Here is a 57,671-nt window from a genome sequence, read left to right as displayed (position 1 = left end):
CTCCTACATTACAAAAGAATGTCGGGTTGGCCCTGGTGAGAAGTGAATTTGCCGATTTGGGCACAGAGTTATTTGTTCAAATACGAAAGCGAAAACTGAAGGCAGAAGTCGTTAAAACACCATTTTACAAACGTGATAAATAGGGAGGGCTTTTACATGGAATTTCGTTATTTACCAATGACTGAAACTGATAAAAAGGAAATGCTTGAGACGATTGGTGTTGGGTCATCTGAAGAGCTATTTTCAGATATACCAAATCAGGTTCGTTTTAAAGGCGAAATGGATCTTAAAAAACCAGCAAATGAAGCACAGTTAAAAAAAGAACTGGCAGGTATGGCCAAGAAAAACGCTAACCTGATAGAATACAGTTCATTTCTGGGTGCTGGTGTTTATGATCATTTTATTCCATCAGTCGTGGATCATGTGATTTCAAGATCAGAATTTTATACGGCTTATACACCTTACCAACCAGAAATTTCACAAGGTGAACTACAAGCAATTTTCGAATTTCAGACGATGATTTGTGAACTAACTGGTATGGGAGTTGCCAACTCATCCATGTATGATGGCGGAACAGCACTGGCAGAAGCTGTAAATTTAAGTGCTGGTCAAACGAAACGCAAAAAAATTCTTGTTTCAAAGGCAATCCATCCTGAATCAAGAGCTGTTATTGATTCATACGCAAAAGGACCAAATCTTGAAATTGTTGAAATTGATCATCATAATGGGCGGACAGATTTACAGCAACTAAATAATGAATTGGATGAAGATACTGCAAGTGTTGTAATGCAATACCCAAACTTCTTTGGTCAAATTGAACCGTTGCATGAAGTAAATGAAATGATCAGTCAGCAAAAGAAAACGATGTTTATTGTCTCTAGTAACCCGTTATCACTAGGATATTTAACACCTCCAGGCGAGTTTGGTGCGGATATTGTAGTAGGAGATACGCAAGTATTTGGGATACCTGCACAATTTGGTGGCCCGCATTGTGGTTACTTTGCGACAACGCATAAATTAATGCGTAAAGTTCCTGGGCGGTTAGTTGGCCAAACAACAGATGAAGATGGGCAGCGAGGGTTTGTACTTACACTGCAAGCAAGAGAGCAGCATATCAGACGTGATAAGGCCACATCGAATATCTGTTCAAATCAAGCCTTAAATGCACTTGCGAGTTCTGTAGCAATGAGTTCAATTGGCAAAAATGGAATCAAAAAAATGGCTGTATTGAATATGCAAAAAGCGCGTTATGCGAAGCAAAAATTAAAGGAAACTGGGATTGAAGTAATATCAGAGGGGGCATTTTTCAATGAATTAGTTGTAAAACTCCCTAAAAATGTTGCAACTGTAAATGAAAAGCTCTTAGATAAAGGCATAATTGGCGGGTATGATCTCGAACAGGCCTACCCAGAGTTAGAAGGACATATGCTAATTGCCGTAACAGAAATTCGTACAAAAGAAGAAATTGATACTTTTGTAAAAGAATTGGGGGATATTCATGGCTAAGACAGATTTTCCGTTAATTTTCGAACGTAGTAAAGAAGGAAGAACTGGTTATAGTTTTCCAGAATTTGATGTTCCAGAATTTGATCTAGAAAGCGAATTTGAGGATTCTTATATTCGTAAAGATGCACCAGATTTACCTGAAGTAAGTGAACTGGAAATCATGCGTCATTATACAGCTTTATCAAAACGAAATTATGGTGTAGATTCCGGGTTTTATCCACTGGGTTCGTGTACGATGAAATATAATCCTAAAATAAATGAAGATGTAGCAAGACTTGACGGATTCAGTCATATTCATCCACATCAGGATCCAAAGAGTGTGCAAGGTGCAATGGAAATGATGTATGATCTGCAGACTTCATTGAGAGAAATTACAGGAATGCATGAAGTTTCCTTACAGCCGGCAGCAGGAGCTCAGGGTGAGTGGACTGGATTGATGATGATTCGTGCATTCCATGAAGCAAATGGAGATTACAATCGGACAAAAGTAATTGTACCTGATTCGGCACACGGAACAAACCCAGCATCAGCCAAAGTAGCGGGTTTTGATGCTGTTACAGTCAAAACAAATGATAAAGGTTTGGTAGATCTGGAGGATCTTAAAAGAGTTGTTGGTGAGGATACAGCAGCCTTAATGCTTACAAATCCGAACACACTGGGGTTATTCGAAACAGAAATCCTGGAAATGGCTGAAATCATTCATGGTGCTGGAGGTAAATTGTACTATGATGGGGCAAATCTAAATGCGATTATGGGATATACCAGACCTGGCGATATGGGATTTGATGTCGTTCATTTAAACCTGCATAAGACCTTTACCGGTCCACATGGTGGCGGTGGTCCAGGATCAGGGCCTGTAGGTGTTAGCAGTGAATTAGCTGCATATTTGCCAAAGCCTTTACTTGTTAAAAAAGATAATTTATATACTTTTGATTATGATCGTCCTCAATCAATCGGGCGTGTTAAACCTTACTATGGGAATTTTGGTATTAATTTGCGTGCATATACGTATATTCGCACGATGGGGGCTGAAGGGCTCAAGAAAGTTAGTGAATATGCAGTTATAAATGCGAACTACATGATGCGTAAACTAGAGAAGGAATACGTGCTGCCATATCAGCAACATTGTAAGCATGAATTTGTTATATCAGGTAAAAAACAGAAAAAATTAGGTGTGCGGACATTGGATATTGCTAAACGCCTGCTAGATTATGGCTATCATCCACCTACAATTTATTTCCCGTTAAATGTAGAAGAGGCGTTAATGGTTGAACCTACAGAAACGGAATCAAAAGAAACGTTGGATGGTTTTGTTGATACAATGATACAAATTTCCAATGAAGCGAAAAATGATCCGGAATTAGTTCAGGAGGCACCTTTTAATACAATTGTAAAACGTATGGATGAAACAACAGCCGCAAGAAAGCCGATTTTACGATATAATAAATAGATAAAAACGGATGAGGTAATTACCTCATCCGTTTTTAATCTTCCCTGTCCATTTCTTAAAGCCGCCTTTAAGCTGATTTAAATCTTTGTAACCTTTTTTATGGAGCAGCTGAGCAGCTCTTGCTGACCTGGAACCACTCTGGCAATAAAGGTATAATGGCTTATCTTTTCGCATTTCTACAAGTCGTTGCTTCATTTGTGTTACTGGAATATTTCTGGCCCCAAGAATATGACCTTTTTTAAACTCCTGCGGTTCTCTTACATCAATTAGCTGTGCCTTGCGATAACCTTCCCGAAACTGATCTTCTGTTAATATGGTGACGACGTTTTTTTGTCTGAAATACCGGAATACTCCTACTGCGACTATTACGACAATCCCGATTACTAAAATTTCCATTGCTTATCCCCCGTAACTTTCATTTGTGTCTATTCTATTATATTGTGGATTAGCTATTTTTTCAAAGTATTTTTCTTGGCAGTTAAGAAAGCGGGTAGGTCATTTTGCTTATTTTTTATTGTCTGACTATCCTTAAAATCGTCAAGCACTGTTGTGCAGTACCAAAACAACGTTCCTTCTAGTAGGGTTTTGAGAAACTAAATGAATTATATAAAAAAGATTAGGAATACTGGATTTTTAGTAATTTCCTTAATATATCTCTATTTTACTTCATATTAAATTGCTTTTTGATGATTGACAGATTAATGCTTATTTGTTCAATTCTCAATATATAGTATTTATTTTAAAATATGAATACTATATATTGTTTTTAGTATATGAATTATGATATCTTATAGTATAACAAATAAATAGTTAAAGGAGCGATCAAAAAATGTCGATTGCTGTTGAAAGCGGTAAAGATATAGATGTTAACATGCTGAATGAAGATATCAAATCGTTTCCGCAAGTACATCCAATAACTGATGATATGAAAATCACACACAAAGGTGTATCCCGTCTGGTTATGCTTGATCGGTATGCTTTTAAGGACACGGAAAAAAAGACGTTGCAAGAAGGGGACTTTGTCGTTTTAACTGTGAAAGCAGACCCGAAATTTCCTGCACGTGGCTTGGGTTATGTGAAATCAATAGACTGGGCACATAAAGAAGCAGAAATTCAGGTAGATTCACAGTTTCTATCTGTACTGGATAATGAGCAGGAAGCTTCTACAGGTATCGTTAAACGGTCACTAGATGTAATTGATAAGCCTTTGGAAGTATATTATGAACAAATAGCTAAGAGAAATGCCACGGGACTTTCCAGTGTTGAAACGACAGAAGCAAAGCAGAAAGAGTGGTTTGAGAAGTTTACGGATGAGTTAGGCTCGTTGAATTTTATTCCAGCTGGACGCGTGTTATACGGTGCAGGTGCTGACACAGACGTTACTTACTTTAATTGTTATGTTATGCCGTACATTAAAGATTCACGAGAAGGAATATCTGACCATCGCAAACAGGTAATGGAAATTATGAGCAGGGGTGGTGGAGTTGGAACAAACGGATCAACTTTAAGACCTCGTAACACGTTAGCAAGAGGTGTAAACGGAAAGTCGTCAGGATCAGTTTCCTGGCTGGATGATATCGCAAAATTAACACATCTGGTAGAACAAGGCGGATCAAGACGTGGTAAACATAAGTGCCTCGTCTATAAACTAACCTCGTGAATTGCTGGGAACTCTTTAATGACTTGCTGGCTACAACGTAACCGGAAACGGTAAGCGTGAATGCTAAAAAACAGCAAGTGGAAAAAGACAATCAGCAGCCAATCTTCGTACAGAAGAAGGTTCAACGACCATCGAAAGCACGTCACAGACGGAAGTGAGTAGAGTAGAAATCAAGTGATTTCGAAGCGCGAGGACACATTTTAGTGTGTAAGATATGGTCTGAACTCTAAGGTGACTTAGAGAGTTGATTTAACGCATCAACGTAACAATTTGGCTCAAATGATTATGTTAGTAGATTCCCACCCTGATATTATGGAATTTATTATCTCCAAAATGCAGAATCCGAGAATTCTGCGCTATCTGATCGAAAATACCGAAGATGAACAAATTAAGCGTCTGGCACAGGAAAAACTGCAGTTTACACCATTGACAGAAACAGAAGTGGATTTGTATCAAGGTATCTTGAACTATAATACAATGCCAGGACAGGGTGGCTTTACAGATGCTGCTATCCGTGAAGCGGAAGAAAAGTTAATAACTGGGGGAACCTATTCTGTCCATAACCCAGAATTCTTAACAGGAGCCAATATATCAGTCTGTATTACGAAAGAATTAATGGATGCTGTTGAAGATGATGATACGTACGATTTACGTTTTCCTGATGTTGAGAATTATACCAAAGAAGAAATGAAGGCATATAACGAGAACTGGGACAAAGTTGGCGATGTTCGAAAATGGGAAGAAATGGGCTATGGCGTACGTGTTTATCGCCGAGTAAAAGCTAAAGAACTCTGGAATCTGATTAATATTTGTGCAACATACTCAGCAGAACCAGGAATATTCTACATTGATAATGCTAATGAAATGACAAATGCAAAAGCATATGGTGATCAGGTAGTAGCAACAAACCCATGTGGGGAACAGCCACTTGCGCCATATTCTGTTTGTAATCTTGCGGCAGTTAATTTGGCAGAAATGGCTAACAAAGATACGAGCGCTGTAGACTTTGAAAAATTAAAGCAAACCGTTAAAACCGGGGTGCGTATGCAGGATAATGTAATCGATGCAACACCATACTTTTTAGAGGAAAACAAAAAGCAAGCACTTGGTGAACGTCGGGTCGGACTAGGTGTTATGGGGATGCATGACCTTCTGATTTATTGTGAAACGGAATATGGATCATCTGAAGGCAATAAACTAGTTGATCAAATTTTCGAAACAATTGCAACTACTGCATATCGTGAATCAATTGAAATAGCTAAAGAAAAAGGTAGTTTCCCATTCCTTATTGGGAAAACGAACGAGGAAACGCAAATACTGCGTGAAGCCTTTATTAACACCGGCTATATGAAAAAAATGCCTGAAGATATTAAGAAAGGCATTCTTGAATATGGTATTCGCAATTCACATCTCCTGACTGTGGCTCCAACTGGTTCAACTGGAACGATGGTCGGTGTGAGCACGGGATTAGAGCCATATTTCTCCTTTTCTTACTATAGAAGTGGCAGGTTAGGGAAGTTTATTGAAGTTAAGGCTGAAATTGTACAAGAATATTTAGATAGGAACCCTGAACAAGATTCAGAAAACCTGCCTGATTTCTTTGTAACAGCGATGGACCTAGCACCAGAAGCGCATGCCGATACTCAATGTGTTATTCAGCGTTGGGTTGATAGCTCAATTTCCAAAACAGTGAACGCACCAAAGGGGTATACCGTTGATCAGGTAGAAAATGTATACCACAGACTCTACAACGGTGGAGCTAAAGGTGGTACAGTTTATGTAGACGGCAGTCGAGATTCGCAGGTTCTGACACTTAAAGCAGAAGAGAACTCAGAAGGTGAACAAACTGAACTATTTCAGGAAACCGAAAAGCCTAAAGTAGTGTTGATGGACACGATTCAGGAATTAGATAAAACTAACGTTATGATTGGCTCAGAAGTAGGCGATACTTGCCCTGTTTGCCGGGAGGGCAGCGTAGAAGATATTGGTGGATGTAACACGTGTACAAGCTGTGGAGCTCAGCTTAAATGTGGTTTATAAGTTGTTTAAGAGAAGAATCGACTACAAGTTGGTTCTTCTCTTTTGATTTGGCTCTTAAGATTTATAGCTATAACTTTTGCGGTTAAAAATACATTGTTGTATCGCAGCTTTTAGAGTTTACTAATCCCAATAACTCCAATGTTGTAAAAATTAGCCTTTAATTTTGGCACATAATAGATGACTTGTTTAATTCGCGGATATCTTGTATTATTTTTATAGAAACATTGTTGCACATACTAAAAATTTATTCTTTGAAATGAGTTGATTTTATGCCGACACCGAGTATGGAAGATTATATTGAGCAAATTTATAATCTAATTGAATCCAAAGGGTATGCACGTGTATCTGATATTGCAGAAGCTTTGATGGTCCACCCATCATCAGTAACCAAAATGGTGCAAAAGCTTGATAAAGATGAATATTTAAATTATGAGAAATACAGAGGATTTATTTTAACATCAAAGGGAAAGAAAATTGGTGAGCGTTTAGTTTTTCGTCATGAATTACTTGAGGATTTTCTTGAAATTATTGGTGTAGATAATGATAAAATATATGAAGATGTTGAAGGGATAGAACATCATCTGAGCTGGAATTCAATAGACCGCATTGGTGACTTGGTACAATACTTTAAAGCAGATAAGAATCGTATTGAGGAATTGAAACAGCTTAAAGCAAGCGAAGAGCATTAACTAATAATTACATATTTATATGAGTTCTAATTTTACATGTATTCTCCTAAATATATAATAGAGGCTTTATACAAGGGGAGAACTCATGAAAATTGATGGCGTGTTTTCTGGTGGTGGAGTGAAGGCGTATGCACTTATTGGTGCACTTCAAAGTATTGATGCGAATAGTTTATCGTTTGAAAGAGTAGCAGGAACATCGGCAGGGGCAATTATATCCACCTTGATTGCTGCCGGGTATAACATTGACCAAATTGAAAGATTAATACACGATCTAAATGTACAAAAACTTATGGATGCACCAAAGTGGACTACATTAATCCCGTATTCAAAATGGATTTTTCTATACTTTCAGATGGGGATATATAAAGGCGATAAGCTTGAGAATTGGTTATATAAGCAGTTAGCAAATAAGAATGTTTATACCTTTAAAGATTTGAAACCGGGCTATCTTAAAGTTGTAGTTAGTGATATCTCACTAGGCAAATTGGTTGTTATACCAGATGACTTAGAACGTATTTATGGAATCGACCCTAACTACTTTTCTGTTGCAAAAGCTGTCCGGATGAGTGCAGGGTTTCCTTATTTTTTCATGCCAAAAAAATTACCAGGCAAATCAAAACAAAAGAGCCTGATTGTTGACGGGGGTCTTTTGAGCAACTTTCCTTTATGGATTTTTGAAAATGAAAACAAACGGAATAAACGACCGATACTAGGGGTGAGATTGAGCGGCTATCCTGAACAGCAGTCCCCACGTAAGATAAGTAATGCACTTGATATGTTTCACGCTTTATTTTCAACGATGATACATGCACATGATGCACGTTATATTTCTAAATCTCAAATAAGTAACATAATTTTTATTCCGGTGGAGAATGTTGAATCAACTAATTTTAATATTAGTGAATTAACGAAAGAACAGTTAATTAAAATTGGTAAACATAGGGCTGATCAATTCTTAAAATATTGGCCAAACTAAAAACCGAGCTATTTAAAAAGTAGCTCGGTTTTTTCTTTTTGATTTATTCCCGTCAATTACTCGTAAATGAGATGCACGTTTGTTTAGCTTCTTTTTCATTTGAATCGGCTGTGGACGTTTAGAAGTAGGACGTGATTTTTCATTCTGGTTTGAGTATTTTGATTTTGACTGTTTCACGGCTTGCTTATATTTCTTATTATCGTGGGAAGGGCTTCGTTTTTTGAGAAATACAAAATAGATTACCGCAAAAACTGCTACACCAAATCCAAGCATCATTAGTACGTTAGTAAGGAAGGAAGCTGTATTTGTAAATAGCTGTGCAATTACACCAACAACAGCCAAGCCTATTATTATATAAACAAACACGGAGAATTTATTGCGAACCATCTGCACGACCTCCTTTCGAGTATTACGTTACTAACCTATACCACTATTCTCTGCATTTATATCATCATTTACAAAATGTTTTGCTACTTTAAATTCTTTCCGTTCTTGCTCAAAATATTCAATACTGTATCTTTTTCTTTTATAATACTTGCATTCCACTTTAAATTGTTGTATTTATTCTATTTTACTAGAAAACCTTTAAATTAACTACATAAAAATAATTGTGTTTAAATGAGGTGATTGGTTTTATGGCAATTGGTAACAATACAAATGGAGGTGTTTGTATTGGAAGAGGATAAGAAATTAGAGCAAAATAAGCAGGAACAACCAATGTCTCTTTTGTCCAGATCTTTAATTACAGGATTCGTTGGGGGATTATTAGCAGGGTTCTTTGGGATAGTTATTTATTATTTTAATTTCTCAGAAGTTTCACCTAAAAGTTATTTAATACGCTCTTGGGTAACTGCTGATTGGACAGACGGCTGGCTGGGTAATCTCTTATCCATTGTAATGGTGAGTGTCCTTTCACTGTTAACAGCGTTTATTTACTATGGGCTATTTAAGAAAATAAACTCTCTTTGGATGGGTGTTGCATATGGAATTATTCTATGGGGTATTGTCTTTTATATTGTACAGCCAATATTCCCGAACATACCCAATTTAATGGAGTTGAACAGGTATACGATTGTTTCTACGTTATGCCTTTTTATATTATATGGAACATTCATTGGATATTCTATTTCATATGACTACGCTGATACTATAAGAAAGGAAGACGAAATAAAAGCAAAGCAAAATTAATCTTTGCTATTACCATTATTCAAACGATCGCGTTTATGATAAACTAAAAAGTGCGTAAATTATATGAATTTAAAAAGGAATGAACAAGCTTATGAATCGTCTGCTGCTATTAAACGGCCCTAATATTAATTTGTTAGGAACACGGGAAAAGGAAGTTTATGGGGAATTTACGTTACATGACATTGAGACAGAGGTAGCAGAATTAGCAAAATATCACGGATGTGACTTGGATTGCTTTCAGTCAAACCATGAAGGGGAATTGATTGACCGTCTGCATAAGGCTAACGGAAAATACAGAGGAATTATTTTTAACCCCGCTGCGTACACCCATACAAGTATTGCCCTCCGTGATGCTATTATGGCAATTGAAACACCTGTAATTGAGGTTCATATTTCAAATGTACATAAACGCGAGGCTTTCCGACACCAGTCGATGCTCGCCTCAGCATGTTATGGACAAATAGTAGGTTTTGGGATGAAAAGTTACCGCATGGCAGCACTAGCATTTTTGGAAAAATAAATAGAAAGGGATGGTATGATGGAGAAATTGGATAAACTGCGTAAAGCTTTAAAGGAAAATGAGCTTGACGCTATATTAATTACTAGTCCAATCAACAGAACTTATATAACAGGGTTTACTGGAACAGCAGGTGCAGTATTAGTAAGCAGTGACGAAGCGCGATTTATTACAGATTTCCGTTACATAGAACAAGCAAACGAACAGGCTTCTGGTTTTTCCGTAATAGAACATAAAAAGTCAATTCATGAAGAAATTAATAGTCAATTGAATCAGATGAATGTTAAACGTGTTGGTTTTGAAAAAGATCATGTGACTTTTTCTATTTATGAAATTTATAAGAAAGAATTTGACGTGGAGTTAATACCTGTAAGCGGGTTAGTAGAAAATCTTCGTTTAATCAAAACAGAAGAGGAACTAACCATCTTAAGGCAGGCTGCTAAGATAGCCGATGATGCATATGAGCATATTCAGCGTTATATTAAACCAGGTGTGAAAGAAATAGATATATCAAATGAGTTAGAATTCTTTATGAGAAAACAAGGAGCAACATCATCTAGTTTTGATATAATTGTCGCATCGGGTTATCGTGCTGCATTGCCTCATGGCGTAGCTTCAGAAAAAAAGATTGAATCTGGTGAGCTTGTCACACTGGATTATGGTGCACTATTTAATGGGTATTGCTCAGATACAACTAGAACTGTTGCTGTTGGTGAGATAAATGATGAGCTAAAAACGATATACAACACAGTACTGGAAGCGCAATTACTTGGTGTTAAAGGTGTGAAACCAGGGATGACTGGTAAAGAAGCAGATGCACTTACAAGAGATTATATTAAAGAAAAAGGTTTTGGAGATTATTTTGGGCATTCAACTGGACATGGACTTGGGATGGAGGTACATGAAGGACCAGGTCTATCATTCAGATCAGATAAGCAATTGGAGCCTGGGATGGTTGTGACTGTTGAACCTGGAATTTATGTTCCAAATGTTGGAGGATGCCGTATTGAAGATGATATTGTTATAACAGAGAATGGAAATGAACGATTAACACATTCATCTAAAGAATTAATTCATCTATAGGATAGAGGAGGAATTAGAGATGATTTCAGTAAATGATTTTAAGACAGGGTTGACGATTGAGGTTGATAATGATATTTGGCAGGTTATGGACTTTCAGCATGTGAAACCAGGAAAAGGTGCGGCGTTTGTCCGTTCGAAATTACGCAACTTACGGAGTGGGAATATCCAGGAAAAAACATTTCGTGGCGGGGAAAAAGTAAATAAGGCACACATCGAACAGAGTAAAATGCAGTATTTGTATGCATCTGGTGATAGTCATGCATTCATGGATACAAACACTTACGACCAGCTGGAGTTACAAACCAGTCAGTTAAAAGATCAACTGCCCTATATAAAAGAAAATATGGAAGTATCTATCATCACCTATGAAGGCGAAGTAATTGGTGTAGAACTTCCAAATAATGTGGAGCTAGCCGTAACAGAAACAGAGCCAGGTATAAAAGGTGATACTGCCAGTGGCGGGACAAAACCTGCCACATTAGAAACTGGCCTAATTGTACAAGTTCCATTTTTCATTAATCAAGGAGAAGTATTAGTTATTAATACATCCGACGGTAAATATGTTTCTAGAGCATAGAAGAAGATAATTTGAGAAGGACGGTCCTATAAAAAGGATCGTCTTTTTTATTGCATTTATAAAGTAAAGATACTTTCTGACTGAATTAGTAAAATAAGATATACTGCTTTTAATCCTCGCAATTAATATGAATCGCCTCTCAATGGCGAAAAATATACACCACTCCGGAAATGCCTTTCATTAGTCATAATCTCTCCTTAAAAACATATATCTATTAAAAAGATACTATAAAAAATGGGGACATGTTATGGAAGAGATATTGCGACTATTTCCAGAAGACATTAGACAAGCAATAAACTACAGAGTTAAAGACCGCTGGAAGACTATGCAAGAGATTCGTTTTCGCTTAAATCAACCGGTCGAACTGATTTTTGATGACCATACAGAGTGGATTGAATCAATAAAACCTGATCGTAACGAAAGTGTATTTGTGCTTAATCAACTAAGTGAATTCTCATTATATCGTATGGAAGATGAATTGCGTGAGGGTTATGTCACTATCGAGGGGGGGCATCGTGTTGGTTTATCAGGAAAAGTAAACACATTACATGGTGCGGTTAAAGCCATTCAGCATATAGCCTTTTTTAATATACGTATAGCTAAGCAGCAAATAGGGTGTGCCTTACCAATTATTCCATACCTGTACACAGATAATTATCAGAATACACTATTTATCGGTTCCCCACAAACAGGAAAAACAACGTTAATACGTGATGTTGCACGTTTAATTAGTACAGGATGGCGTAATGTGTCAGCACAAAAAGTAGGAATAATAGATGAACGATCAGAGATAGGTGGATCTAAAAAGGGGGTACCGCAGCATAACTTAGGTTTAAGAACCGATGTAATGGACGCATGTCCAAAAGCTGAAGGTATGATGATGATGATACGATCCATGTCACCTGAAGTACTTATAGTTGATGAAATTGGCAGCGAAAATGATGTACAAGCACTTATGGAGGCAATCAATACTGGTGTAACAGTTATTTGTACCATACATGGCAATAGCCTTGAAGAATTAAAGAAACGTCCATCATTGACGATGTTATTTGAATATAATGTCTTTCAACGAGTTGTCTTGTTAGATAGACAAAAAAAGCCTGGAAATATTCACCGTATATATAATCAAAAAGAAGAAAATATTTTACAGAAAACGGGGTGCTTAAAAAATGAAGTGGATTGGAGCACTTCTTTTCATAGGCACAACAACATTAATAGGGTTTGAGTTCAGTAGAAAATTAAATGCAAGACCTAAACATATCAGACAATTGAAAAATGCACTACAAATTTTAGAGGCAGAAATTTTATATAGTCAGTTAACCTTACAGGATGCTTTTCAGACAATTGCAAAGCAAATTCCTGATCCAGCAAGATCATTTTTCCACCGATTAAGTCGCACATTAGTAAATGAAAAAGGTGTTGATTTATACAATGTCTGGGACAACCAAGTGAATAAATTATTGAAAGAATCGGCGCTTGGTACAAATGAAGAAGAAATTCTTAAGCAATTTGGACGAACACTAGGACAGCATGACTTCGAACAACAGAAAAAGCATATCCACTTAACAATTAAACACCTGGACAGGGAGTTGGAAGAAGCAAGGGACAACCAGTATAAGTACAGTAAAATGGCAAAAAGTTTGGGGTTATTATGTGGGATATTCATTGTATTACTGCTCATTTAGAGGGAAGGGAGTACACCCATGGCTGTTGATGCATCAATCTTATTTCAAATTGCAGGTATTGGAATTATCGTAGCTATCATTCATACCATTTTAAAACAAATGGGCAAAGAGGACATCGCACACTTTGCAACAGTTGTCGGATTTGTAATCGTACTGGTAATTGTTGTTAATCAGCTTTCAGATCTATTTCAGCAGATAAAATCTGTATTCCTTTTCCAGGGGTAGTGATAGATGGATATTTTACAAATTGTTGTTCTAGGAATTATCGCAAGCATCCTATATATTGTGTTGAAAGATATGAATTCGTCTTTTGCATTTTTCGTGATTGTTATTACCGGTGTCCTGATATTTTTGGCTATCATCAAACAAATTGGCGTTATTTTCGAACTAATTGAGTCTCTAGGAAATAAAGCAAATATTGATGGTATGTATATGAGGACCATTTTAAAAATAATTGGAATAGCTTACATCGCTGAAATTGGGGCAAGTTTAACGAAAGATGCAGGTCTCAGTTCAGTAGCAGCCAAAATCGAACTTGCCGGGAAGATATTCATACTGCTATTAGCGATTCCAATAATAACTGCCGTCATCGAAGCTATATTAAGTTTCATACCTTCAGCTTAGAACTAAAGAAGGAAACTGAAAGGAGTACGTATGCTGAATGGTACAAAAGAAGTGGGTTCTCGTTGTTCTTCTGATACTGCAAATACTCTTGTTTGGGCAACAAACTGTTTCTGCTGAGCCAAAATCAAATAACGTTCAAAACAAAATGCTGAACGATATCTCACTAGATGACATGCAATCCTTTTGGCATACATTAGTTGATGATTATGGAGGCTATTTACCGGAACTTGAGAAAACAAGCATCGTAGAATTCATTAAGGATAACGGTTCATTTTCCATAAAAAACACGTTATGGGGTTTTATCGAATATTTTCTTCATGAGCTTATTATGAATGGAAAATTACTTGGGCTTTTATTAATGCTTACTCTATTTTCAATGGTTTTGCAGACCATGCATGCTGCTTTTGAACAAAGTACTGTTAGCAAAATTGCTTATTTTGTAGTTTATATTGTTTTAATCTTTCTGGCATTGAACAGTTTTTACTTGGCAGTTTCTTATGCTAAAGATGCAATTGACACGATGAGTGGATTCATGATCGCCTTACTTCCTTTGGTTTTAAGTATTATGGCTACGCTTGGAAATGTTATTACTGTCTCATTTTTTCAGCCTCTTGTAATCTTTCTTATAAATTTCAGCGGTGTGTTAGTTGCAAAGTTTATTTTACCTTTATTATTTTTATCAGCTCTCTTATTAATTGTTAGCAGCTTGAATGATAATTACAAAGTGACACATTTAGCAAACTTATTCAAGACAGTTGGTTTAGGAGCTTTAGGTGTATTTTTAACAGTGTTTGTAGGAGTAATGTCAGTTCAGGGTGCATCTAGTGCCATAAGTGATGGGGTAGCGATGAAAACAACTAAATTTGTTACTGGAAATTTTATTCCGGTAGTCGGGAGAACCTTAACTGATGCCGCTGATACTATATTAAGCGCATCTTTGTTGCTAAAGAACTCCATTGGAATTGTTGGTGTATTAATAATTGTATTAATAGCAGTATTTCCTGCACTTAAGATATTTGCTATTGCATTGATATATAAGCTGGCAGCAGCTGTTCTACAGCCGATTGGGGATGGTCCTGTAATAACAAGCCTTAACACAATAAGCAATTACATTGTATATATTCTAGCCTGTTTGTTAGCGGTAACGTTAATGTTCTTTCTGGCTATTGTTATTTTGGTTGCCGCAAGTAATATTACACTTCTCTTGCGCTAGGGGGCCCGGAAATGGAAATCCTTACCCAATGGGTTACACAAATTATTATTTTTCTTTTACTTGCTTCTATAGTCGATTTATTAATTCCAGCAACCTCAATGAAAAAATACATCAAATTAGTTGTTGGTTTAATACTGATTCTAATTTTTTTAAAACCATTATTTTATTTGTTTGACTTTGATGCCCAACAGGCTCTGGAGAGGTCTTATTCACAGATAATGAACCAGCAATCAGAGGGGGAACGAGTAGAAAATTCAATTAAAATGCAAAAAAGTGAAATACAAGAGTCTCAGAATGCATATATTTTAGAACAAACGGTTGTCCAACTAAAAGAACTGGCAAAAAAACCATTACTAGAAGATTATCAGTTAGAAATATCAAATATTGAGTTTCCACAGACTGAACTTTCTGCAGAAAAGGAGCTTACAATTGAGAACTTTGATGAAATTATTGTGTATTTGAATGAGTCAGATGAAGAGGAGGGATCTGTGAGTGCAATTGACGATATTGTAATTAATACGGACAAGCCAAACACTAATGATAAACAAGTGGATGTGAATGGAATCAAATTATTATTACAGGATACATGGGAAATAGATACGAAGAAACTAACGATCCTGTGGGGAGGAGGTACAACTTGAAAAAGCAAATTAAAAATTTTTTACAGACTAAAAAATCAGAACATGGTGGTAAGCTATCCAAAAAAGCAGGATACATTGTAATCGTTGGTTTAATTGGACTGTTATTACTCATAATAGGAAATATTTTCTCAAGTTCAACAATAGATGATAATCAATCCATTAGCAATGTTGCAACTGAAGTTGAAAAACCAGCAGAGGAAACTTTCTCAGATAAATCAAAAAGCACCTCAAATGTGGATGATATAGAATCGGGTTATGAAAATAACTTGAAAGAAATGCTTAATAATATTGAAGGCGTTTCAGATGTTGAAGTCATGGTAAATCTCGAATCTACCAAAGTTAAAGTTTATGAAAAAAATTTAATTGCTGGGCAACAATCTACAACTGAAACTGATAAAAGTGGCGGGACAAGAGAAATTGAAGATAATACGAAAGAGACACAAGTTGTATTGGTAAGACAAGGAGACAAAGAAGTCCCGTTACTTATCCGAACAAAAAAACCTGAAGTAAGAGGGGTCTTTGTTGTTGCAAAGGGGGTAGATCATGCAACGGTAAAAAAATGGGTAGTTGATTCGGTTTCTCGTGTACTCGATGTTCCAACACATAGAGTTTCAGTAATGCCAAAAAATTAGGAGGATTTATTTATGTTAAAAAAACAAACTGTATGGCTTTTAACGATGTTAAGTTTAATGATTGTGTTGAGTGTTTATTATATTACATCCCCGGATAGTGGCGATCTTGCTTATCTGCCTGAAGGGGATGACTCATCAGAAGAGGCTTCTTCATCTGATTCAGCGGCAAGTGACGCAAGTGATACCGATGCTGACGTAGACGACATTTCTAATTTGGGACAGGATGAGTTATTTACAACACTTCGAATGGAAGTCCAGAATGAACGGAGTGCAGCAAAAGACCGTCTGGATGATATCGTTGCATCAAGCAGTGCTAGTATTCAAGAGAAAAATGAAGCTAGAAATGAAATTAACCAGTTAGAAAGTATATCTTCAAAAGAATTAATTTTGGAAAAATCGATTGTGGCATCAGCTGATTATGAGGATGTTCTGGTTCGACATGATGAAGATAAGGTGCATGTACATGTGAAAGTTGATCAGTTAACCAAAACAGAAGCAGTTAACATTATGCAGATGGTTAAGGATGAATTTGGTGAGATAACAGTAAATGTTGATTTCCAGCCAACTGAAAGTTAAATGACTTCATATAAATAAAACCGGGCGGATTTTTCCGTCCGGTTTTCCCATGTAATAAAAGTGTTCGCATAAAACAGATATAATTGATATAATTGTAAAGTGAAAACGTTTTACATATTAAGGGCAGTTTAATAAACATACTGCATTCTATTATGGGTTGAAGTTTTACATATACTTGTCGTAGAATGTTAAGAGGAGTTATTAGTACCTGTTATTAAATTGTAATAAATGAAGGGGTGCCAGACATGTTAAAAGTACAGGAAATACGTGAATTAATAAAATTGGTAGACCAATCTACAATTGATGAGTTCAGTTACGAAACAAATGGAACAACTGTTTCTATGAAGAAATCTAATGAAAACATAGCAGTTAAGTCAAACGTAGCTTACGAAGCTCCTGCGGAAAAACCTGCAGAAAAAATTAAAGTAGAAGAACCAAAAGTTAAAGAAGAAGAAAGAGCAGCAACAACACCAGAAAATGAAACGGCTGAAGAAGAGACGGCAACAGACTTCGATCATGAAATTGTCTCTCCAATGGTAGGTACGCTATATTCCGCTCCTAATCCGGAAAGTGATCCGTATGTAAAGAGTGGATCAAAAGTCGAAAACGATTCTGTTGTTTGTATTGTTGAAGCAATGAAACTATTTAATGAAATTGAAGCAGAGGTTTCAGGTGAAATCGTTGAAATTTTAGTGGAAGATGGCGAATTAGTAGAATATGGTCAACCACTATTTAGAGTAAAGACTAAATAAGGGGATGTAGCATGTGATTAAAAAACTGTTAATTGCAAACAGAGGAGAAATAGCTGTTCGAATAATTCGGGCATGTAAAGAAATGGATATTGAGACAGTTGCTGTATTTTCTGAAGCCGATAAAGAGGCATTACATGTTCAATTAGCAGATGAAGCGTATTGTATTGGACCAACGTCAAGTAAAGATAGTTACTTGAATTTTACTAATATCATGAGTGTCGCTACCTTAACCGAGGTTGATGCGATCCATCCTGGCTACGGATTTCTCTCTGAAAATGCTGACTTTGCAGAAATCTGTAAGGCATGCAATATTAAGTTTGTCGGTCCTACTGCTCAAGCAATTCAAAAAATGGGAATTAAAGATGTTGCCAGAGAAACAATGAAAGCAGCTAATGTTCCTATTGTGCCTGGGTCTGAAGGAGTTATTGAAAATGAAGATGAAGCTATTAGAATTGCAAATGAAATTGGTTATCCTGTAATCATCAAAGCAACAGCTGGTGGTGGTGGAAAAGGTATACGAATTGCTGAAACACAAGAAGATTTGATAAAAGGGATTCGAGTGACACAAAAAGAGGCTGAAACTGCGTTTGGAAATCCAGGTGTATACATAGAAAAATACATAGAGGACTTTCGACATGTAGAAATTCAGGTATTAGCCGACCAGCATGGAAATGTTGTACACTTAGGTGAGCGGGATTGTTCAATTCAACGAAGACTTCAAAAGTTGATCGAAGAAACACCATCCCCCGCAATCACTCCTGAAATCCGAGCTAAAATGGGTGATGCTTCTGTAAAAGCTGCTAAGGCAGTTGATTATGTTGGTGCAGGTACAATTGAATATATATTCGATCGGACCAGCCAATCGTTTTATTTTATGGAAATGAATACAAGAATTCAAGTCGAGCACCCTGTAACAGAAATGGTTACCGGAGTAGATTTGATTAAGGAACAAATTAGAATTGCAAATAATGAAAAGTTATCGTTCAAGCAAGATGAAATTGAATTTGATGGATGGGCAATTGAATGCAGGGTTAATGCAGAAAATCCTTTTAAAAACTTTATGCCATCACCTGGAAAGATTGAAATGTACTTACCACCCGGTGGATTAGGAGTACGAATTGATTCTGCTGCATATCCTGGTTATAGTATTCCTCCATTTTATGACTCCATGATTGCAAAGCTAATAACTTATGGTCCCACTCGTCAGGAAGCTGTTAACAGAATGAAGCGATCTTTGGATGAATTTGTAGTAGAAGGCATAGATACGACAATCCCATTTCATCGTCTTATTATGGATAACTATGTATTTGTGAAAGGTGACTTTAATACGAAATTCCTTGAGGAAAACCCAATTCTGCAAAAGGAAGATTAAAGGAGTGAAAAGATGAGCGAACAGCCATTGTTAAACGTAAGTGACGATTCAAGCCTGGGTAAAGTTGAAATTGCACCAGAGGTAATTGAAGTAATAACTGGTATAGCCTCTTCTGAAGTAGACGGTATATCATCAATGCGAGGTAACTTCGCAACCGGTGTTGTAGAACGCTTTGGCAAAAAGTCGCACGGTAAAGGTGTTAAAGTTGAACTCACCGAAACAGGAATACTTATTGATCTATTTGTTGTCCTAAACTTTGGAGTTTCCATTCCAAAGGTTGCACAGCAGCTTCAGGATAATATCAGGCAAACATTAAAAAATATGACAGCACTGGAAATTGATGAAATCAATGTACATGTGGTTGGTATCCATATGGAAGGTGCAGAAGAAAGCGAATAATTTTAAGGTCAAAAGAAGGTATCTTCTTTTGACCTTAATTTGTTTCCTGTGAAGGTTTTCGTCATATAGGTTTGAACCATTGTAAAAGGAATTCTTAGAAAATAGAATTCCTTTTACGATTAGCTAAAATTTTTATGATCTGTTTGATTCTAGCTTTGCCTACACAATCATGTTATTATTTGGGGTAGATATGGAATAGAAGGAGTTATGAAAGATGAACCGACATTCAGCTAGAGAAAAGGCATTTCAAGTACTTTTTCAACTGGGAATTAACGACAACAACCCTGATAAAGCAGTAGAAGAACACCTTGAAACAGTAGAAATAGATGCGTTTTTAATGAGTCTTGTTAAAGGTGTAACAGAAAACAAGGCGGTACTTGATGATATTATTTCGAATAACCTGGAAAATTGGACAATTGATCGTATTGCGTCAGTCGAGAAAACAATCTTACGTATTGCTATCTTGGAAATAAACTATATAGAGGATATACCGACAAATGTATCTATAAATGAAGCAGTAGAATTAGCCAATATGTACGGTGATGAAAAATCCGGTAAGTTTGTAAATGGTGTTTTGTCAAAAATTATCGCATGAGAGGGGAGATAGCTTTGTCTGCTGACATAATTAACGGAAAAGAGTTAGCACATAAACTAAAAGAGGAAATGAGTAAAGAAGTACTGCAGCTAAAGGAACAAGGGTTAGTACCACATTTAACTGTAATATTAATAGGAGATAATCCTGCCTCAAGGTCATATGTGAATGGCAAGAAAAAAGCCTCTAGTGAAACCGGCATATCTTCTGACGTAATAGAAATGCCGATTTCTACTTCCAAAAATGAATTACTGCAAAAAATCGATGAATTAAATAACGATCAATCCGTCCATGGTATATTGGTACAACTCCCGCTTCCAGAACACATAGATGAACAACATGTAATTGAAGCAATAAGTCCAGCTAAGGATGTTGACGGATTTCATCCAATTAACATTGGACGAATGATTACTGGTGAAGACACGCTTTTACCATGTACCCCATTTGGAATATTAACCATGTTAAAATCATACGATGTTAAAATTGAAGGTAAACATGCTGTTGTTATTGGCAGAAGTAATATTGTTGGAAAACCTGTTGGCCAGTTGTTATTAAATGAAAATGCTACTGTTACCTATTGTCATTCGAAAACAACTAACTTAATAGATTTTACCTCAAAGGCAGATATACTAATTGTCGCTGTTGGAAGACCTAATGCAATCCGTGCAGAACATGTTAAGGACGGTGCTGCAGTCATAGATGTTGGAATTAATCGCCTGGATGATGGTTCTCTAACTGGAGATGTTGACTTTAACGGTGTATTTGAAAAGGTTTCTTATATTTCACCCGTTCCAAGAGGTGTAGGACCAATGACCATAACAATGCTGTTGAAAAACACAATTAAAGCAGCTAAAGGATTGGCTGAAATTGAAGGATAAATACTTAACAGTTACTGCATTAACTAAATATATTAAGCGAAAGTTTGACACCGATGCCCATTTGAAAGATATTTGGCTAAAAGGTGAAATATCCAATTTCAAACATCATAGCCGGGGACATATGTATCTAACAGTTAAGGACGACAATTCCAGAGTACAAGCAGTAATGTTTGCTGGCAACAATCGAATGTTAAAATTCACACCTGAAAATGGTATGAATGTGTTAGTTAAAGGCGAAATAGGTGTTTTTGAGCCTTATGGTCAATATCAGCTTTATATCAAGCAAATGGAACCAGATGGAATTGGATCCTTATATTTAGCATTTGAACAGCTTAAAGAAAAATTGCATAAACAAGGCTATTTTGATAAGAGTCATAAAAAAGAACTACCAAAATTTCCTCAAAGTATCGGGGTTATAACTTCACCTACTGGGGCTGCTGTTCGAGATATTGTTACAACTATAAAAAGGAGATATCCGATCGTCAAAACAACTGTAATCCCTGTACTTGTTCAAGGACCAAATGCAGTAGATTCCATTTACAATGCAATAAATTCAGCTAATCGGCAAGGCAATTTTGACGTTTTAATAGTTGGGCGAGGCGGAGGTTCTATTGAAGATTTATGGGGTTTTAATGAAGAAAAAGTAGCAAATGCAATTTTTCAATCATCGATACCTGTCATTTCCGCAGTTGGACATGAAACAGATATTACGATTAGTGATTATGTTGCTGATTTACGTGCTCCTACCCCGACTGGAGCCGCAGAAATTGCAGTGCCATCTCAACTTGAATTAGCTGAGAGAATTACCGGAATAAAGCGCTCATTAACAAGAATGATGAAAGAAAATGTACTAAGTTCTAAGCAACATCTAAATCGTATGAAACAATCCTATGCATTCCGATATCCAGAACATTTAATAACCCAAAAAGAACAAGAACTGGATAAGCATGTGGATCGTCTTGAAAAAACGTTTAATTCGGAGTGGAAAAAGAAAAAAGATGCACTTATTAATATAAACACCAGGTTTGAAGCACAGCACCCAGACCGGCAGCTTGATCGGGCGCGAAAAGAACTTAAACTGTTCATGAAGCAAACTAATTATTCGATGGATAAAATTGTGGAACAAAAAACGACAAGGCTTAATAGCGCGATTGAGAAGTTATCGCTATTAAATCCACTTGAGACTATGAAACGTGGATATTCCATACCATATACACAATCAGGAAATATAATCAGTTCTACAAATGATGTTTTTAAGAACGATCAAATTATTGTCAGACTATCAGATGGTACCCTCGAATGCCGTGTTATGGATGTGAAGGAGGAAAATAATGGATAAGGAAAATAATATTTCATTTGAAGAAGCAATGGTACAACTGGAAAAAATTGTTGGTAAATTAGAAGAGGGTGATGTTCCTTTGGAAAAAGCTATAACCTACTATCAAGAAGGAATGAAACTTTCTAAAGTGTGCAGCGATAAATTATCAAATGTTCAAGAGAAAATGACACAAATTATGAATGAGCAGGGTGAACTTGAACCATTTGAGGTACAGGAGGAAGAGTAATTGTGCAGCAAAAGTTAAATGACTTTATTAATGAGAATAAATCAATGATACAGGAAGAAATGAAAACCCATATGCACAATTTGAACATCCCGAGCCGCCTAAAGAAATCCATGATTTATTCTATAGAAGCTGGCGGAAAACGTCTTAGACCAATTTTATTACTGGCAGGTTTTAGGGCATATGGCAGTAATGTCAAAAAAGTATTATCCACAGCAGTTGCTCTCGAAATGATTCATACGTATTCACTAGTTCACGATGATTTACCGGCAATGGATGATGATGATCTTCGTCGTGGCCAGCCGACAAATCATAAAGTTTTTGATGATGCGACAGCAATATTGGCAGGAGACGCTTTATTAACATATAGTTTTGAACTAATAACTAATGATTCCTATTTAACAAACGATCAAAAAGTTTATATTGTCAAACTTCTTGCAGAAGCAAGCGGACCTAAAGGTATGGTTGCAGGTCAAATACTTGATATGGAAGCAGAAAAGAAAGAAATTGATCTACAGGAACTGGAAAAAATTCATACACTCAAAACAGGTGAATTACTCAGGTTTGCAATTAGATCAGGAGCATATATTGCGGAAGCAACTCACGAACAGGTTGAATACTTGGATGAATTTGCTTACTATTTAGGATTAATATTCCAAGTACAAGATGACATTCTGGATGTTACTGGCGATCCGGAAATAATCGGTAAACCTGTTGGCAGTGATGAAGCTAATCAAAAAAATACATACCCTAAATTACTGGGGTTAGATGGAGCTATCGAGAAAAAACAGCATTATGTAAAAATGGCGAAAAATGCATTGGAAAATGCGAATGCTGAGACATCTTATCTAATGTTACTTACAGATTATTTCAGCAATCGTGATTACTAAGCACATATTAGAATTATTTCTAATAATATGGTATAATAAGAATATAATAGGAATGGTGCAGTATTCTAGTCAGTCTTCCGTTTCTGAAGGCGGGCCTAAAAATCCGCCAAAGGGCACATCGATGAAGTTCCTTGTGTTGGCTTGAGGCGCCCAGCCTTGGGTCAGTGCTGGGAGTTAAGGTTTTCGGGCGATCCACAAAGGCATGTGGGCGTTGACCCGATTACCGCGGAGGCCCATATCTGTAGTGATAACTAAGCCTAGGGATCATTATGGAATGGGGTATGAACCTGTAGAATAGGGAAAGGGACACCTTATTTGCAGCGTAGCCTGCCTTGAGTGGTGGTGAGGGGATTAGAGTCGTAAATAACAAGCGAAGTGGCCACTAGCTTGAATATTTTTATCTCTATGAAATCAACACTGCAAAAGAGGCTAGGGAACGGTTACAGACTGCTGAGGAAATCTCCTAGACTGTTCCAAAGACATTTAAAAGGAAATATAGTGCGGACTAAGTGGTAATCCAGTCTAGCTTTAGGAAACTAAGCTAAGATGATATTAAAGGGGAACCGCCTGTTTGGTAACAATGGGTTATCGTCTGGGAAAACCTACTGGACCTAAGCCGCAATTTTAGCCTTTTAAGTGACCATTCCTTTTTACATAACTAAATCAGTTAGAGGTTGAAAATGAAATCACAAATAAGAAAATCAGTTAAATTTAGTTTAATTATTGCCGTTATCACATTTGTGTTAGCGGCTATTTTTTCAATAGTCTCTTCCTCAATTCTGAGTGAAGTAGCCTGGATTGTAGGACTAACCATCGTATTTATTATCGTATTAATTGGTGTCGTTTTTGACATGTTAGGTATAGCATCAACTGCCGCAAGTGAGGCTCCATTTCATGCAATGGCCGCAGAAAAGGTAACAGGTGCTAAAGAATCGGTGATCATTATTCGAAATGCAGATAAATTTGCCAGCTTTTGTAATGATGTGATTGGCGACATATCTGGTATTGTCAGTGGTACAGCTTCGGCTATTGTTGTACTGCAAATTGCAGCTATTTTCGATAAGGGTGAAGGATCAACAATACAAATTGTATTATCAGTTGTAATTACGAGCTTTGTTGCAGCATTTACAGTAGGTGGAAAAGCAATCGGTAAATACTTGGCAATAAATGCTTCTACAAACATAATTTCTTTTGCTGGAAAGGTTATTGCCTTTATAGAAAATAATTTTAAAATTCGTTTACTGCCAAAAGAAAAGAAATTGGATAAACAAATTTAATCTCTCACATCTTTTAAAACAAACAAATAATTTTGAAGAGGAAACTTTTTAAATGAGTAAAAAACGCTTAGATATTATTTTAGTAGACAGAGAATTAATTGAAACAAGAGAAAAAGCAAAACGAGTAATTATGGCTGGGCTTGTTTTTTCAGATCAGCATCGGTTAGATAAGCCAGGAATGAAGGTTGATGAAGACATCCCATTAACAGTTAAGGGCAAATTATTTCCATACGTGGGCCGCGGAGGGTTGAAGCTTGAAAAGGCTTTAACTTATTTTGCTATTTCACTCAAAGACAGAGTTATGATTGATGTGGGATCATCAACAGGCGGTTTTACCGATTGTGCATTACAAAATGGTGCACAACTTTGTTATGCGATAGATGTAGGGTATAATCAATTGGATTGGAAATTAAGAAATGATAATCGTGTGGTTGTAATGGAAAGGACCAACTTTCGTAATGTTACCCCGGACATGATAAGTTATGGATCGCCTGATTTTGCAACAATAGATGTGTCTTTTATTTCTTTAACCATCATTTTACCCGTTCTAAGCAAGTTATTAAAAAGTAATAGTGATATAGTTGCATTAATCAAGCCACAATTTGAAGCTGGAAGGGATCAAGTCGGAAAAAAAGGAATTGTTCGTGAAAAAAGCATACACCTGACTGTACTAAGGAAAATTGCTGACTTTGCTGAAAAAGAAGGTTACCAATTATTTAATCTTACTTATTCCCCTATTACAGGCGGGGAAGGCAATATAGAATTTCTAGCTCACTGGGGCTGGAAAAGTGATAAAGAAGGGATCACACCAACAGATGTTGAATTAGAAACAATAATAGACGATGCCCATCATGATTTAACAGAAAAAAAGAAAAATTCTTAGAAGTATATGGAGGCTTTCCATGAGTAAAATCCAACGTCATATTAAAATTCGCGAACTAATTACGGATAGTGAAATAGAAACGCAGGATGATCTTGTTGATCGCTTGAAATCACTAGGCTACAATGTCACCCAAGCAACGGTATCACGTGATATTAAAGAACTTCATCTTGTAAAAGTTCCATCAGCAAATGGTGACTACAAGTACAGTCTGCCAGCAGACCAACGATTTAATCCATTAGATAAATTGAAGCGCTTAATTACAGATGCTTTTGTTAAAATTGAGCATGCAAGCCATTTTATAGTTTTAAGAACGTTACCTGGAAATGCTCACGCTATTGGTGTTTTAATTGATAATTTGGAATGGGAAGAGATTATGGGAACCATTTGTGGCGATGATACATGTTTAATTATTTGCAGAACAGAACAGGATTCGGATTCCATAAAGAATCGCTTTATAAGTATGCTTTAGTAATGGAGGGACATATGTGTTAACAGAACTGTCTATACAGGATTTCGCTATTATTGATAAATTATCTGTTACATTTAATGACGGTTTAACTGTTTTAACAGGGGAAACAGGGGCAGGAAAATCAATTATTATTGATGCGGTACAATTACTTGCAGGTGGCCGAGGATCAGTTGAATATGTTCGCCATGGGACAAGTAAGGCAGAGATTGAAGGTTTGTTTACACTTGACTCAAAAGATCATAAAATCTACGCAACAGGCGATTATTATGGCATTGACATTCAAGATGAAATGGTTGTATTACATAGAACCATTACAGCAAGTGGAAAGAGTATTTGTCGTGTAAATGGAAAATTAGTAACACTGGCAATACTAAAAGAATTTGGCAAGAATTTAATTGATGTACATAGTCAACATGAAACGCAATCACTTATGAATTCTGAAAATCATATTGATTTACTTGACTTATTTGATGAAAAGAAAATTACTAAATCCAAAAATGAGTACACGAAGTTATATAACAAGCTCATGTTGTTAAAAAAACGTTATAAAGAGTTAAGCGAAAATGAACAGGAAATGACACACCGCCTTGATTTATTGCAATTCCAAATAAATGAACTAGAACAAGCTGAGTTAATTCCAAACGAAGATGTTGAGTTGAGTGAAGAACGAAATCAATTAGCAAACTTCGAACGAATTTACACAGGATTACAGGATGCATATAATGCTCTATATGGGGATCAAAAAGGAATTGAATGGTTAAATAAAGCAAATCAGGCACTTCAGGATAATAAGGATTACGATTCGTTTATTGCTGAAAAAGCTGAGGAAATGTCAAATCATTACTTCTTGGTTGAAGAATTAATGTATGACTTACGTAACTATACTGACACATTACAATATGATCCAGAACGACTCAACGAAATTGAATCAAGGTTAAATGAGATTAATCGTCTAAAGAAAAAGTATGGTACATCAGTAGACGAAATATTGGAATATATGGGGAAAATTGAAGAAGAAATCGAACAGATAACTAATAAAGATTCGCATTTATCCAAGTTAGCAGAACAAATTAATGAAGTAAGTCAAGATGCATACCTGGAAGCAAAGCAATTACATGATTTGAGGAAGAAAGCATCTCAATCATTAAAGAAAGACATTCAAAAAGAATTAAAGGGGCTTTATTTAGAGAAGGCTTCATTTTCCGTTGCATTTAATACAAAAGAAAGCCCAGAACAGGGAAATATTAAAGAGGATGTTAAGTTACATAAAAATGGTTTTGATTACATCCATTTTCTGATTTCAACTAATCCCGGTGAACCACTAAAAGAATTAAATAAAACTGCTTCTGGTGGTGAATTATCTAGGATTATGCTTGCTTTAAAAAAGATATTTGCACAGCATCAAGGTGTCACTAGTGTTATTTTTGATGAAGTTGACACAGGAGTAAGTGGTCGAGTTGCCCAAGCAATAGCTGAAAAAATATATCAAATATCAAATCAGTCACAGGTGTTATGCATCAGCCATTTACCACAAGTTGCAGCAATGTCAGATACACATAAGCTTATTAAAAAAATGGAAAAAAATAAAAGAACATCTACTGAGGTATTAGAATTATCGGAAAATGAAAAGACAGATGAGCTGGGCAGAATGATAACGGGAACAAAATTAACAGAAACTGCTAAAAAACATGCGAATGAATTACTTGAATTAGCGTCAACCTATAAAAATAAAATTTAATGGATAAACTAGATACAAAAGCCAGATGCTATACTATCTGGCTTATTTATTTTTTAATGTATAAATACAACTGAGGCTTTTGTTATTAGGACCTTGGCAATAAGCGAAGTTTTCTTATTATACATTTAATCCCCAATTTACTAAAAAGGAAATGATACACATCTTTTCTTATTTTTCACCAGTTTAAAACACATAAAGATAGGTCAAATTAGAAGTACAGAGATGAATATTTTATTGGTATGGGTTAGGAAACGAGGAGAGTGAATTGGGTGAAGCACACAAACAATATTAGATTATGGGTAGGTGTCCTGCTGCTAGTTGCAGTTTTGGCAATACCTTTTATAACACCAATTAAAGATTACCTTGCCATTCCTAATCAGGTTGTAACATTTGATAACCAATCTTCTTCTATAGATGTCCCAGTACTTGGTAACAATGTAGATGTCGGTTCCTCCGGTAATAGCAACCACACTGTTGATTCCTCCGAATTTTATGCAAAAGAACCAGGAAATAGTCAGCTTATTTACGAAGTCGCTGGATTCCCGATCAAAAAAGTGGATGTTTCGGTACTTGAAGATATTCGTATTGTACCTGGTGGCCAATCAATTGGTGTACAACTGCATACATTGGGAGTGCTCGTAGTTGGTCATCACCAAATTAAGGGTGAAAATGGGATGTTATCACCAGGGGAAGATGCAAATATCCAAGTCGGAGACGTTATCTTGAAAATAAATGGCAACGAGATTAAAAAAATGCAGGATGTAAAGCCATTTGTGGAAAAGGCAGGAAAACAAGATAAAAAACTTACACTAACGATTAAACGCGGAAAGGAAACGATTGAAACCATTTTAGATCCTGTTAAGGATAGTAAGGAAAAAGAATATCGTATTGGGCTATATATAAGGGACTCAGCAGCAGGAATCGGTACGATGACATTTTATGACCCTAAGTCCAAAAAGTATGGTGCACTTGGTCATGTGATTTCTGATATGGACACACAAAAGCCCATTGAAATTCATAATGGAACCATTGTACAATCAAATGTAACTTCCATTGAAAAAGGAAATAATGGAGCACCTGGCGAAAAACAGGCAAAATTCTCAATAAAAGACAATAAAATTGGAAGCATTACCAAGAACAGTCCGTATGGTATCTTTGGTGAATTAAAAAGTCCAATAAAGAATGGTAAATATGATAAACCAATGCCAATTGCGCTTTCACATCAGGTTAAAGAAGGACCAGCTAAAATCCTGACAGTCGTTGAAGGTGAAGAAGTTGAAGAATTTGAAGTTGAAGTCGTGAGTAGCGTGCCACAAAATTTCCCGGCAACTAAAGGAATGATAATCCAAATCACAGACCCGGAACTATTGAAGAAAACTGGTGGTATTGTTCAGGGAATGAGTGGTAGTCCAATTATCCAAGATGGAAAAATAATTGGTGCTGTGACGCACGTTTTTGTTAACGATCCAACGAGTGGTTACGGAGTACACCTAGAGTGGATGCTTCAGGAAGCAGGGATAGAAATAAAAGATGAAAAAGATAAAGCAAGCTAATAAAAGGCTTGTTATAGGGATTTAACCTATGACAAGTCTTTTTTTGTGGTATACTTTATATATATTTTTCGACAAAAGTATCATTATTATGTCAAATTTTATCGAATTATATCGATATGGAGAGATAATGAGCGAAAATTAAAGTTAATACAAAAAAAACCAAAGTTTTTTGATAAAAAAAAGGATATTTGAATGTTATGTCGAATATGTTACTTGGATGAAGTTCGAAATACATAAAAGGAGGAAGTTTTTAGTGGAAAAAATTTCAGTTTGTTTAGTTGATGATAACAGAGAGCTTGTGCAGTTAATGGAAGAGTATTTTGACGATCAGCAAGATATTGAAGTTATTGGGGTTGCGCACAATGGAAGAGAATGTCTGGAAATGCTGGAAGAAATGCAGCCGGACGTATTAGTATTGGATATTATTATGCCTCATGTAGATGGTTTGGGAGTGTTAAATACAATCCGCAGCACAGAAAGAAAAAAATATCCTAATGTAATTATGCTCACTGCTTTTGGACAGGAAGAGGTCATGAAAAAGGCGGTTGACTTAGGAGCATCATATTTTATTTTAAAACCGTTTGATTTGGATAATCTTTCTGACCAAATTCGCCAAGTACAAGGCAATATCACCTTACAATCCAGTCCTAAAAAAGGAAATAATAAGGAGCGAAAGAAAAAGGATCTGGAAGCAAGTATAACAAATATCATTCATGAGATTGGTGTTCCTGCACATATAAAAGGTTATATGTATTTGAGGGAAGCAATTACAATGGTTTATAATGATATTGAACTGTTAGGGTCCATTACAAAGGTTCTCTATCCAGATATTGCGAAAAAATTCAACACAACAGCTTCACGTGTAGAGCGAGCTATCCGTCATGCAATTGAAGTAGCTTGGAGTCGGGGGAATATTGATTCTATATCGGCCTTATTCGGTTATACCGTCAGTATTTCAAAAGCAAAACCTACGAATTCAGAATTTATCGCCATGGTAGCTGATCGATTACGATTAGAGCATAAAGCAAGTTAAAATATAAAAAACTGTATGTGAGTAAAAATCACATACAGTTTTTCTTGTTTTTTTAGTATCTTGGCTTATCGCTAAGTTTTAGGTCGAACTTAGCTGTAGGAAAATATTTATACTTATTTACTGCCAAAAAAAGCATTGTATAAGGACGGTATTGCGCGATCCAACCCTTCAGACTGAATCCCAAACATAATTGACACTTCAGATGAACCTTGGTTAATCATTTCAATATTAACATGTGCATCCGTAAGAGCGGTTGTTGCCTTTTGTGCTATACCTAAAGTACTTACAATACCCTCACCAACAATCATTATCATAGCGAGGTCACGATGAAACGTAATTCTGTCAGGATGTAATTCATCCTTGATTTTGTTTACTATTATTTCCTCTTTAGCAGCTGATAGTTGGCTATTTCGGATTATTACTGACATTTCATCAATTCCTGATGGAGCATGTTCGAAAGAGATATTTTCTCTCTCTAATATTTGCAGTAATTTTCGCCCAAATCCAACTTCACGGTTCATTAAATATTTACTTACATATAAGCTCGAAAATCCTTTTGAACTTGCAATTCCGACGACGCATTTACTGCTTCTGTTTTTTTCAGAGACAATCATTGTTCCTGGAGCGTCCGGGTTATTTGTATTCTTAATACATACCGGTATTTTTCGTTGAAATGCAGGAATTAGCGCTTCATCATGAAATACAGAAAAACCAGCATATGATAATTCACGCATTTCTTTGTATGTTAAAGTAGTAATTTCTTTAGGATTTGATACAATGCTCGGATTTACAGTGTAGACTGAATCGACATCTGTAAAGTTTTCATATAATTCCGCTCTAACACCAGCTGCAACAATTGACCCGGTAATATCTGATCCACCTCTGGAAAAGGTCATCAGTTTTCCTTCGGTTGTAAATCCGAAGAACCCGGGAATAACTGCTATTTCGTCATACTGGCGTAATTTGTAGAGTTCGGAAAAGCTTTCTGGTAATATCTGTGCATTTCCAGGTTCATTGCTAACGATGATTCCTGCATCTTGTGGATTCAAGTAACGTGCGTTTAATCCAATAATCTTTAAGTATTCACTTACCAATTTAGCACTGCTGTCTTCTCCAATGGATTTCAAGGCATCCATCTTCATTTGGTTTGATTCATTGTTATCAATAATTGCCTGGATATTATTTCTGATGTCATCCAGTATCGACGGGGAAATTTTAAGTTCCTCTACAATTTCTGAAAAACGATTCATAATAACAGTTAAATTGTCCATATAAGGCTTGTTTTGAAAAGCTATATTTCCTAATTGAATAAGAAGATCTGTCAATTTTGTATCGTCCTGATGTCTTTTACCCGGAGCAGATACAACTACAAATCTCCTTTGGGGATCACTTTTAATAATCGCTCCAATTTTCTCAATTTGGTTTCCATTCGCTACAGAACTTCCTCCGAATTTTGCTACTTTCATTTTTTCTACCACTCCAATAAAATTTTTATTTCTTTTTATAGTACAAATTATCTTCTTTTTTTCTTATTCTGTTGTCTTTTACGATCGCGATGGACAATAAATCCCCCGATAAAGGCGATTCCGCCTGCAAATAATATAAAACCAACTGCAAACTGAATTCCAATATTAATAAATATTGGGTAAACATCATCAAACAATGTGTCGCGGATAAGCTTTATTCCAAATGCAGAAACGAGCCCTGGGACAAGCAATAATAAAACTGCAATAATACGAATCATGTTTCTTCCCCTTTATTAGTAAATCATCATTTTTTTAGTATAGCAAATATTATAAGAAATAGGAATAAATCAAAATTTGCTTAAAACTGCACAATAAAGTATTATTAAAGTTGCAAAATATTGCAAGGTGGGGTACATATGAAACGAGTTCTTATTGTTGGTGCTGGTAAAGGCGGCAGTACTTTATTAGAAATCCTGCATAATACAGACAGTATGAAAATTGTCGGTGTGGTGGACAGAAACAGCACAGCACCAGGTTTAAAGAAAGCGCAAGAGTATGGTATTCCTTCCGATTATACTTGGGAAAAATGGATTAATAAAGATATCGATATCATTATAGAGGCAACAGGTGATGAAAAGGTTCTGGAAAATCTGCTGGAGAAGAGAAATCGTAAAACTGTTGTTATACCTGGTACCGTCGCATACATAATATCCGAGTTATTCGAGGAGAAGGAATCATTACTGGATAGATTAAGGATTCAAACCAATAATCAGGAGTTAATTCTCAATAACATTCGTGACGGAATGATAGTTATAAATAACCAGGAAATTGTTCAGTTCGTTAACAAAGGTGCTGAACGTATCGTCGGTGTCTCGAAGGAAAAATTTAAAGGTCAGGATATAACAAGTATTATTGCTGATACAAGATTACCTCATGTTCTACGCAGCAGAAGAAGAGAAGTGAATCAAAAGCTTGTATTAGAAAATGACAAAAAAGTTATTACCACAAGAATTCCAATTATAAATGCTGATGATCGACTAGTTGGTGCTTTTGCTGTTTTCAAGGATATTACTGAGGTAGTGAATTTAGCAGAAGAAAATACCGATCTTAAAGAAATAAAAACAATGCTGGAAGCTATAATAAACTCGTCTGATGAAGCCATAACAGTTGTAGATGAAAATGGAACTGGTATTATGATCAACCCTGCATACACAAGGATTACAGGTTTAAAAGAAGCTGACATTGTGGGTAAACCAGCAACCGCCGATATTTCTGAAGGAGAAAGTATGCATATGAAGGTTCTCAAGACACGACGTGGTGTACGGGGAGTTCGTATGAAAGTAGGACCAGCTAAAAAAGATGTTTTAGTAAATGTTGCACCGGTTATTGTTGATGGCAAATTAAAAGGAAGTGTTGGGGTTCTGCATGACGTTTCAGAAATCCAGTCGCTGACAAGTGAACTAAAACGTGCACGACAGATTATTCGTAACCTGGAAGCCAAATACACGTTTGATGACATTATAGGTCCATCATCTGAAATGAAAATAGCGCTTGAGCAAGCTAAAGTAGGAGCAAAGACACCTGCTACAGTCCTGCTTCGCGGCGAATCCGGTACAGGAAAAGAATTATTTGCACATGCAATTCATAATGAGAGTGATCGAAAGCATAATAAATTTATTCGAGTTAACTGTGCAGCTATTGCCGAAACTATACTGGAAAGCGAACTATTCGGATACGAGGAAGGTGCATTTTCAGGCGCCAAACAAGGTGGTAAAAAAGGTCTGTTTGAAGAAGCTAATTTTGGTAGTGTTTTTCTTGACGAAATTGGTGAGCTATCTCTCCATATGCAGGCGAAATTACTTCGGGTATTGCAGGAGCAGGAAATTGTCCGTGTAGGAGGAACAGACCCCATTACAATTGATGTTCGTATTATTACTGCAACTAACGTTAACCTGGAAAAAGCGATTATGAATAAAACATTTCGAGAAGATCTGTATTATCGTTTGAATCGGTTACCAATATACATTCCATCATTGAAAGAGCGAATAAATGACTTACCAAGTTTACTCGAACATCTTATTCATAAAATTAACCAGGATTACGGCAGAAATGTCAAAACAATTACCCACGATGCAAGTGAATACTTAAAAAGTTATCATTGGCCTGGAAATGTACGTGAACTGGAGAACATGATTGGACGAGCAATGATTTATATGGATATGAACGAAGAGGCAATAAAGAAAGAACACATCCCCGACCTACTTACATCTCCTGACTCTTCTAAAGAAGTCAAAGTAAAAGATGGTGGAACGGGACATAGAACATTGCAGGATGCTGTTGACCATTATGAAAAAGATTTTATCCGAAATGTATATAAAGAAAATAATTATAACAAAACAAAAACCGCAAAAGAATTAAATGTTTCAATACGTAACCTGTATTATAAACTTGAAAAGTATAAAATTGAAAAAGATGACATGCAAAATTTTTCATAAACGCAATGAATTGCACGGTTAATCATACTTGGATAAAGCGCTTTCAATGATTATGGTGTTGGCACGGATTTTGCATATATATTTCAGGGGGAGGTTGGAAGGACCTGATGAAAACTTTTACAGAGCTTAAGCAACAGGCTCAACGTCAAAACGATCAAGTAGTCTCAATAGCAAACGCAGCAGATGAAGAGGTATTGCTTGCAGTAAAAAAGGCTGTTGATCAATCATTATGCTCTTTTCTATTAGTGGGCAGTAAAACAGAGATTGAAAAAATAGCTAGTATCGTCGAATTGGATTTAACAAAAGAACAATTAAGCATAATCCATGTTGACAACAATCCTTCAGATGCTGCTGTTAAAGCAGTTCATGATAAAAAAGCCGATATCCTGATGAAGGGGAACGTTTCCACAAAGGATTTGCTGAAAGCAGTTTTGAATAAAGATAGCGGTTTACGTACTGGTGGCGTTTTATCCCATGTCGCATTGTTTGAAATTCCAAATCAGGATCGACTTATTTTCTTAACTGATGCCGCAATGAACTTAACACCCACATTGCAGGAAAAAGAACAAATTATAAATAATGCGGTTCAGGTTGCCGGGGGAGTTAATATATCTAACCCGAATGTCGCCGTTCTCGCTGCAGTCGAGGTTGTGAATCCTGCAATGAAGGCGACGGTTGATGCAGCTTTGTTAACTCAGATGCAAAAACGTAATCAGATTAAGGGTTGTATAATTGATGGGCCATTAGCATTTGATAATGCTGTATCCAGTAAAGCTGCCAGTCACAAAGATATCCATTCTGAAGTAGCAGGAAATGCGGACATTCTAATGGTACCTACAATTGAAGTAGGTAATGCACTGTATAAATCATTCATGTATTTTGCCGATGCAAAAGTTGCTGCTGTCATTAGCGGGGCAAGAGCACCAATCGTATTAACATCTCGTACTGACACAAGCGACAGTAAATTAAATTCTTTATCTTTAGCACTAGTATCTTCAAAATCATTCTAGGAGGAACATTCTAATGGAAATTTTTAAGTATATGGAAAGTTATGATTATGAACAACTTGTTTTTTGTCAGGATAAAAATTCTGGGTTAAAAGCAATTATCGCGATTCACGACACTACACTTGGACCTGCTCTTGGCGGAACAAGAATGTGGACATACGATTCTGAAGCTGACGCTATCGAGGACGCACTACGTTTAGCAAAAGGCATGACATACAAAAACGCAGCGGCTGGTCTTAATCTTGGTGGAGGAAAGACAGTAATTATTGGTGATCCCAAAAAAGATAAAAATCCAGAGTTATTCCGAGCCTTTGGAAGGTATATTCAAAGTCTTAATGGACGTTACATTACTGCTGAAGATGTGGGGACTACGGTCCACGATATGGATTTAATTCATATGGAAACAGACTTTGTTACGGGGATCTCCCCAGAGTTCGGTTCATCCGGTAATCCTTCACCTGTTACAGCTTACGGAGTTTATAAAGGAATAAAGGCGGCTGCGATGGAAGCGTATGGCAACGATTCTCTTGAGGGTAAAACAGTGGCAGTTCAAGGTGTCGGTAATGTAGCTTACACAATGTGTGAATACCTGCATAAAGAGGGAGCAAAATTAATTGTTACGGATATAAATAAAGAAGCAGTGCAGCGTGCTGTAGATGCATTTGGCGCTAAAGCTGTCGGGCCAGATGATATCTATGCTGTAGATTGTGACATTTATGCTCCATGCGCATTGGGAGCAACAATAAATGATGATACAATACCGCAATTAAAAGCTAAAGTCATTGCTGGATCTGCCAACAACCAGCTTAAATCAACAGAGCATGGTGATATCATCCACGAAAAAGGGATTGTTTATGCACCAGACTATGTTATTAACTCTGGCGGCGTAATTAATGTTGCGGATGAACTTAATGGCTACAATCAGCATAGAGCAATGAAAAAAGTTGAAACGATATATGACAGTTTAACTCGTGTATTTGAAATCTCCAAGCGTGATAACGTGCCAACTTATGTTGCAGCGGACCGCATGGCTGAGGAACGAATTAAATCAGTAAGTACATCACGAAGTCAATTTCTATTAAATGGTCATCATACTCTAAGCAGACGGTAGATATCGTCTTAGGTTACGGAGGTAAGTCGAATTGTTAAATCAACTCTTTAGAATACTAGTCATCAACCCGGGATCAACATCAACCAAAATTGGTGTATTTGATAATGAAAATTGCATTTTTGAAAAGACAATTCGTCACGATGCTGATAATATAGCGCAATTCAGTCGTGTGATAGATCAATATGATTTTCGCAAGAGAGTAATACTCGAACAATTAGATTATGAAGGGATAAACATTTCGAAGTTGAATGCTGTTTGCGGCCGAGGGGGTCTTTTGCGTCCAATTGAAGGCGGAACTTATGGGGTTAACGAGGCAATGCTGGAAGATTTAAAAATGGGCTTTAACGGCGAACATGCATCAAATCTAGGTGGAATTATTGCTTACGAAATTGCTGCAGGATTGAATATTCCTTCATTTATCGTAGATCCAGTTGTAGTTGATGAATTTAGTGAAATTGCACGAATATCCGGAGTTCCTGAAATTCCCAGAAAGAGTATTTTTCATGCATTAAACCAAAAAGCTGTAGCAAGAAGAGCAGCAAAGGACATCGGGAAACCTTACACAGACATTAATCTTATTATAACGCATATGGGTGGTGGTATAACAATAGGTGCCCACCAAAATGGTAAGGTGATTGATGTTAATAATGGGCTTCATGGAGACGGACCTTTTTCTCCTGAGCGTGCAGGCACCGTACCAGCAGGTGATTTAGTTTCCTTATGTTTCTCAGGACAATATTACCGTGATGAAGTAATGAAAAAATTAGTAGGCCGTGGTGGACTGATGGCATACTTACAAACAAATGATGCTGTTGAAGTGGAAAATCGCATTGAAGCTGGTGATGAATATGCGGCTTCCATTTATGATGCAATGGCATATCAAATTGCTAAAGAGATTGGTTCTATGAGTACTGTTCTGCAGGGGAATGTGGATGCGATTGTGTTAACTGGCGGATTGGCTTATGGGAAACATTTTGTGGATATGATTTCAGAACGGGTAAAATGGATTGCTGATACAACTACTTATCCAGGCGAAAATGAATTGCAAGCACTTAACGAAGGAACATTACGGGTACTTAGACAAGAAGAGTCAGCCAAAACTTATCCAGTTAATTAAGAGATAAAGGAGTGTAAGGAATGGCAAAAGATTATGATCTCGTCATCCTCGGGGGAGGAACAGGCGGATATGTAGCAGCAATACGAGCCTCACAACTTGGAATGCAGGTTGCTGTTGTGGAAAAAGGAGATCTTGGTGGTACATGTTTACATCGTGGATGTATTCCATCTAAAGCGTTGTTACGTAGTGCCGAAGTTTATAAACAGACAAAAGAAGCAAGCGAGTATGGAGTCGACACAAAAGATACAACACTAAATTTTGTGAAAGTACAAAAACGAAAAGATAGTATAGTGAAAAATTTGCATCAAGGTGTACAAGGACTTATGAAAAAAGGGAAAATTGATGTATATGAAGGATTTGGACGTATTTTGGGTCCTAGTATTTTCTCTCCAATGCCTGGTACCATCTCAATTGAGTATGAGAACGGTAACGAGAATACGATGATAGTACCCAAGAATGTATTAGTTGCAACGGGGTCTAAGCCGAATTCACTTCCAGGATTAGATGTTGATGGCGAGTTGGTAATGACTTCTGACGAGGCTTTACATATGGAACATTTACCAGCATCTATCATTATAGTCGGTGGTGGTGTAATTGGTATAGAATGGGCCTCCATGTTGGCGGATTTTGGTGTCGAGGTCACTGTAGTTGAATTTTTCGATCAAATTTTACCAACTGAAGATGAGGCAATTGCAAAAGAAGTTGAAAAGCTTTTGAAAAATAAAGGGATCACATTCGTTAAAAGCGCAAAAGTATTACCAGAAACTCTTCAAAAAGAAAACGGCGTAACAGTAGATGCTGAAATTAATGGGCAAAATGAAACGTTTAAAGCTGATAAAATGCTCGTTTCTGTTGGTCGAAAAGCTAACACAACGAATATTGGCCTGGAGAATACGGATATTGTTGTTGAAAAGGGAGTAATTCAAACAAATAAATATTATCAAACAAAAGAATCACATATTTATGCTATTGGCGATGTGATAGGTGGTATGCAATTAGCGCATGTTGCATCACATGAAGGAATTGTTGCTGTTGAACATATGGCAAATAAGAACCCTTTGCCAATGGACTATGAAAACGTCCCTACATGTATTTATTCGAATCCGGAAGTGGCAAGTGTTGGGTTAACCGAAAAACAAGCAAAAGAAAAAGGACTGGAAGTAAAAGTTGGTAAATTTCCTTTTAAAGCAATTGGAAAGGCATTGGTCCATGGTGAGTCAGATGGATTTGTAAAAGTAATTACTGATAAAAGTAATGAAGACTTAATAGGTGTCCACATGATTGGGCCACATGTAACCGACATGATTTCAGAAGCAGGATTGGCAAAAGTACTTGATGCGGCGTCATGGGAAGTTGCCGATACGATACATCCACATCCGACACTATCTGAAGTAATGGGGGAAGCAGCTCTAGCAGTTGATGGAAAACAAATTCACGGATAATACAAAAAGGAGGGATTTATTATGGCTAAAAATCGCCATGAATCATTGGGTTTAACTAATGACCAAGTTATTGATATGTATAAAACAATGCTACTGGCTCGAAAAATTGATGAGCGTATGTGGCTATTAAATCGTGCTGGGAAAATTCCTTTTGTAATTTCCTGCCAAGGTCAGGAAGCTGCACAAGTAGGCGCTTCTTTTGCACTAAACCGGCATGAAGATTATGTAGCACCATACTACCGTGACATGGGAGTAGTGCTCGCATTTGGAATGACTGCGAAGGAACTAATGCTATCTGGCTTTGCAAAAGCGGAAGATCCAAATTCCGGCGGACGTCAAATGCCAGGGCATTTTGGACAAAAGAAAAACAGAATCCTCTCAGGATCATCACCTGTAACGACCCAACTGCCACATGCGGTAGGGGTAGCGCTCGCTGCAAAAATGGAAAAGAAAGATATCGCATCACTAGTTACTTTAGGTGAAGGTTCATCAAACCAAGGAGACTTTCATGAAGGGTTAAATTTTGCTGGTGTTCATAAATTACCAGTTATTACGATGGTAGAAAATAATAAATATGCCATTTCGGTTCCTATTGAAAGACAAATAGCGAGTGAAAAGGTTTCCGACCGAGCTCAAGGGTATGGAATGCCTGGGTTTACAGTGGATGGTAATGATCCTTTAGCTGTGTACGAAGCTGTCCATGAAGCAAGACAACGTGCCACCAAAGGCGAAGGACCAACATTAATAGAAGCAGTATCTTACCGATTAACTGCACACTCAAGTGATGATGATGATAGTCAGTACCGCGAGAGTGAAGAAGTAGAAGAAGCCAAGAAAAAAGACTCAATTATCACATTTGCTGCTTACTTAAAAGAGGCAGGTATACTTACAGAAGAACTGGAAAAAGAAATAAATGAGGAACTCGTTAAAATAGTAAATGAAGCGACAGACTATGCGGAAGATGCAGCTTATGCAGAAGCTGAATCAGCATTAAACTATGTATATGAAGAGTAGGGAGGGAAGATTAACATGCCAGTAATGTCATATATTCAAGCAGTAACAGCTGCTTTAACTGAAGAAATGAAACGTGATGAAAAAGTTTTTATTTTAGGGGAAGATGTAGGGAAGAAAGGCGGTGTATTTGGCGCTACCAAGGGACTTTATGAAGAGTTCGGTGATTACCGTGTTCTGGATACTCCATTAGCAGAATCTGCAATTGCAGGGGTAGGCATCGGTGCTTCGATGTATGGAATGCGTCCGGTTGCTGAAATGCAGTTTGCTGATTTCATTATGCCTGCAGTAAACCAAATAATTTCAGAAGCAGCCAAAATGCGTTACCGTTCAAATAATGATTGGAATGTACCGATGACGATTCGTGCCCCTTACGGTGGTGGCGTGCATGGCGCGTTATACCATTCGCAATCAGTGGAAGCTGTGTTTGCTAATCAACCAGGATTAAAAATTGTTATGCCATCAACTCCATATGATGTAAAAGGTTTATTAAAAGCTTCAATTCGAGACAACGATCCTGTCTTATTTTTTGAACATAAACGTGCATATCGACTACTGAAAGGGGAAGTTCCAGAAGACGATTACGTACTGCCAATCGGTAAGGCTGACGTAAAAAGAGAAGGTTCTGACGTTACAGTTATCACTTATGGTTTATCTGTACATTTTGCCCTTCAAGCTGCAGAAAAGCTGGAAGAAGAAGGTATTGATGCACATATTCTTGATCTCAGAACAGTCTATCCATTGGATAAAGAAGCAATCATTGAAGCGGCTACAAAAACCGGGAAAGTATTGCTTGTTACAGAAGATAATAAAGAAGGTAGTATCATCGGTGAAGTGGCAGCAATTATCGCGGAGAATTGTTTGTTTGACCTTGATGCACCTGTACAGCGTTTGGCTGGACCAGATGTACCATCAATGCCGTACGCGCCAACAATGGAGAAGTATTTTATGATTAACCCTGATAAAGTTGAAAAAGCAATACGTGAATTAGCAGAATTTTAAAATCAAAAATAGAAATATTCTTCATCACTATATTATAAACGGATAAAAGGAGGGACCTTTTATGGCTTCTGAAAAAATCAATATGCCGCAGCTAGGCGAAAGTGTAACAGAAGGAACAATAAGTTCATGGCTAGTCGGTGTCGGTGATAAGGTGAACAAATATGATCCTATTGCTGAAGTTATGACGGATAAAGTAAATGCTGAAGTTCCATCATCTTTTACAGGTACGATTAAGGAACTTGTAGCACAAGAGGGAGATACCATTGAGGTAGGCGAATTGATGTGTTATATCGATACAGAAGGCAGTTCATCTTCTGATAAAGCTTCAGAATCTAAGTCAAGCAGTGAAAAACAAGAAACGGTGAAAGAAGAAGAACCATCTGAAGATCAGTCAATGAAAAAGCGATACTCACCAGCTGTGCTACGAATGGCGCAGGATAATGACATTGATCTAAGCCAAATTAATGGATCTGGCCGGGGCGGAAGAATTACGAGGAAAGATATTGAAAAAGTCATTGCTTCTGGAGAAGTTCCAAAAGCAGATGAATCGAAAACTGATTCAAAGACTGCACCAGTGCAAAAGCCAGACCCAAGTCAACAAAAATCTGCACCAGCCCCACAGCCAACAACACAAACAGGTGACATTGAAATTCCTGTTACTGGTGTACGAAAGGCAATTGCACAAAACATGGTACGGTCCACACAGGAAATCCCGCACGCATGGATGACTGTTGAAGCAGATGTTACTGATCTCGTTAACTTTAGAGGAAAAGTAAAGGATGAATTTAAGCAAAAAGAAGGTTATAGCCTTACTTTCTTTGCTTTTTTCGTAAAAGCAGTTGCGCAAGCACTTAAAGAATATCCTCAGCTTAATAGTACGTGGGCTGAAGATAAGATTATTCAACGTAAGGACATTAATTTATCCATCGCTGTTGCAAAAGACCAGGAACTTTTTGTGCCAGTTATTAAAAACGCAGATGAGAAAAGCATTAAAGGCATTGCTAAGGATATTTATGAGCTGGCAATGAAGGCACGTTCCGGAAAGCTAACATCAGATGATATGAAAGGCGGGACATTCACTGTCAACAATACTGGGTCGTTTGGATCAATCCATTCCATGGGTGTTATTAATCACCCGCAGGCGGCTATTTTACAGGTTGAATCGATTGTTAAACGACCTGTCATTATTAATGATATGTTTGCTGCCCGTGATATGGTGAATCTATCGTTATCACTTGACCATCGAATATTAGATGGGCTGGTTTGTGGGCAATTCTTAGCAAGAGTAAAAGAAATATTGGAAAATACAAATAAAGAAACAACGAATGTATATTAGAAAGTTATTTGAATTGAAATCTGCCTATAAAATTGATAAGCTGATTATAGTTAAATTATAACTACTCTCAAGAGGGGATTGATGTTCAAATGGATTTTAATTTATTCATGAACGACGTTGTAGATGCGGCGCGTAAAGACATAAAAGAAGCAGGGTACGAGGAGTTACATACTCCTGAATCGGTTGATGAAGCAATGAAACGTCAAGGATCCACATTAGTAATGGTTAATTCAACTTGTGGATGTGCTGGAGGGGTAGCTCGTCCTGCAGCAGCAAATGCGATTCATTATGATAAGCGACCAGATCATTTGGTTACTGTTTTCGCTGGACAAGATCGTGAAGCTACCGAAAAAGCTAGGGGGTATTTTGATGGCTATCCACCTTCATCACCATCATTTGCCTTATTAAAAGATGGCAAAATTGTTACGATGCTTGAACGCCATGATATAGAAGGCTATAGTGCAGTAGATGTCATAGGGAAGCTTCAACATGTTTTTGATGAGCATTGTGAGGAAATATAGAATAAAACTAGTTTGACTAGTTATGATGAGGCTGTCTCAATGTTAAAGGGTCAGCCTCATTTTATTAGCAAATAAGAAAGTATAAATCCTATCTTACTGCATAAGGCACCTAAGCTTTTTCTATTAAAAATTGGTGTTAAGTAAGGTTTTTTAAAACAAAATTAATAATAGTGCTCATTGGCAGCAGGGGAGATTTTAACGTGAAAATTGGCTCTCGAACAATTAAGACAGCAATTGGTACGCCTATTGCTATTTCGATTGCCCAATTATTGGGTCTGACGAATTTCGTTTCAGCTGGTATATTAACAATATTATGTATCCAGCCATCCAGGAAACGATCTGTATTAAGTGCATGGCATCGGTTTTTGGCATGTGTAACTGCAAGTGTCTTTGGAATTATATTTTTTGAGTTAATGGGATACAATCCAATTGTTGTTGGTGTAATGCTCGCCTGCTTTATACCAGTAACTGTTTTACTTAAGGTAACACCAGGAATTGCAACTAGTTCAGTTATTATTCTGAATTTATATAGCTCGGAAGGAATTTCTTTATCATTTTTAACAGATCAATTCCTATTGATAATTGTTGGTATTGGTACAGGATTACTTGTAAATTTATATATGCCCAGTCTGGAGAAAAACCTGAACCAGAAACAGGAAGAATTAGAAAATAACTTTCAAGCTATTCTGTTTGAAATTGCCTTATACATAAGGGATCGTAATGATAAGTGGGATGGGGAAGAGCTTACAGCTTGTGAGAATTTATTACAGGAAGCTGAGACATTGGTATCACTGGATAAGGAGAATCATTTATTACGCAGTAAGCATCCATATCACGATTATTTCACCATGCGAAGAAAACAGTTTGATTTGCTTCAAAAAATGCTTCCGTTGGTTAGCAGGTTACCTAATACAGATTCCATTTCTATACAAATAGCAGACTTTTTTGAAAAACTATCCAATGCTGTGCACCCAGGTAATACTGCTATCATTTATCTAGATGAACTAGAGAGATTACGTGAGACTTTTCATGCAGAAGATCTTCCTGAAACAAGGGAAGAATTTGAGACGCGAGCAAATCTTTTTCGCCTGCTTCATGAAATAGAGGATTATTTAATACTTAAGAAAAAGTTCAAAGCAAGTGATGTTTCGGAAAAAAATAAAATAAAAAAGACTGGAACTATTTAAATTAGTCCAGTCTTGCAATTTACTTATTATAAAAACATTACTAGTCCAGTTGTTAGTGAAGATAAAACCATTGCAATAATCATAATATAAATTACAATTTTCATTTTACGTTCACGCTTTGATCTTTTTCTCGTTGTTTGTGTTTGATTTTTAGCCAATCTTAATCCTCCTTCAATTCCATTTCCTAATTGTATTTTATCGTTATTTATGGAATTGGACAAGTACAATCATATTTTAATTGAGTATAATTATTCAAAATTGGGGGCCTTTATAATATGAGTGATGAAAATTTTCAATCTTCACAGGAAAGCTGGAAAAAGTCAGTTGATAGAACCTTAGAACGATTCCCTGAAAGAAAAGATACATTTAAGACATCTTCGGATATCGATGTGGAACGATTGTATTTTCCAGAAAATGATAATGATTATGAAAATAAGTTAGGTTATCCAGGTACATATCCATTTACAAGAGGTATTCAGCCAACCATGTATCGCAGCAGGTTTTGGACAATGCGACAATATGCTGGATTTGGATCAGCTGAAGAGACCAATAAACGATTTCGTTATCTATTAGAACAGGGACAAACCGGACTTTCAGTAGCTTTTGATTTGCCAACACAAATAGGGTATGATTCTGATGATGTTATGGCAGAAGGTGAAGTTGGAAAAGTTGGTGTGGCAATTGATTCATTACAGGACATGGAAAATTTACTTGATCAAATACCGCTTGATAAAGTAAGTACATCGATGACAATTAATGCACCTGCATCTGTGTTACTTTGTATGTATATTGCGGTCGGAGAAAAGCAAGGTGTTCCGTTAGATAAACTAACTGGAACGATTCAAAATGATATTCTGAAAGAGTATATTGCCCGGGGAACGTATATTTTTCCGCCAAAACCGTCGATGCGCCTAATTACCAATATCTTTGAATACTGTCAGCAAAACGTGCCGAAATTCAATACCATTAGCATTTCAGGATATCATATTCGTGAGGCAGGTTCGACAGCTGTTCAGGAAGCCGCGTTTACCATTGCAAATGGGATGGCATATGTTGATGCTGCATTGGAATCTGGCCTTGACGTCGATGCGTTTGCACCAAGGCTTGCCTTTTTCTTTAATGCCCATAATAATTTTTTTGAAGAAGCGGCAAAGTTTCGTGCAGCTCGGAGAATTTGGGCTAAAATAATGAAGGAGCATTACCAAGCTAAAGATCCTAAAAGCTGGAAGATGCGCTTTCATACACAAACCGGTGGATCAACACTAACAGCCCAGCAGCCAGATAATAATATAGTCCGTGTAACAATGCAAGCGCTTGCTGCTGTACTTGGAGGTACACAAAGCCTGCACACTAATTCTCGCGATGAAGCATTATCACTGCCTACTGAAGAATCTGCCCGTATTGCTCTTCGTACACAGCAAATAATTGCAAATGAGAGCGGAGTAGCAGACACTGTTGATCCACTAGCTGGTTCCTATTACGTTGAGGAACTTACCGATCAAATTGAGAGAGATGTGGAATCCTATCTGGATCGCATTCGTGATATTGGTGGAGCTGTTCAGGCTGTTGAAGAAGGATTTATGCAGCGTGAAATCCAGCAAAAAGCATACGAAACACAAAAAAATATTGAAAAAGAAGAAGAAATTATTGTTGGTTTAAATAAATACAAGCTGGATGAAGAAGTAAATCCGGATTTACTTAAAGTGGATGAGGCGTTAGAACAAGCACAAATAAAATCTATGAATACTGTTCGTCAGCAACGTGATCAGGATACAGTCGATAAATCATTAAAAGCGATAAAGGAAAAGGCAAAAGACAACAATGCCAATTTGATTCCATTTATTTTAGAAGCAGTTAAGGAATATGCAACAATTGGAGAAATATGCAATGTGTTACGTGATGAATTTGGTGAATATACAGGTATTTAAGAAGGGGAGAGTCAGATGAGAAATATACGTGTTTTAATTGCAAAACCTGGGCTTGATGGTCATGACCGCGGTGCATTAGTTATAGCCCAAGCTTTACGTGATCATGGCATGGAGGTTATTTATACGGGACTCAGGCAATCCCCGGTACAAATAGCACAAGCAGCAATTCAGGAAGATGTGGATGTTATTGGTTTATCATCTTTATCCGGTGCGCATAAAACGTTGTTTCCAAAAGTAATGGAAGCACTAAGAGAACGTAATGCGAGTGATATACCAGTTGTTGGAGGCGGGGTTATACCTGCAGAGGACATTCCGTACCTGCTTGAACAGGGGGTAAATAAGATTTTTACTAGTGGGTCTTCTACTGAAGTCTTAGCAACTTATATCCAACAGCTTATCGATCCGCAATCAGCTTTCTTAAACCCTCCCAAAAAAATTGCTCATATTGGAATTGCTGTTCATAGAATCGATGACGTACTCTCATTTTATACAGAAATACTTAGTCTTGAGCTTGAGGGTGTAGAAACTGTAGAATCTGAAGGTGTTAAGGTAGCGTTTTTGAAGATTGGTGAAACCCGCATTGAGCTTTTGGAGCCATTAAAAGAATCATCCCCAGTAAAACATTTCCTCGCTAAAAAAGGGGAAGGCGTTCATCATATTGCATTAGAAGTAGATAATATCGATGAAAGAATTAAATCCTTTAAATCAAAAGGAATACCACTGATCAACAATGAAGCGAAGAAAGGTGCTCATGATAGCCAGATTGCTTTTATTCATCCTAAAGCAGCAAATGGTGTACTTTTTGAAATGTGCCAACACCCAGAAGGAAGTGAGAAATAATGGATATTTTTGATAAAATAAGTGAATTGTACGATAAACGGCGGCAGGTTGAACTTGGCGGTGGCGATGAGCGAATTGATAAACAGCATGATAAAGGTAAGCTCACTGCAAGAGAACGAATTGATTATTTACTTGATAAGGGGTCATTTGTCGAGCTAAATCCATTTATGGAACATCGGGAAACTGATTTTGGTATGAATAATTCTACTGCAAATGGGGAAGGTGTTGTAACGGGCTATGGAAAAATAAATGGCCGAGCTATCTACTTATTTGCACAGGATTTCACTGTATATGGTGGAGCTTTAGGCGAAATGCATGGCAAGAAAATAGCAGCCGTAATGGATCTTGCTGCTAAAAACGGTGTTCCTTTTATTGGATTAAACGATTCGGGTGGAGCTCGTATTCAAGAAGGTGTATCATCGCTTGATGGTTACGGTCAGGTATTCTACCGAAACTCCATTTACTCAGGTGTTATACCACAAATATCAGTTATTATGGGTCCGAGTGCGGGAGGTGCGGTTTATTCACCTGCGATAACAGATTTTGTCATTATGGTAGAAAAAACGTCACAAATGTTCATAACCGGCCCAAAGGTAATTGGAACAGTTACTGGTGAGCAGATCACGTCAGAAGAACTTGGCGGGGCCCATGTACATAATGCAAAGAGCGGAAATGCTCATATTAAAGCGGGAAGTGAAGAACAGGCTCTAGATGCAGTGAAGGATTTAGTACAATACTTACCTGCTAATAATGAGGAAAAACCCCCATTAACTGAGACTGAACTGAATGATGAAACACGCCCTGATTTAACTGATATTGTGCCATTTAATTCTACACGGCCTTATGATGTAAAACGTGTGATTGAGCAAGTTGTTGATCCAGATAGCTTCTATGAAATCCATAAAGATTTTGCTAAAAATATTGTTGTAGGATTTGCACGTGTAAATGGTCAAACAGTTGGGCTTGTTTGCAATCAGCCAAAATATTTAGCAGGTGGTTTAGATATTGATTCAAGTGATAAAGCAGCAAGATTTATTCGATTCTGTGATTCATTTAATATTGCATTGATTACTTTTGAGGATGTAACTGGATTTTTCCCGGGTGTTAAACAAGAACATGGCGGTATAATCAGGCATGGCGCAAAGATTCTTTATGCATATTCAGAAGCAACCGTTCCAAAAATTACAGTGATTACACGTAAAGCCTTTGGCGGCGCTTATGTTGCGTTAAATAGTAAATCAATTGGAGCAGATTTGGTTTATGCATGGCCAAATGCTGAAATAGCAGTTATGGGGCCAGAGGGTGCTGCCAATATTATATTCGCAAAGGAAATAGCCGATAGCGAGAATCCAGAGGAAACTCGTCAGGAAAAAATTCATACGTACCGTGAAAGGTTTGCTAATCCTTATGTTGCCGCGGGACTTGGTATGATTGATGATGTAATTGACCCAAGAGAAACGAGAGTAAAATTAATTCAAGCATTAGAGATGCTTTATAACAAGCAGGAAGAACGACCGAAGAAAAAGCATGGTAATATCCCGCTGTAATAAAATTAGGAGGAACGATTTATGATATCGATAAATAAAGAAAGAGTGATTAATCAATTCCTGGAACTTGTTCAAATAGATTCCGAGACGAAACATGAAACTAAAATTGCTGAAGTACTAACAAAAATGTTCACCGATTTAGGTTTAGATGTAGTAGAAGATGATAGTAAAGATGAAACTGGTCATGGGGCAGGAAACCTGATTTGTACGCTGAAAGGTAATAAAGAAGGTGTAAACCCAATTTACTTTACTTCCCATATGGACACTGTCGTTCCTGGTACAGGAATTAAACCATCAATTGAAGATGGTTATATTAAATCTGATGGTACAACCATATTGGGTGCTGATGATAAAGCCGGTTTAGCCGCAATCCTGGAAACCATTCAGACACTAAAAGAAAATAATATTAAACACGGTGACGTTCAGTTTGTCATAACAGTAGGCGAGGAGTCAGGTCTTGTCGGTGCTAAAGCTTTAGATGGCTCTCTTCTAAATGCAAAATATGGTTATGCAATAGACAGCAATGGTACAGTGGGTGATATTATTGTTGCAGCACCAACCCAAGCCAAATTATTTACTGTAATGAAAGGCAAAACTGCACACGCTGGTGTTGCTCCAGAAAAGGGAGTTTCAGCAATTACGCTGGCAGCCAAAGCTATTTCCAAAATGCCTCTTGGCCGGATTGACGATGATACAACTGCGAATATTGGACGCTTTGAAGGTGGTAAGCAAACGAATATTGTTTGTGATCATGTCGAAATCCTGGCTGAAGCGCGATCATTGATTCCAGCAAAAATGGAAGAACAAGTTGCGAAGATGAAAGATGCATTTGAAAATACTGCTGATGAATACGGTGGAAGTGCTGACGTCGATGTGAAAATTATGTACCCAGGCTTTAAGCATGAAGCAGGGGATGAAGTTGTCGAAGTTGCCAGAAGTGCAGCAAAAACAATCGGTCGTGAAAGTAGCCTAAAGAAAAGTGGCGGCGGAAGTGATGCGAATATAATTGCTGGACTTGGAATTCCTACTGTGAACCTTGCAGTTGGTTATGAAGAGATTCATACAACCAGTGAACGAATCCCTGTAGATGAATTAGTTAAAATCACAGAACTAGTCACTGCTATCGTACAAGAAGTTTCAAACAAGTAAGTAACTAGGATGAAGACCTCTTTTAGCAAAAGGGGTCTTTTTTGGCAGTTATGGAAGTATAAATCTTTTCTTACTGCATAAGTGCAACAAAGGCTTATCTATATTATGCTTGGCGATAAGCCAAGTTTTCTATTAGTATGATATACTATTGGTACAAACAACAGTTCTAAAAGGATGTAATATGTATGTCACAATGGTATCCTAAAAAAGGCCGCGTTATTTTTCATTTAGATATGAACTCATTTTATGCTTCTGTTGAAATGGCCTATAACCCAAAACTAAAAGGTAAGCCTGTAGCAATTGCCGGGAATCCTGAACAACGTAAAGGGATAATTGTGACAAGCAGCTATGAGGCCAGAGCCAAAGGTGTAAAGACCACAATGCAGTTATGGCAGGCTAAAAAGCTGTGTCCTGAGTTAATCGTTTTACGTCCAAATTTTGAACGTTATCGTACGGCGTCAAAGGAAATGTTTAAAATGCTTGCTGAAATAACACCATTTGTGCAGCCAGTTTCGATTGATGAAGGTTATATGGATATAACCGAGAGTGAACATCACGGAACTCCTATTGAGATTGCTCAAAACTTGCAGCAAAAAATTCATCAAGAGCTAGATCTCCCGTGCAGTATTGGAATTGCACCAAATAAATTTTTAGCAAAGATGGCATCTGATATGAAAAAGCCATTAGGAATTACAATTCTGCGAAAACGGGACTTATCCCAAAAACTTTGGCCGCTACCAATTGAAGAAATGTATGGTGTTGGTGATAAAACCGCTGAAAAATTACGAGCAATTGATGTAAAAACAATTGGTGATTTGGCAAAAGGAGATGTTTATCAACTGAAACGTGTGCTTGGGATAAATGGAGAACGATTAAAAAATAGAGCAAACGGTATTGATACTCGTCCCGTTGACCCTGAGGCTATCCATGAATTTAAAAGCATAGGCAGCTCACAAACCCTACCGGAAGACACTACGAATGAAGCTGAAATTCGTAATCTCATGCATCAGCTGACAGATAACGTAGAACGTCGCATGAAACGAAAACAAGCAGCTGGACGTAGTGTACAGATTATGATTCGCTACTATGATCATAAAACAATCACTCGAAGTAAAAAATTGCAGGGTTTTATTGATTCAAAGGAAGACATACTGCACATTGCTAACGAATTATTTCAAAAGCACTGGAATTTGGACCCTATCCGATTGCTTGGCATTACGGTTCAGGACGTTGATGAAAAGCAAAATATCGCCAAACAGCTTGATTTGTTTACGTATGAAGAAGAAGCAGGTAAGGAAAAATTATATACTGTTATTGATGAGCTATCCCAAAAATATGGGAAGAATCCTTTTAAGCAATTGCAGATAGAGGAAGGTAAGGACGAACAACCACGGACAAGCTTTCAAAAAGACTTTTTGGATGACTATAAGCGATAATATCCCCATGCTGAATCATGTTTTCTTTCACATATATCAGTAATGTGGATTCTGGTTCCATTAATTTATTTTTTAAGTAATTACAATGTATTGCCATTCGAAATGAGGACCCTCACCCAATCTTCGAGGAAATAACGGAATGAGGATCCGCCACACAGTCGAGGTGAATCCTCATTCCGCTAAATGGCAGAAAAAGTGCTCTCAGAAGGACGAGACGGATCCTCGTTCCGCTAATAGCAAAAGATCAGCCAAATTTGTGGCAAAAATGACAATAGCGGAATGAGGATCCGAACCCAAGCCTAAAATGATGATTTTCGAGGAAATAACGGAACGAGGATCCGCCACACATTTATTTATGCATTTATTTCATAATTTTTTTCACCAGTGTATGAGCAATTTTGCTTCCGGGATATCGTAACGGCATATCAAACTTAGTTGTTTGTTTCAGTATGCTTTTTTTGTGTGTAAATGTATCAAAGCCATACTTACCATGATATGCACCCATTCCACTACTGCCAACACCACCAAATGGAAGGTGTGGATTAGCTAGATGATAAAGTGTATCGTTAATACATCCGCCGCCAAAGGATACATTTTTTAGTATGCTTTGTTGAGATTTTTCTTTTTCTCCAAAATAATAGAGTGCTAGTGGTTTGTCCATCTGTTTTAGTTCTGAAATGACACCATCAAGTTCGGTAAATGCTAGCATTGGCAAAAGCGGACCAAATATTTCTTCTTGCATAATCGAATGATCCCAGGTGATATTATATAAAATAGTGGGTTCAATGGACAGCTTCTCTTCATCTGCACTGCCACCATATACGACTTCACCATCAGCCAGGAATGCTTGCAATCTATTAAAATGTTCTTTGTGTACAATTCGAGTATAGTCATCGTTTTGAAGTGGTTTCTTACCGTAAAATATTTTGATATGTTTTTCCATCGCTTTTAACAATTTTGGTTTTACTTTTTCATGAATATACAGGTAATCTGGTGCGACACAGGTTTGACCTGCATTCGTAAATTTCCCCCATACAATCCGCTTTGCAGCAAGGTCAATGTTCGCATCTTTATCTATGATAGCAGGGCTCTTTCCACCCAGTTCCAATGTTATCGGAGTTAAATGCTTACTTGCTTGTTGCATAACGACTTTACCAACAGCTGAACTACCAGTGAAAAAGATGTAATCGAATCGTTGTTCCAATAATTGCTGACTGGTTTCTTTTGCACCTTCTACTACTGTAAAAAAGCAAGGGTTAAAAGTTTCATTGAGCATTTCTGCAAGCAATGAAGAGGTAGCTTGCGTAAATTCGGATGGTTTTATTACAACTGTGTTTCCTGCCGCAATCGCGCCTATGGCTGGACCAATTGCTAACTGAAGTGGATAGTTCCATGGTGCGATAACTAATGTAACTCCATATGGCTCCTTGTAAATATAGTTATTTGTCCCTTTGTAGGTAATTGGTGCATCAGCCTTTTCCGGTTCCATCCAGTCTTTTAGCTGCTTTATGGCAAAATCAATTTCCGAGTACAGAAACCCTAGTTCAGTCGTTAATGTTTCATGTTCGGATTTGTTCAAGTCATCCTTCAGTGCCCGATATATTTCCTGTTCATACTTTTTCAGCATACGCTTTAAAGCTTTTAACTGATTTTTGCGGAAAGAATACTCCAACGTTTTCCCATTATGAAAAAAATCTCGCTGGCTTTTCACTAGTTTTTCAATTTGTTCCATGTAAAGCACTCCTTTTATCTAGAGTTTACCGTAACTTTATAAAAGTCAGAAGCAAGTTCTGTGTTCGGAAAAATCTCTTGTGCGTGTTTTGCCAGGGTTTCAAAATCCTCTTTTTGATAGCGTGAGGATATATGCGTTAATACGAGCTTTTTGACATTTGCCTCTTTTGCAAGAGAGGCAGCTTCTTTAGTCGTGGTATGAAAGTATTCCTGTGCTAAGTCTGCTTTTGAAACGTCGAATGTTGCCTCATGTACAAGTACATCCGAACCTTCTGCAAATGTTTTAAATTGATGTGTTGACCGAGTATCACCAAAAACGGTTATAACACGCCCTTTTTTGTCGGGACCAAGAAAATTAGGGCGATGAATAACCTGTCCTTCTTGTGTTTTTACCACATCATTCTTCTTTATTTGTTGATAAATAGGACCTGGCTCAATACCTAACTCTTTTAACTTGTCTACCAACAGTTCGCCGGGTTTATCTTTTTCTTCAATACGAAATCCATAACTTGGTATTCCATGGTCCAGCTCTTTGGAGGTGACAATAACCTGTTCATTTTCAAAGACCAGCCCCTCAGATATTTCAACAATGGAAAGCGGATAGGTCAAATGTGTCCCACTTACCCTAAGACATGTCTCAACATATTCTTTAATACCCTGTGGTCCATATATGGTAAGTAAATCATCTCCACCTTGAAAAGATCTGCTGCTTAACAGACCTGGAAGGCCATAAATATGGTCGCCGTGCATATGTGTGATGAAAATTTTATTGATTTTGCGTGGTTTAATCGATGTATGCAGTATCTGGTGCTGTGTCGCTTCTCCGCAATCAAACAGCCATATGCTATTTTGCTCTTGTAATAAGGTTAAAGCAATTGAAGATACGTTGCGGTTCTTTGACGGAACACCTGAACCAGTACCAAGAAATATTAACTCCATGTTAATTCCATCCTCGTTCATATTGTTTTATTGGTTCAAGTGAGTGACCTAATTCATCAGCAGCTGTCTTTGCCCAATACGGATTTCGTAACAACGCCCGGGCCACAAATACAAGGTCAGCACGATCGTTTTGGACTATTTCTTCAGCTTGAATGCCACTTGTAATCAGCCCAACTGCCCCCGTAGCTACAGATGCTTCCTGTTTAATCGTTTCACACCGCTTGATTTGATAACCTGGATAAGGGGAAATGGAGGCCGGAACCACTCCGCCAGAACTGCAATCAATTAAATCTATGCCTTGTTGTTTCATTTGTTTTGAGAAGTACAGAATGTTTTCCAGTGTGTTTCCTTGCTCGTTATATTCGTCAGTAGATATACGAACAAATAAAGGTCCGTTCCAGATGGATTTGATACTATCAATAATTTGAGATAAAAAGCGATAACGATTCTCAAGATTACCACCATATTCGTCCTCACGCTTGTTTGTTAATGGAGAAAGGAACTGATTAATTAAATATCCGTGCGCTGCATGAATTTCTATAATGTCAAAGTCTGCTTCCTTTGCTCGTTTTGCTCCATTCTTAAAAGCTTCAATCGTCTCATCGATGTCTTCAGTAGTCATTTCAGTTGGTGTTTTAGATGATTCATTAAATGGTAGTGGAGAGGGAGCATATATTGCTGAATCAAGTCTTGCTTTTCTCCCGGCATGTGCTAGCTGAACCCCAGTAGCTGATCCATAGCTATGAATTTGCTCATTTAACCTTTTTAACCCATCAATATGATCATCATGCCAGATACCTAAGTCTTCATGTGAAATACGACCCTCTGGCTGTACAGCAGCCGCTTCTGTCAAAATTAAACCGACTTGGCCTGCAGCACGTGATATATAATGTGTTTCATGAAATGGTGTTATCTTCCCATCTTGCTCCATGCACGAATACATACACATAGAAGACATGGTAATACGGTTTTTTAGTTTTATTCCTTTAAAGTCAATTGGTGAAAATAGTTTAGTCATTATTAAATTCCTCCTCGTATATTACATTGGTTTGTGTTTAAAGAGCTCCCGATACTGTAGTGCTTTGTGTGGAACATCAGTAAAAATGCCATCACAGCCCATTTGGAAGCAGCGTGCCATATGTGCTGGTTTATTAATCGTATAGACTCGAACGGCCATTTGTTCCTGATGACACTTATCTACAAATAGCTGATTTAATAACCGATATTTTATATGTATTGCATTTGCGCCTAATTTTTTTGCGTACGTCACCAGATTTTTACTTCGCTTTGATGTTAACAAAGCTACACCAATGTTACCATTAAAGGGCTTCAGCCGTTCTACGCTGTTTCGATTAAATGTTGATAATGTGGTACGATTCAGTAACTGATAGTGTGATACCATATCATATACGATATTCTCGAGATTCTTATAATCTATTTTATTATTTTTTAACTCAATATTTAAACATAACGCCTTATCTTGAATCCAATTTAGAAATTCTTCCAAAGAGATTATTGCAGATCCAGCATATTTTATTGAGAACCAGGAGCCCGCATCGAGATTTTTTAATTGGTCAAAGGTATAATCCTTTATGTAACCAGTACTATTGGTAGTGCGTTTTACATGTTCATCATGGATTAACACTGGAATATTGTCTTTTGTCAAATGTACGTCGGTTTCAATACCTTCAGCACCTTGTTCATAAGCGAGTTTAAAGGCAGCCATTGTATTTTCAGGTGCTAAAGCACTGGCACCTCGATGTGCTATAATTTTAGTTATCAATTTGTTTCACCTCTTGTTAAATTCTGTTTTATTTTTTGTAATAAGTCAATTTATTTAAGGAGGAGTTATATGAAGAATTGGCAGACTAAGGAACAATTAACTGATTTGTTATGTTCGCTTGTCAACCATCAGAGTATTACGGGGAGTAATGCTGAAATTGCTGTTGCAGAATATTTACAGCATTTATTGTCACAAAAAAAATATTTTCAAGATAACCCAAATTATTTAAAATTACATCCTTTAGATGATGGAAGACGATTGTTAACTGCATTGGTAAAAGGTAATAATTCATCTGACACAGTTATTCTGTTGAGCCATTTTGACGTGGTTGGTGTGGAGGATTATGGGTCATTACAAAACCTTGCTTTTCACCCCAGGGAACTGACGAGAGAAATGAACCATCTAAAAGAGGACTTGCCTGAAGCGGTGCAAAATGATATTTCATCTGGAGACTGGCTATTTGGACGTGGCTCAATGGATATGAAAGCTGGTCTATCCTTACATTTTTCCATGCTCGAAAAGGCAATTGATGGTGAGTTTGACGGCAATATATTATTGTTGAGTGTTCCTGATGAAGAAGTGAATTCACAAGGAATGTTAACCGCATTGCCTGTTTTACATCAATTAAAAAAAGATGAAAATTTAACATACAATGCCTGCCTGAATGGGGAACCTATGTTTAGTAAATACCCAGGAGATCCTGCTCATTATGTCTATGCCGGCTCGATTGGAAAGGTTTTGCCCGGATTTTACTGTTATGGAAAAGAATCCCATGTTGGCGAACCATTTGCAGGTATGAATCCAAATTTAATGACAAGTTTCCTCTCGCAGCAGCTCGAGTTAAATGAAGCTTTTATTGAAAAAATAGAAGACGAGGTCACACCACCACCAGTAAGTTTAATGCAACGTGACTTAAAGGAAAATTATTCTGTTCAAACACCTCATGCTGCAATCTCTATGTATAATGTATTGTATTTAAAACAAACGTTTAAGGAATTAAATGATAAACTATTAACTGGTGCACAAACAGCTGCGTATGAAATTGAGAATTATGTTCATCAGAAAGCTAATAAATTTGCCAGTATTGCGGATGACTTTTCAATGCCTGCATGGAATGTGAATGTGATGATGTATGAAGATTTGTATGCAGAGGCATTAAAACGCTATGGTGAGGAAGAAATAATTAGAATCCAAAATTTACTTGTAAGCCAGAGGGATAAAGGTGATCGTGATTTCTCCACACTTTTGGTGCAGGAATTGGCTGCAATGTGCAAGGATTTAGCACCTATGATTATATTATTTTACAGTCCGCCGTTCTATCCAGCAGTTTCTTCTTATAATGATCCTTATATAAAAGATGTGATGAAACACGTAAAAGAATATACGAATACAAATTATCACATGGATTTAACTGTATCGGAGTTTTTTACTGGACTTTCAGATTTAAGTTATCTTGGCCCTGTGTCATCCAAAAGTAAACTGAATCAATTAACAACCAATATGCCTCTGCAAAATAATGGTTTTGTTTTCCCGGAGGATATCATGGAGCAACTTACGATGCCTATATTGAATATTGGTCCTTTAGGAAAAGATCCCCATCAGTGGACGGAACGAATAGAATTAACTTATAGCTTTGAGTACTTGCCGTCCATTTTAACAGAGGCGATTCATCACCTATTTGAAAAAAACAGAAGTTAATAATGTGACTTTATCCTCTAAAAAGGATACAATAAGAGAATAACTGAATGGTCATTCATTTTGGAGGATTTTAACTATGAAAGTATTAGATAAAACAATCAGTCAAATAACAATACCGACACCTTTTGCAGTAGGTGACACACATGTATACCTTTTAAAAGGGGAGACCCTTTCCCTTGTTGATGCAGGTGTTAAAACAAAAGAAGCCTGGGATGCATTAAAAATGCAGTTAAAAGAGCTGGGATATGTTCCTCGGGATATCGAACAAATTATTCTAACACACCATCATCCTGATCATGTTGGACTAATTGAACAATTTCCCCGAGCTGAAAATATTGCAGCACATCAAAATGTAGATCCGTGGTTAACAAGGGATGAAGCTTTCTTTTCATATTATGAAGAATTTTTCAAGGACTTTTTTAACAAATGTGGAGTACCATCGAAATATAGTGCTGTTTTAAATAAGTTAT

Annotated in this window: 57 protein-coding genes and 2 pseudogenes (2 of these 59 cut by a window edge); 50 read left to right on the top strand and 9 right to left on the bottom strand. The window is 37.1% G+C overall.

Annotated features, from left to right (window positions below; translation table 11 throughout):
* The 3 genes in view from gcvT to gcvPB are tightly spaced (at most 13 nt apart) and all read left to right on the top strand, a layout consistent with a single transcriptional unit that may run on beyond the window.
* On the top strand, positions 1-143 hold the end of the coding sequence (gene gcvT / locus ACE1TG_RS00600) for a glycine cleavage system aminomethyltransferase GcvT (protein WP_375050419.1). 964 nt of this gene lie to the left of the window's left edge; 143 of the gene's 1,107 nt are visible here — the last part of the coding sequence; the start codon falls outside the window, past its left edge; it ends in the stop codon at positions 141-143.
* Positions 144-156: 13 nt separating this feature from the next.
* Entirely contained in the window at positions 157-1,506 is a 1,350-nt protein-coding gene (gene gcvPA, locus ACE1TG_RS00595; protein WP_375050418.1) for an aminomethyl-transferring glycine dehydrogenase subunit GcvPA, read from the top strand.
* On the top strand, positions 1,499-2,956 hold the full coding sequence (gcvPB, locus tag ACE1TG_RS00590) for an aminomethyl-transferring glycine dehydrogenase subunit GcvPB (RefSeq protein WP_375050417.1): 1,458 nt from the start codon (positions 1,499-1,501) through the stop codon (positions 2,954-2,956). The genes gcvPA and gcvPB overlap by 8 nt, the downstream gene beginning before the upstream one ends.
* A 24-nt stretch (positions 2,957-2,980) precedes the next feature.
* Here gcvPB and ACE1TG_RS00585 read toward each other — a convergent pair whose 3' ends face one another.
* Positions 2,981-3,352, bottom strand: a complete 372-nt coding sequence (locus tag ACE1TG_RS00585) for a rhodanese-like domain-containing protein (protein ID WP_375050416.1) — start codon at positions 3,350-3,352, stop codon at positions 2,981-2,983.
* Between the two features lie 433 nt (positions 3,353-3,785).
* Here ACE1TG_RS00585 and ACE1TG_RS00580 point away from each other — a divergent pair.
* From ACE1TG_RS00580 to ACE1TG_RS00565, 4 genes and pseudogenes are all read left to right on the top strand, one after another.
* Positions 3,786-4,580 (top strand): annotated as a pseudogene (locus tag ACE1TG_RS00580) (ribonucleotide reductase N-terminal alpha domain-containing protein); the annotation flags it as partial.
* Between the two features lie 309 nt (positions 4,581-4,889).
* Positions 4,890-6,656, top strand: a pseudogene (locus ACE1TG_RS00575) (vitamin B12-dependent ribonucleotide reductase); the annotation flags it as partial.
* A gap of 269 nt (positions 6,657-6,925) precedes the next feature.
* On the top strand, positions 6,926-7,345 hold the full coding sequence (gene mntR, locus ACE1TG_RS00570) for a transcriptional regulator MntR (RefSeq protein ID WP_375050415.1): 420 nt from the start codon (positions 6,926-6,928) through the stop codon (positions 7,343-7,345).
* An 85-nt stretch (positions 7,346-7,430) separates the two neighbouring features.
* Positions 7,431-8,321: a patatin-like phospholipase family protein gene (locus tag ACE1TG_RS00565; RefSeq protein WP_375050414.1), complete on the top strand. Its 891-nt coding sequence runs from the start codon at positions 7,431-7,433 to the stop codon at positions 8,319-8,321.
* A 12-nt stretch (positions 8,322-8,333) separates the two neighbouring features.
* On the opposite strand, the gene ACE1TG_RS00560 is transcribed toward ACE1TG_RS00565, so the two are convergent.
* Entirely contained in the window at positions 8,334-8,708 is a 375-nt protein-coding gene (locus ACE1TG_RS00560; RefSeq protein ID WP_375050413.1) for an SA1362 family protein, read from the bottom strand.
* 255 nt (positions 8,709-8,963) lie between these two features.
* Between ACE1TG_RS00560 and ACE1TG_RS00555 the strand changes: the two genes are divergently transcribed.
* The 26 genes from ACE1TG_RS00555 to spo0A all read left to right on the top strand — a co-directional run bounded on the left by ACE1TG_RS00555 (position 8,964) and on the right by spo0A (position 30,455).
* The gene (locus tag ACE1TG_RS00555; protein WP_375050412.1) at positions 8,964-9,509 is read left to right on the top strand and encodes a YqhR family membrane protein; all 546 of its coding nucleotides are present in this window, start codon (positions 8,964-8,966) and stop codon (positions 9,507-9,509) included.
* A gap of 91 nt (positions 9,510-9,600) precedes the next feature.
* On the top strand, positions 9,601-10,029 hold the full coding sequence (gene aroQ / locus ACE1TG_RS00550; RefSeq protein WP_375050730.1) for a type II 3-dehydroquinate dehydratase: 429 nt from the start codon (positions 9,601-9,603) through the stop codon (positions 10,027-10,029).
* 18 nt (positions 10,030-10,047) lie between these two features.
* A complete protein-coding gene (locus ACE1TG_RS00545; RefSeq protein ID WP_375050729.1) occupies positions 10,048-11,109 on the top strand; it encodes a M24 family metallopeptidase in 1,062 nt (353 codons plus the stop codon).
* 19 nt (positions 11,110-11,128) lie between these two features.
* A complete protein-coding gene (gene efp / locus ACE1TG_RS00540; protein ID WP_375050411.1) occupies positions 11,129-11,686 on the top strand; it encodes an elongation factor P in 558 nt (185 codons plus the stop codon).
* Between the two features lie 247 nt (positions 11,687-11,933).
* A complete protein-coding gene (gene spoIIIAA, locus ACE1TG_RS00535; RefSeq protein WP_375050410.1) occupies positions 11,934-12,911 on the top strand; it encodes a stage III sporulation protein AA in 978 nt (325 codons plus the stop codon).
* Positions 12,856-13,371: a stage III sporulation protein SpoIIIAB gene (gene spoIIIAB / locus ACE1TG_RS00530; protein ID WP_375050409.1), complete on the top strand. Its 516-nt coding sequence runs from the start codon at positions 12,856-12,858 to the stop codon at positions 13,369-13,371. Before spoIIIAA ends, spoIIIAB begins: the two co-directional genes overlap by 56 nt.
* A gap of 18 nt (positions 13,372-13,389) precedes the next feature.
* Entirely contained in the window at positions 13,390-13,596 is a 207-nt protein-coding gene (spoIIIAC, locus tag ACE1TG_RS00525) for a stage III sporulation protein AC (RefSeq protein WP_092492599.1), read from the top strand.
* A 6-nt stretch (positions 13,597-13,602) separates the two neighbouring features.
* On the top strand, positions 13,603-13,995 hold the full coding sequence (gene spoIIIAD / locus ACE1TG_RS00520; RefSeq protein WP_375050408.1) for a stage III sporulation protein AD: 393 nt from the start codon (positions 13,603-13,605) through the stop codon (positions 13,993-13,995).
* Between the two features lie 37 nt (positions 13,996-14,032).
* On the top strand, positions 14,033-15,208 hold the full coding sequence (gene spoIIIAE, locus ACE1TG_RS00515) for a stage III sporulation protein AE (protein ID WP_375050407.1): 1,176 nt from the start codon (positions 14,033-14,035) through the stop codon (positions 15,206-15,208).
* Between the two features lie 11 nt (positions 15,209-15,219).
* On the top strand, positions 15,220-15,849 hold the full coding sequence (spoIIIAF, locus tag ACE1TG_RS00510; protein WP_375050406.1) for a stage III sporulation protein AF: 630 nt from the start codon (positions 15,220-15,222) through the stop codon (positions 15,847-15,849).
* Entirely contained in the window at positions 15,846-16,481 is a 636-nt protein-coding gene (spoIIIAG, locus tag ACE1TG_RS00505) for a stage III sporulation protein AG (RefSeq protein ID WP_375050405.1), read from the top strand. Before spoIIIAF ends, spoIIIAG begins: the two co-directional genes overlap by 4 nt.
* 12 nt (positions 16,482-16,493) lie before the next feature.
* A complete protein-coding gene (locus ACE1TG_RS00500; protein ID WP_375050404.1) occupies positions 16,494-17,057 on the top strand; it encodes a SpoIIIAH-like family protein in 564 nt (187 codons plus the stop codon).
* A gap of 245 nt (positions 17,058-17,302) precedes the next feature.
* The gene (gene accB / locus ACE1TG_RS00495; protein ID WP_375050403.1) at positions 17,303-17,809 is read left to right on the top strand and encodes an acetyl-CoA carboxylase biotin carboxyl carrier protein; all 507 of its coding nucleotides are present in this window, start codon (positions 17,303-17,305) and stop codon (positions 17,807-17,809) included.
* A 13-nt stretch (positions 17,810-17,822) separates the two neighbouring features.
* A complete protein-coding gene (accC, locus tag ACE1TG_RS00490) occupies positions 17,823-19,181 on the top strand; it encodes an acetyl-CoA carboxylase biotin carboxylase subunit (protein WP_375050402.1) in 1,359 nt (452 codons plus the stop codon).
* A 12-nt stretch (positions 19,182-19,193) separates the two neighbouring features.
* Entirely contained in the window at positions 19,194-19,580 is a 387-nt protein-coding gene (locus tag ACE1TG_RS00485) for an Asp23/Gls24 family envelope stress response protein (RefSeq protein WP_375050401.1), read from the top strand.
* A gap of 214 nt (positions 19,581-19,794) precedes the next feature.
* A complete protein-coding gene (gene nusB, locus ACE1TG_RS00480) occupies positions 19,795-20,175 on the top strand; it encodes a transcription antitermination factor NusB (protein ID WP_375050400.1) in 381 nt (126 codons plus the stop codon).
* 14 nt (positions 20,176-20,189) lie between these two features.
* On the top strand, positions 20,190-21,050 hold the full coding sequence (folD, locus tag ACE1TG_RS00475; protein WP_375050399.1) for a bifunctional methylenetetrahydrofolate dehydrogenase/methenyltetrahydrofolate cyclohydrolase FolD: 861 nt from the start codon (positions 20,190-20,192) through the stop codon (positions 21,048-21,050).
* Positions 21,040-22,389: an exodeoxyribonuclease VII large subunit gene (xseA, locus tag ACE1TG_RS00470; RefSeq protein WP_375050398.1), complete on the top strand. Its 1,350-nt coding sequence runs from the start codon at positions 21,040-21,042 to the stop codon at positions 22,387-22,389. The genes folD and xseA overlap by 11 nt, the downstream gene beginning before the upstream one ends.
* Complete coding sequence (locus ACE1TG_RS00465; protein WP_375050397.1) at positions 22,382-22,615, top strand: exodeoxyribonuclease VII small subunit; 234 nt, start codon at positions 22,382-22,384, stop codon at positions 22,613-22,615. Before xseA ends, ACE1TG_RS00465 begins: the two co-directional genes overlap by 8 nt.
* Before the next feature lie 2 nt (positions 22,616-22,617).
* The gene (locus tag ACE1TG_RS00460) at positions 22,618-23,502 is read left to right on the top strand and encodes a polyprenyl synthetase family protein (protein WP_375050396.1); all 885 of its coding nucleotides are present in this window, start codon (positions 22,618-22,620) and stop codon (positions 23,500-23,502) included.
* Positions 23,503-24,182: 680 nt separating this feature from the next.
* Positions 24,183-24,779: a hypothetical protein gene (locus ACE1TG_RS00455; RefSeq protein WP_375050395.1), complete on the top strand. Its 597-nt coding sequence runs from the start codon at positions 24,183-24,185 to the stop codon at positions 24,777-24,779.
* A 52-nt stretch (positions 24,780-24,831) separates the two neighbouring features.
* On the top strand, positions 24,832-25,662 hold the full coding sequence (locus ACE1TG_RS00450; protein WP_375050394.1) for a TlyA family RNA methyltransferase: 831 nt from the start codon (positions 24,832-24,834) through the stop codon (positions 25,660-25,662).
* 19 nt (positions 25,663-25,681) lie between these two features.
* On the top strand, positions 25,682-26,131 hold the full coding sequence (gene ahrC, locus ACE1TG_RS00445; RefSeq protein ID WP_375050393.1) for a transcriptional regulator AhrC/ArgR: 450 nt from the start codon (positions 25,682-25,684) through the stop codon (positions 26,129-26,131).
* Between the two features lie 16 nt (positions 26,132-26,147).
* Complete coding sequence (gene recN, locus ACE1TG_RS00440) at positions 26,148-27,869, top strand: DNA repair protein RecN (protein WP_375050392.1); 1,722 nt, start codon at positions 26,148-26,150, stop codon at positions 27,867-27,869.
* Between the two features lie 269 nt (positions 27,870-28,138).
* Entirely contained in the window at positions 28,139-29,422 is a 1,284-nt protein-coding gene (gene spoIVB / locus ACE1TG_RS00435) for a SpoIVB peptidase (RefSeq protein WP_375050391.1), read from the top strand.
* 253 nt (positions 29,423-29,675) lie between these two features.
* A complete protein-coding gene (spo0A, locus tag ACE1TG_RS00430) occupies positions 29,676-30,455 on the top strand; it encodes a sporulation transcription factor Spo0A (RefSeq protein ID WP_375050390.1) in 780 nt (259 codons plus the stop codon).
* A gap of 113 nt (positions 30,456-30,568) precedes the next feature.
* Here spo0A and ACE1TG_RS00425 read toward each other — a convergent pair whose 3' ends face one another.
* Both ACE1TG_RS00425 and ACE1TG_RS00420 read right to left on the bottom strand, forming a co-directional pair.
* Positions 30,569-31,921 carry an aspartate kinase gene (locus tag ACE1TG_RS00425; protein ID WP_375050389.1) on the bottom strand — a complete coding sequence of 451 codons (1,353 nt, stop codon included), beginning with the start codon at positions 31,919-31,921 and terminating at the stop codon, positions 30,569-30,571.
* Positions 31,922-31,968: 47 nt separating this feature from the next.
* A complete protein-coding gene (locus ACE1TG_RS00420; RefSeq protein ID WP_375050388.1) occupies positions 31,969-32,199 on the bottom strand; it encodes a DUF2627 family protein in 231 nt (76 codons plus the stop codon).
* Between the two features lie 138 nt (positions 32,200-32,337).
* On the opposite strand from ACE1TG_RS00420, the gene ACE1TG_RS00415 reads away from it, so the two are divergent.
* The 10 genes from ACE1TG_RS00415 to ACE1TG_RS00370 all read left to right on the top strand — a co-directional run bounded on the left by ACE1TG_RS00415 (position 32,338) and on the right by ACE1TG_RS00370 (position 44,150).
* Entirely contained in the window at positions 32,338-34,416 is a 2,079-nt protein-coding gene (locus ACE1TG_RS00415; protein ID WP_375050387.1) for a sigma 54-interacting transcriptional regulator, read from the top strand.
* 107 nt (positions 34,417-34,523) lie between these two features.
* Positions 34,524-35,426, top strand: coding sequence for a phosphate butyryltransferase (yqiS, locus tag ACE1TG_RS00410; protein WP_375050386.1), 903 nt, complete (start codon positions 34,524-34,526; stop codon positions 35,424-35,426).
* Between the two features lie 13 nt (positions 35,427-35,439).
* Positions 35,440-36,534, top strand: a complete 1,095-nt coding sequence (gene bcd / locus ACE1TG_RS00405) for a branched-chain amino acid dehydrogenase (RefSeq protein WP_375050385.1) — start codon at positions 35,440-35,442, stop codon at positions 36,532-36,534.
* A gap of 31 nt (positions 36,535-36,565) precedes the next feature.
* On the top strand, positions 36,566-37,651 hold the full coding sequence (buk, locus tag ACE1TG_RS00400) for a butyrate kinase (protein ID WP_375050384.1): 1,086 nt from the start codon (positions 36,566-36,568) through the stop codon (positions 37,649-37,651).
* A gap of 20 nt (positions 37,652-37,671) precedes the next feature.
* Positions 37,672-39,093, top strand: a complete 1,422-nt coding sequence (lpdA, locus tag ACE1TG_RS00395; RefSeq protein WP_375050383.1) for a dihydrolipoyl dehydrogenase — start codon at positions 37,672-37,674, stop codon at positions 39,091-39,093.
* A 21-nt stretch (positions 39,094-39,114) separates the two neighbouring features.
* Positions 39,115-40,107 carry a thiamine pyrophosphate-dependent dehydrogenase E1 component subunit alpha gene (locus tag ACE1TG_RS00390; protein WP_375050382.1) on the top strand — a complete coding sequence of 331 codons (993 nt, stop codon included), beginning with the start codon at positions 39,115-39,117 and terminating at the stop codon, positions 40,105-40,107.
* A 15-nt stretch (positions 40,108-40,122) separates the two neighbouring features.
* Positions 40,123-41,106, top strand: coding sequence for an alpha-ketoacid dehydrogenase subunit beta (locus tag ACE1TG_RS00385; protein ID WP_375050381.1), 984 nt, complete (start codon positions 40,123-40,125; stop codon positions 41,104-41,106).
* 61 nt (positions 41,107-41,167) lie between these two features.
* Positions 41,168-42,442, top strand: a complete 1,275-nt coding sequence (locus tag ACE1TG_RS00380; protein ID WP_375050380.1) for a dihydrolipoamide acetyltransferase family protein — start codon at positions 41,168-41,170, stop codon at positions 42,440-42,442.
* A gap of 89 nt (positions 42,443-42,531) precedes the next feature.
* Positions 42,532-42,963, top strand: a complete 432-nt coding sequence (locus ACE1TG_RS00375; protein WP_375050379.1) for a BrxA/BrxB family bacilliredoxin — start codon at positions 42,532-42,534, stop codon at positions 42,961-42,963.
* 200 nt (positions 42,964-43,163) lie between these two features.
* Positions 43,164-44,150, top strand: a complete 987-nt coding sequence (locus ACE1TG_RS00370; protein WP_375050378.1) for an aromatic acid exporter family protein — start codon at positions 43,164-43,166, stop codon at positions 44,148-44,150.
* A gap of 26 nt (positions 44,151-44,176) precedes the next feature.
* Here the strand turns inward: ACE1TG_RS00370 and prli42 are convergent, their stop codons facing one another.
* Positions 44,177-44,308: a stressosome-associated protein Prli42 gene (gene prli42, locus ACE1TG_RS00365; RefSeq protein ID WP_375050377.1), complete on the bottom strand. Its 132-nt coding sequence runs from the start codon at positions 44,306-44,308 to the stop codon at positions 44,177-44,179.
* A gap of 117 nt (positions 44,309-44,425) precedes the next feature.
* On the opposite strand from prli42, the gene ACE1TG_RS00360 reads away from it, so the two are divergent.
* The 5 genes from ACE1TG_RS00360 (at position 44,426) to ACE1TG_RS00340 (ending at position 51,050) form a co-directional block, all read left to right on the top strand.
* Positions 44,426-46,078, top strand: a complete 1,653-nt coding sequence (locus ACE1TG_RS00360) for an acyl-CoA mutase large subunit family protein (RefSeq protein WP_375050376.1) — start codon at positions 44,426-44,428, stop codon at positions 46,076-46,078.
* Between the two features lie 15 nt (positions 46,079-46,093).
* On the top strand, positions 46,094-46,918 hold the full coding sequence (gene mce, locus ACE1TG_RS00355; protein ID WP_375050375.1) for a methylmalonyl-CoA epimerase: 825 nt from the start codon (positions 46,094-46,096) through the stop codon (positions 46,916-46,918).
* Positions 46,918-48,465 carry an acyl-CoA carboxylase subunit beta gene (locus tag ACE1TG_RS00350; RefSeq protein WP_375050374.1) on the top strand — a complete coding sequence of 516 codons (1,548 nt, stop codon included), beginning with the start codon at positions 46,918-46,920 and terminating at the stop codon, positions 48,463-48,465. Before mce ends, ACE1TG_RS00350 begins: the two co-directional genes overlap by 1 nt.
* A 21-nt stretch (positions 48,466-48,486) precedes the next feature.
* Complete coding sequence (locus ACE1TG_RS00345; RefSeq protein WP_375050373.1) at positions 48,487-49,614, top strand: M20/M25/M40 family metallo-hydrolase; 1,128 nt, start codon at positions 48,487-48,489, stop codon at positions 49,612-49,614.
* Positions 49,615-49,799: 185 nt separating this feature from the next.
* A complete protein-coding gene (locus ACE1TG_RS00340) occupies positions 49,800-51,050 on the top strand; it encodes a DNA polymerase IV (RefSeq protein WP_375050372.1) in 1,251 nt (416 codons plus the stop codon).
* A 361-nt stretch (positions 51,051-51,411) separates the two neighbouring features.
* Here ACE1TG_RS00340 and ACE1TG_RS00335 read toward each other — a convergent pair whose 3' ends face one another.
* Genes ACE1TG_RS00335 through ACE1TG_RS00320 form a run of 4 tightly spaced genes read right to left on the bottom strand, consistent with a single transcriptional unit; the run spans position 51,412 to position 55,503 of the window.
* Positions 51,412-52,782, bottom strand: coding sequence for an aldehyde dehydrogenase (locus tag ACE1TG_RS00335; protein ID WP_375050371.1), 1,371 nt, complete (start codon positions 52,780-52,782; stop codon positions 51,412-51,414).
* Between the two features lie 14 nt (positions 52,783-52,796).
* A complete protein-coding gene (rnz, locus tag ACE1TG_RS00330) occupies positions 52,797-53,720 on the bottom strand; it encodes a ribonuclease Z (RefSeq protein ID WP_375050370.1) in 924 nt (307 codons plus the stop codon).
* Position 53,721: 1 nt separating this feature from the next.
* A complete protein-coding gene (namA, locus tag ACE1TG_RS00325; protein WP_375050369.1) occupies positions 53,722-54,738 on the bottom strand; it encodes an NADPH dehydrogenase NamA in 1,017 nt (338 codons plus the stop codon).
* A gap of 21 nt (positions 54,739-54,759) precedes the next feature.
* Positions 54,760-55,503 carry a glycerophosphodiester phosphodiesterase gene (locus tag ACE1TG_RS00320; RefSeq protein WP_375050368.1) on the bottom strand — a complete coding sequence of 248 codons (744 nt, stop codon included), beginning with the start codon at positions 55,501-55,503 and terminating at the stop codon, positions 54,760-54,762.
* A 69-nt stretch (positions 55,504-55,572) separates the two neighbouring features.
* On the opposite strand from ACE1TG_RS00320, the gene ACE1TG_RS00315 reads away from it, so the two are divergent.
* Complete coding sequence (locus ACE1TG_RS00315; protein WP_375050367.1) at positions 55,573-57,201, top strand: M20/M25/M40 family metallo-hydrolase; 1,629 nt, start codon at positions 55,573-55,575, stop codon at positions 57,199-57,201.
* 76 nt (positions 57,202-57,277) lie between these two features.
* A protein-coding gene (locus ACE1TG_RS00310) for an MBL fold metallo-hydrolase (RefSeq protein WP_375050366.1) crosses the window boundary here: on the top strand, positions 57,278-57,671 show its 5' portion. The gene runs 569 nt beyond the window's last position; 394 of the gene's 963 nt are visible here — the first part of the coding sequence; it begins with the start codon at positions 57,278-57,280; its stop codon lies beyond the right edge, outside the window.

It is taken from the genome of Virgibacillus sp. JSM 102003, assembly GCF_041949995.1.
In the GTDB taxonomy this organism is placed as follows: domain Bacteria; phylum Bacillota; class Bacilli; order Bacillales; family Amphibacillaceae; genus Lentibacillus.
This window is presented reverse-complemented; position numbering and strand designations above follow the sequence as displayed.

Coding starts and splice junctions, on each gene's coding strand:
- gcvPA (WP_375050418.1), top strand. CDS start 157: ATGGAATTTCGTTATTTACCAATGACTGAAACTGATAAAAAGGAAATG.
- gcvPB (WP_375050417.1), top strand. CDS start 1,499: ATGGCTAAGACAGATTTTCCGTTAATTTTCGAACGTAGTAAAGAAGGA.
- ACE1TG_RS00585 (WP_375050416.1), bottom strand. CDS start 3,352: ATGGAAATTTTAGTAATCGGGATTGTCGTAATAGTCGCAGTAGGAGTA.
- mntR (WP_375050415.1), top strand. CDS start 6,926: ATGCCGACACCGAGTATGGAAGATTATATTGAGCAAATTTATAATCTA.
- ACE1TG_RS00565 (WP_375050414.1), top strand. CDS start 7,431: ATGAAAATTGATGGCGTGTTTTCTGGTGGTGGAGTGAAGGCGTATGCA.
- ACE1TG_RS00560 (WP_375050413.1), bottom strand. CDS start 8,708: ATGGTTCGCAATAAATTCTCCGTGTTTGTTTATATAATAATAGGCTTG.
- aroQ (WP_375050730.1), top strand. CDS start 9,601: ATGAATCGTCTGCTGCTATTAAACGGCCCTAATATTAATTTGTTAGGA.
- ACE1TG_RS00545 (WP_375050729.1), top strand. CDS start 10,048: ATGGAGAAATTGGATAAACTGCGTAAAGCTTTAAAGGAAAATGAGCTT.
- efp (WP_375050411.1), top strand. CDS start 11,129: ATGATTTCAGTAAATGATTTTAAGACAGGGTTGACGATTGAGGTTGAT.
- spoIIIAA (WP_375050410.1), top strand. CDS start 11,934: ATGGAAGAGATATTGCGACTATTTCCAGAAGACATTAGACAAGCAATA.
- spoIIIAB (WP_375050409.1), top strand. CDS start 12,856: ATGAAGTGGATTGGAGCACTTCTTTTCATAGGCACAACAACATTAATA.
- spoIIIAC (WP_092492599.1), top strand. CDS start 13,390: ATGGCTGTTGATGCATCAATCTTATTTCAAATTGCAGGTATTGGAATT.
- spoIIIAD (WP_375050408.1), top strand. CDS start 13,603: ATGGATATTTTACAAATTGTTGTTCTAGGAATTATCGCAAGCATCCTA.
- spoIIIAE (WP_375050407.1), top strand. CDS start 14,033: ATGGTACAAAAGAAGTGGGTTCTCGTTGTTCTTCTGATACTGCAAATA.
- spoIIIAF (WP_375050406.1), top strand. CDS start 15,220: ATGGAAATCCTTACCCAATGGGTTACACAAATTATTATTTTTCTTTTA.
- ACE1TG_RS00500 (WP_375050404.1), top strand. CDS start 16,494: ATGTTAAAAAAACAAACTGTATGGCTTTTAACGATGTTAAGTTTAATG.
- accB (WP_375050403.1), top strand. CDS start 17,303: ATGTTAAAAGTACAGGAAATACGTGAATTAATAAAATTGGTAGACCAA.
- ACE1TG_RS00485 (WP_375050401.1), top strand. CDS start 19,194: ATGAGCGAACAGCCATTGTTAAACGTAAGTGACGATTCAAGCCTGGGT.
- nusB (WP_375050400.1), top strand. CDS start 19,795: ATGAACCGACATTCAGCTAGAGAAAAGGCATTTCAAGTACTTTTTCAA.
- ACE1TG_RS00465 (WP_375050397.1), top strand. CDS start 22,382: ATGGATAAGGAAAATAATATTTCATTTGAAGAAGCAATGGTACAACTG.
- ACE1TG_RS00455 (WP_375050395.1), top strand. CDS start 24,183: ATGAAATCACAAATAAGAAAATCAGTTAAATTTAGTTTAATTATTGCC.
- ACE1TG_RS00450 (WP_375050394.1), top strand. CDS start 24,832: ATGAGTAAAAAACGCTTAGATATTATTTTAGTAGACAGAGAATTAATT.
- ahrC (WP_375050393.1), top strand. CDS start 25,682: ATGAGTAAAATCCAACGTCATATTAAAATTCGCGAACTAATTACGGAT.
- ACE1TG_RS00425 (WP_375050389.1), bottom strand. CDS start 31,921: ATGAAAGTAGCAAAATTCGGAGGAAGTTCTGTAGCGAATGGAAACCAA.
- ACE1TG_RS00420 (WP_375050388.1), bottom strand. CDS start 32,199: ATGATTCGTATTATTGCAGTTTTATTATTGCTTGTCCCAGGGCTCGTT.
- ACE1TG_RS00415 (WP_375050387.1), top strand. CDS start 32,338: ATGAAACGAGTTCTTATTGTTGGTGCTGGTAAAGGCGGCAGTACTTTA.
- yqiS (WP_375050386.1), top strand. CDS start 34,524: ATGAAAACTTTTACAGAGCTTAAGCAACAGGCTCAACGTCAAAACGAT.
- bcd (WP_375050385.1), top strand. CDS start 35,440: ATGGAAATTTTTAAGTATATGGAAAGTTATGATTATGAACAACTTGTT.
- lpdA (WP_375050383.1), top strand. CDS start 37,672: ATGGCAAAAGATTATGATCTCGTCATCCTCGGGGGAGGAACAGGCGGA.
- ACE1TG_RS00390 (WP_375050382.1), top strand. CDS start 39,115: ATGGCTAAAAATCGCCATGAATCATTGGGTTTAACTAATGACCAAGTT.
- ACE1TG_RS00385 (WP_375050381.1), top strand. CDS start 40,123: ATGCCAGTAATGTCATATATTCAAGCAGTAACAGCTGCTTTAACTGAA.
- ACE1TG_RS00380 (WP_375050380.1), top strand. CDS start 41,168: ATGGCTTCTGAAAAAATCAATATGCCGCAGCTAGGCGAAAGTGTAACA.
- ACE1TG_RS00375 (WP_375050379.1), top strand. CDS start 42,532: ATGGATTTTAATTTATTCATGAACGACGTTGTAGATGCGGCGCGTAAA.
- ACE1TG_RS00360 (WP_375050376.1), top strand. CDS start 44,426: ATGAGTGATGAAAATTTTCAATCTTCACAGGAAAGCTGGAAAAAGTCA.
- mce (WP_375050375.1), top strand. CDS start 46,094: ATGAGAAATATACGTGTTTTAATTGCAAAACCTGGGCTTGATGGTCAT.
- ACE1TG_RS00350 (WP_375050374.1), top strand. CDS start 46,918: ATGGATATTTTTGATAAAATAAGTGAATTGTACGATAAACGGCGGCAG.
- ACE1TG_RS00345 (WP_375050373.1), top strand. CDS start 48,487: ATGATATCGATAAATAAAGAAAGAGTGATTAATCAATTCCTGGAACTT.
- ACE1TG_RS00340 (WP_375050372.1), top strand. CDS start 49,800: ATGTCACAATGGTATCCTAAAAAAGGCCGCGTTATTTTTCATTTAGAT.
- ACE1TG_RS00335 (WP_375050371.1), bottom strand. CDS start 52,782: ATGGAACAAATTGAAAAACTAGTGAAAAGCCAGCGAGATTTTTTTCAT.
- rnz (WP_375050370.1), bottom strand. CDS start 53,720: ATGGAGTTAATATTTCTTGGTACTGGTTCAGGTGTTCCGTCAAAGAAC.
- namA (WP_375050369.1), bottom strand. CDS start 54,738: ATGACTAAACTATTTTCACCAATTGACTTTAAAGGAATAAAACTAAAA.
- ACE1TG_RS00315 (WP_375050367.1), top strand. CDS start 55,573: ATGAAGAATTGGCAGACTAAGGAACAATTAACTGATTTGTTATGTTCG.